Origin of the sequence: Roseomonas sp. HF4 (genome assembly GCF_005222755.1) — a bacterium.
In the GTDB taxonomy this organism is placed as follows: Bacteria; Pseudomonadota; Alphaproteobacteria; order Acetobacterales; family Acetobacteraceae; genus Neoroseomonas.
Map to the genome: position 1 here is coordinate 1 of NZ_STGD01000021.1, position 56518 is coordinate 56518.

Genomic DNA, 56518 nt, shown 5'->3' on the forward strand with positions numbered 1-56518 from the left:
TCTCCGCCGTCCCCTCCGGGTTCGTGAAGATCCGCCGGGTAGCGGACAGGCGCGCCTGCGCCAGATCCCAGGTCTCCCGATCGATGATGGCGAGGTGCGGCACGGCGGCCGTGATCCAGGCCTCCCGCGGGTTCGGCCGCGCGACCCGCTTGCCGGTGCTCGGATCCTTGATGAAGCGCTGCCGGTTCCACACCCGCTCGCCGACATAGAGCCGGCTCCGCAGCAGGCCGGTCTCGCGCCCGGCACCGCCGAGCAGCAGGGACGCGGTCCACTTGCCACCGCGCGGACCCGGCACGCTCTCGGCGTTCAGCACCTTGGAGATCGAGCGCGGCGACTGGCCCGCGGCATAGGCGGCGAAGATCCGGCGCACGATTGCCGCCTCCACGTCCGCGATCTCCATCTCGCCGGTGATCGGCGTGCCATCGGGGCGCAGCCCGCGGCGGATGCGGTAGCCGTAGCTGAGGCCGCCGCCGCTGCGGCCCGCGCGCACCCGCCCCTCCAGGCCGCGATGGGTCTTTTGCGCCAGGTCCTTGAGGAACAGGGCCGACATCGTGCCTTTGAGGCCGATATGAAGCTCGCTGATGTCACCCTCGGCGAGGGTCACGATCCGCACGTCGGCGAAGCTCATCTGCTTGAAGAGGCCGGCAACATGCTCCTGATCGCGGCTGAGGCGGTCGAGCGCCTCGGCGAGAATCACCTCGAAACGGCGGGCCCGCGCGTCCGCGATCATCTGCTGGAAGCGCGGGCGCGCGGCGCTCGCCCCGCTGATGGCGTAGTCGGCGTAGACCTCCACCACCGTCCACCCCTCGCGCTCAGCGCGCGCTCGGCAGACCCGCACCTGATCGTCGATCGACTGCTCCGACTGCGCGTCGCTGCTGTAGCGCGCGTAGATCGCGATTCGCGTCATCACGACCGCTCCGACTCCAGAGGGAGTTCAGCATACCTCCCCGTACCGCCTGCGCCTCGGCGATGCGCGAGGATCGTGCCCTGCACCCGCCGGAGCGCCCGACGCTGCCCGGCGGCGATGTAATAGCGCGCCGTGGTGGCGAAGCTGCGATGTCCCAGCAGGTCGGCGGCAATGCGCACGTGCTCGGGATTGTCCTCGGCCAGCGAGGTTGCCGCGCAGTCGCGGAACAGATGGCAGTTCACGTGATGGCCAAAGCGTTCGCGGGTGTGCTGCTCCACCAGCGAACGGGCGCCGCCGTAGGTCAGCGGTGCCCCCCAGCGCGACAGCCACAGGGCGTTGCCTGGCGGGTGAGGAAATGTGCTCGCCGGCCCGCGGCCATGTACCTCGGCGAGGCGCGGACGGTAGCGCGTCAGATACGCCTCGAGCGGCGGCACCAGCACGGTGGGGACGGACTGCACCAGCGGCGTGTGATTCTTGGTGATGGCGCCCGGCAGGGCGATCTCCCACCCCTCATCGGTCTGGCGGAGGGTCGTGCCGATCGCGAGCTCGACGATGTTCCGCCGGCGCAGCGGCCGCATCGCCAGCAGCGCGATCAGCAAGCCGCTCCGGAACTCAAGCGCCGGATGGGTCGGGCCGACACTGCCTGGCGGTGGCATGGAGCGGGCCTCAGCTTGGACCATCAGGTCGCAGCCCAGCCGCAGCAGGTCCTCCTGTGGCACGATCCGCGCCGCCTTGTTGCGGACCGGTTCGGCAAAGCGCTGCTCCCGCCGGTGCGCCTCTGACAGCCACTGCCAGTCACGTCCTGGCCAGACCGCCAGGACGAAGCCGAGAAGGTGGCCGAGAAGGCCAGCGACCGTATATGTGGCGCAGCGCTCGCGCAGGGTGCGCACATGCTCCCTGACCCGTTCGGGGGTCAGACGCTCCGCGGCAGCCTCCATGTCGAGGTCCACCCCGAAGCGCTGCAGGTGGCTGAGCCAGGCACCGTAGGCCCAGATCCGCGCCGTGTGCGTGGCCGGGCGCCACCCGGCCGCGCCGCCGCCCTCCTCGAAGGGATCGCCGCGCCGGCAGGCCACCGCATACGCCTCGCGGTCGGTCGTCGGCCAATCCGCCAGCGGTAGGGAGAGGCGCCCGGTCGTTTCCATCAGCGCCGCCCCTTGCGCCCCGCCTGCATGGCGGCGCGGCGGCGCAGCACCAGCTCGTCATGCTGGCGGATCGCCGCCTTGGTCTGGAAGCCGGAGTAATGCGCGCGGGTGGTATCCGCCCGCTTATGGCCGAGCGCCCGCGTGACCAGGGCGTCCGCGCCCGGGTTCTCGCTCAGCTCGAGATGCGCCAGCAGGTGCCGGAACAAGTGCGGGTGCCACGCCACGCCGGCGACGCCGGCCATGGCCTTGGTCACCTGATCGCGCAGCGCCGAGGTCGATTTGTGGGTGCCCGGCCGCGCCCCGGGGAAGAGCCACGGCGAGGCCGCATCGCCCAGCAGCGGGCGGTACACCTTGAGGTACTCGCGCAGCAGGCGCGCCGACACCGGGGGGAGGTCGGCCGTGAAGGTGGTGCGGTTCTTGACGCTCTCCCTCGGGATCAGGATGTCGATCCCGCCCCGCTCGCGCAGCACCAGCGTGCTGCCGATCTCGAGCTCCGCCACGTTGGCGATCCGCAGCCCGGTCATCAGGAACAACTCGATGGTGACCGCGGTCTGGAAGGTCTGCGCCAGGGTCACGGTCGGCGGGCCGGCGCGGCGCACCCGCCCGGCCAGGGTGTTGGGCAGCGCCAGGACCATGTCGAGGCGGCGCGGCTCGTTGATCTGCGCCAGCCGCGCCTCGTTGCGCGGCGCCAGCCCCTCATGGTCCGGGCGCAGGTTGCGCGCCAGCCGGCGGAGGACCTCGCAGTCCTGGTGCGGCATGGCGAGCCAGTGCCGGGCGATCATCAAGGCGACGCCGGCGATGCCGGCGATGTGCTGGGTGCGGCGCTCGCCCTGCCGGGCGTAGATGATCCGCAGGGCCGCGCGGGCGTTCTCGACCGTCACCGCGGCGGCGAGTGAGGTCATCGCGGCCGGATCCTGGCCGGCCGCCACCAGGGCGCCGAGATAGAGCGCCAGGTACTTGTGCCGGCTCCGGATGGAGGCCGGCCGCAGTGCGCGGAAGTCGCGATCGGCGAAGGGATCGCGCCCGAGCCGATCGAGCCAGCGCTCGATCTCCTCGAGCAGGGACGGCGGATAGGCGTCCCACGCCAGGCTGTGGCGGACCTTGCCGGTCGGCAGGGTCAGCGGGGCAGCCTCGCCCTCCTCGGAGCCGGTGAGGGCGCCGTTCCACACGTGGATGGTCTTGCGAAGGATCTTGGCCGGCTCGCTGGTCAGGCTGCGATGCACCAGATCCTCGCGGTACCGCTCGAGCACCGCGTCATCGACCGCCTCGGGCTCGATCCCCAGCTGGGTCGCCCAACGGCCGAAGCGTCCGAGCAGGAACAGCGCGTCGCGGTCCGGGCGGACGCGATCGAGGAGCGCCTGCCAGGCCGGGCTGGGCGCCAGGTCGAAGCGCTGCGGCAGGAAGCCCGGCGTCACCCGTGCGAGCGCCGCCGCCAACAAGGAGCGGACATTCGACCAGCTGCCGGCGGTCAGCCGCGCCATTGCCGGCGTGACGGGATCCAGCAGGGGGCGCAGCCGGACAGGGGCGGCGGGAATGGTCTCGAGCGGCCGCCGGAGCGCTCGGCCGACCGTGTTGATCGCCGAGGCCATCAGGGCCCGGCGCCGCTCGGGCAGCGCCTCATCCTGCAGCGCGACGGTCCGCAGGTCGGCAAGGGAGAAGTCGCTGGGCGGCGGCATGCTGAGCGTCCGCGGGTCGAGCATGTGGTTCATGACTGAACTCCTGTGGCCTATTGTTGTCGAATGTAGACATTTCTGAGTGCGGATACAAGGAAACTTTTTTGGTTACTCAGTATACGCACTCAGAAGGGCGGGGTGGCGGCGTGCCAATACTGAACAAATACGGACATGTATTACTGCTCCATGGAGGTCGCGACATAGGCCGCCAGCTCGACGTCCTGGATCCGCAGGCTCCGCCCGACGCGGTGCGCCCGCAGTTCCCCGCGGGCGATCAGGCGGCGGACCGTGCGGATGGAGACGCCCAGGTAGTCGGCGACGTCCGCGAGCGAGCGCAGGCGGCCACCCGGCGGCAGCGCGCGGCGGCCAAGCCCGAGGCTGCGCGCCAGCGCCGCGGTCGACATCGGGGGGGCGCCGGGCGTGCTGCGCTGCGCGTCCGGCTTGCCCAAGGCCGCGTCCTCGATCTCATCTCCCTGCATCACCCGGTGACGACCCGGCGCCCCACCGCGACCGGCTCCAACGACCTCCTTGCCCTGTCCGACAACGTCACCCGGTGACGCCGGGCGGTGTGCCACTCGGCGCATCACGACAGCTCCTGCCCAAACAGATCTGCCATCACGGGTGACGGCTCCTCGGCCGCCAATCGCTTGCGGCGCGGTGTGGCCGACTTGGGCTGTTCCTGGTGCAGGCGCTCCTCCAGGCAGTCGAGTGCGAGCGTGAGGAGCGCCTGGGTGTTGCGGCTGGTCTCGGCGCAGAGGCGGGCGATGCGCTCCTGGATCTGAGCGCGCACATCTATCGATCGCAGCTGATGCATGGCGCGGTATCGCGCCTGGCGCGCTGCGCCGCCGGTCGGGTGGCGGGGCGGCTGTTCGGCGGTGTTCTCCCCGCACGAGGTGTCGGGGTCGGCATTACTGAAGGTCATGGTAGGTCCTCGAGGCTGTTGGAGGTGGGGGGGGTCCGGCCGCGCCAACGCCTCCCGTGCCGCCTGCCGAGCCAAGGCACGGACCAGCCGCAGCAAAGCCACTTGGTCAGTCGGGCGCGTCAGGGTCTCCCGGCCGACCTCAGCGGTCGGACGGGCCTGCTGCGGCGCCGTTGTGGCGCCATGTCCGGAGGGGGAATCGGGCGCGGCCATGCGGCCACGCTGGCGTCACGACTCAGAGCCAGAGGGCTGGAGGCGTCACTTAGTCACGAAGATTCGCGGCCGGATCCTGCGGTTCAACGCGCCACCTAAGCCTCAGAACCTGCACAGCAATCACCGATCAGCGGCGCGGCGTGAGGTCATCAAACAGGTTTGGCTGGTCGGCCTGCGACTCGCCGCCGCGTCTGCCGCGCCCGCCCCGAACGCGCGAACTCCCTTTGGTGGCGAGGTCGGTCGATCCAGGCGGCCTCTCCCCTGGCGTCGCGCTCGAAGGGGGGCTCTTTTTGTGACTAAGTGACGATGCATCGGCAGGTTCGCTCTTGCCGCCGGGCCGCGCCGCGCGGCGGGATGACCCCCGGACCGACGCTCCCGCGCGCCGCCGCTCCTCGCGGTCCAGCTCCGCCATCAGGCTCTGCATGGCCCGGGCGACCAAGAGCTCTTTCTTGAGGCCTGTCCGTACCTGGAGCGCATTGATCGCCTCACGGGTGGCCTCGGACAGGAACACCGCGCTGAGCCCACGGGACCTGCGGTACTTCGCCTGGCGTTCGGAGGCAGTGGCGGCGGTGCGCTGTTTCATGCGCCAGGAATACTATGTCACTTAGTCACGGACAAGCGCCGGTGCAGCGGCTGTGACCGGCACCCGACACCGGAGACCACCACGATGACGAAGCTTTCCGACACCCAGCGCGTAATCCTGAGCGCCGCCGCGCAGCATGAGATGGGCCTGGCCCGCGCGCCGAAGACCCTGCCGGCCGCCGCCCGCAACGCGGTGTTCCGCAGCCTGATCAAGAACAACCTGCTCACCGAGATCAATGCCCCGCGGGCGCATGTCGGGCTCGGCTGGCGGCAGGATGAGGACGGCACCTGGATCGTCGCGCGCATCACTGCCGACGGGCTGCGCGCTATCGGCATCGACCCGAGCGAGGGCGACGCGGTGGCCGACACGGCGCCCACGGGCGCGGAGGAGGCGGCGCCGCTCGGTGAGGACGCCCCGCCGCCCGAAGCCGCGCAGGGCGCGCCCACGCCCGCCCCGCGCGCGAGCCTGCGCGGCGCCGCCGCGGCGGTGCTGGCCGCCTGGGAGGACGAGGCCAACCGCGAGACGGACATCATCGCCGCCCTGGATGCGCCGATGGAAGCCCTGCGCACCCTCCTCGCCAGCAAGGCGCCCCGCCACGCGCGGGAGCCCGGCGCGCGCCGCAAGCCACGGGAGGGCACGAAGCAGGAGCAGGTGCTCGCTCTGCTCCGCCGGGAGGAGGGGGCCACAATCGCGCAGATCTGCGAGGCGACGGGCTGGCAGCAGCACACGGTCCGCGGGTTCTTCGCAGGCCTGAAGAAGCGCCAGGGGGATCGAGGTGCGGGTGCTGGAGCGCATCCGTCAGGTCGGCCCCAATAAGGAAGGCGCACGCGGGAGCTTCACGATTTACAAGGTAGCGGGCTGACCCGCGCGCGATTGGATCAGGGCTCGCCGCTGAGGCGACGCGAGCCCTGATCGTGCGCGACCACGATTCCACCCTCCTCGTTCGCCCGCGCGCAGATCGGCGCGCCCTCCGGCTGACGCCAGCAATGGGGAGGGGGGCTCGAATCTCTGGCACTTTGGGGGAGCCATCCGCGGGAGGGAACACGCAGGGATTTTTCCCTCCCCAAAAAAGGACAGGGCAAAGGCTGCATCCACGGGGTCGTCGCTGCAGTCATCCGTGCCGGCACCTAGGGCGGTTGCTGGACGTCACCGGCAGCGCGCTGATGCGGGTCGCGACCAACCGCATGGCAGCCACGGCCCGAGACGCGTCCAGTTCGACCGGAAGCATATCGAGTGTGCGCTGCTGGAGCGGGTGCGCCAGGTGGGTTCGAACAAGGAAGGCGCGAAGGGGTACTACACCATCTACACGGTGGCGGCCTGACAGTCGCGAAACCCGCTCGCGGCTCGCTGCGCGACGGCAAAAGGTTCGAATCCCTCTCCGACACGGCCAAGGCCAGACGTGGTTTAGTGAGAATGCAGCGGGCGAAATGCGGCTCATTGCATCGCCCGCAGCCTGCACCCCGCTGGATGACATACTGCCCACCAGGGACCGCCGACGCTCAGACGGGATGCCATGCGCGAACCGCAGCGTCCCGGCTGCGCCGTCAGCCGATGCGCGCATGCCTCAGCCGGAGGGCATTGCCGACGACACTGACCGAGGACAGTGACATCGCCGCCGCCGCGATCACTGGCGACAGCAGGATCCCGAAGGATGGGTAGAGGAGCCCCGCTGCAATCGGCACGCCCGCGGCGTTGTAGGCGAAGGCGAAGAACAGGTTCTCCCGGATGTTGCGCATCACCGCGCGCGACAGTCGCCGCGCCCGCAGGATGCCGGTCAGGTCGCCGCCAAGCAGCGTCACCCCCGCGCTTTCCATCGCGACATCCGTGCCGGTGCCCATGGCGATGCCGACCTCCGCCGCGGCCAGGGCCGGTGCGTCGTTCACCCCGTCCCCCGCCATAGCGACGCGGCGGCCTTCCGCCTTCAGCCGTTCCACGATCCGCTGCTTGTCCTCCGGCAGCACCTCCGCCTCAACCTCGGTAATGTCGAGGCGCCGGGCGACGGCCTCGGCGGTGGTGCGATTGTCGCCGGTCAGCATGACGACCCGCACGCCTTCGGCCGCCAGGCCCGCAAGGGCCTCGGGCGTCGTCTCCTTCACCGGGTCGGCAACGGCGATGAGGCCGACGGCCTGACCCTCCTCCGCAACGTAGAAGACCGTCGCGCCTTCCCCACGCAGCCGCTCAGCCTCGGCCAACAGGGCAGCAGCGTCGATGCCGGCCTCGGCCATCAGCCGCGCATTCCCGACCGCGACGCGCTTGCCGTCCACCAAACCCGTCACGCCTCGACCGGTTGGGGCGTCGAAGTCCTGTACCTCGGGAAGGCGGAGGCCGCGCTCCTCGGCTGCCTTCACCACCGCCTCGGCGAGCGGGTGCTGGCTCGGCCTCTCGAGGCCCGCGGCGAGGCGCAGGAGATCCGCCTCCTCCATGCCCGCGACGGGCAGGATGGCGACGACCTCGGGCCGGCCGCGCGTCAGCGTGCCGGTCTTGTCCACGACCAGCGTGTCGATCCGCTCGAGCCGTTCGAGCGCCTCCGCATTCTTGATCAGCACGCCCGCCTGCGCGCCGCGCCCCACCCCGACCATGATGGACATCGGCGTGGCGAGGCCGAGCGCGCAGGGGCAGGCGATGATGAGCACCGTGACCGCCGCGACGATGGCGTAGGCCGCGCGCGGCTCAGGCCCCCAGGCGAGCCAGCCGAGCGCGGCGAGCACCGCGACCGCCACCACCGCCGGCACGAACCAGGCCGAGACCTCGTCGGCCAGGCGCTGGATCGGGGCTCTCGACCGCTGCGCCTGCGCGACCATCCGTACGATCTGCGCCAGCACCGTGTCCTGGCCGATGCGGTCGGCACGCATGACGAAGGCGCCCTGGCCATTCAGCGTGCCGCCGGTGACGCGCAGGCCGGGCGTCTTGGCTATCGGCACGGGTTCGCCGGTGACCATGCTCTCATCGACGTTGCTCGCGCCGTCCAGCACCTCGCCGTCGAGCGGCACCTTGTCGCCCGGCCGCACACGTAACCGGTCGCCAACCGCGATGGCGGCGAGCGGGACCTCCTCCTCGGACCCATCGTCGAGGATGCGGCGCGCCACAGGCGGCGCGAGGTCGAGCAGCGCGCGGATGGCGCCGCCCGTGCGTTCCCGCGCGCGCAGTTCCAGCACCTGCCCCAGCAGGACCAGAACGACGATCACCGCCGCCGCCTCGAAATAGACCGCCACAGACCCGTCGGCGCCGCGGAAGGCCTGTGGGAAGAGTTGCGGCAAGGCTGTCGCCACCACGCTGAACACCCAGGCGACGCCGGTACCGAGGGCGATCAGGGTGAACATGTTGAGGCTGCGGGTGACGAGGGATCGCCAGCCGCGCACAAAGAAGGGCCATCCCGCCCAGAGCACGACGGGCGTGGCGAGCAACAGCTGTAGCCAGTTCGACGTGCCCCGCTCCAGCAGGTGATCGAGGCCGAGCAGGTGCCCGCCCATCTCGAGCACGACCACCGGCACGGTCAGCGCGAGCCCGATCCAGAAGCGCCGCGTGAAGTCGCGCAGTTCGGGGCTCGGGGCATCGGCGTCGGTCGCCATCTCCGGCTCCAGCGCCATGCCGCAGATCGGGCAGTTTCCTGGCCCGACCTGGCGGATCTGCAGATGCATCGGGCAGGTGTAGACCGTGCCGGGTGCGACGGCCTCCGCACGTAGAGGCATCGCCGCGCCAAGCACGTACCGGTTCGGTTCGGCGACGAACTTCGCGCGGCATCCGGCCGAGCAGAAATGATAGGCGTGCCCTGCATGGTCCGCGTGGTGCGGCGTTTTGCGGGGGTCCACCTCCATGCCGCAGACCGGGTCCTTCACCTGCCCGGCCGGCTGCGATGCCGGAGGATGGTGATGATGGCCGTGGTGCGCGTCACCCTTCGCGGTGCTCATGCCTGCGCGCCCCTGTCCGCATGCACGGGATGGGCCGCCCCGGCCCCGACGCGGCGTTTACCTTCCATGCCGATGCCCTCCATTCGGGAGCAGGTGCATCAACAGGCACGTCGGATAAGTAGCATACGGGGCTCTTCCCCGCACATGCCCGTCGCGTGTCCGCATTACATGGACGAGGCCAGTCGGCGCTGCCCATGCTCCTCCTGCATGCTGCCGGTGCTCTCGTCTCAGGGCATGCCCATGCCCATGCGCATGCCGCGGACATGCTCGCCCATCAGTTCGTCGGCCGTGCGCTTCTGCCCGTCGTCCAGCGCCGCATAGAGCGGACCCAGCGCGGCCGAGACCGCGCGCATTGCCTCGAGCTGCGCGGAGAGGAGGGCGATGCGCCGTTCCGCGATCTGCGGCGCCGTGCTGGGCTGGTCGGCCACCTGCATGGCGGAGGCGACCGCCTCCCGCAATCGCGCGGCCTGCGCGCGCACGACATCGGCAAAGGCGTTCCATGGCTGCGCCTGCGCGTCCGTGAGGCGCAGTTCCGCCCGCACGAAGGCAAGCCGACCTTCGATGCGATGGAACTGCGCCATCGCACCGCGACCCATGCCGGCCATCCCGGGCATGCCACTGGCCATCGGGCCGGCCGGCCCGCCCATGCCGCCCTGCATCATCGGCATCATCTGGCCCATGCCGCCCTGCATCATCATTCCGCCGGGCCGTCCCATTCCCAGCATGGGCATGCTGGGCGCCGGCGCAAGCGGCACCGGCGCGACCGGCGCCGACTGCGCCGTCCGATCGCCCGCGGGGTGATGCGCCGCGTGGTCGCCGCTGGTCTGCGCCTGCCCCTGCGCGATCGCCGTTCCAGCAAGTGACAGCGCGAGGGCGAGGGCGCTGCCGCCGATCATCATCTGATGGGTCTTGCTCATCGTGTCCTCCTGCTTCCTGTATCTGCCGCGTCCCGGGCCATGACGGTCCGGGACGGCGCGTCATGACGCGTAGCGCAGCGTCGTCATCATGCCGGCGGCCATGTGGTAGAGCTGGTGGCAGTGCAGCGGCCATTCGCCGCGATTGTCGGCATCGAAGGCAATCGTGACCGAGCCATTCGCCGGCACCAGCACTGTGTCGCGTACGGCGCCGTTGAAACGTCGCCCATCGACGGCAACCACCTGGAAGTGATGGCCGTGCAGATGCATCGGGTGCGACATGGTCGTGCGGTTGACCATGGTTATCTCCACCCGCTCCCCGATGCGCAGTGAGGCAGCGGCGGTGGCATCGTTGCCCCAGTCCAGCGACCAAGCGTATCCCGCCGCCTCGACAAGGTTGAGCCCTAGCACGCGATCCGGGCGGCGTTCCTCGAGCGCCCGCACCGGCACGAGCCGGCGCTCGATTGCGAGGTCCAGCCCGGCCGCGGCGCGGCCTGCGCGGCCCGATACGCGCACGACGGCAGCGCCCGGCGTGGCGAGGATGATCCCGGTCCGCTCGGCCTTGCCTTCCGGCTGGAACAGGATCGGCCGGGCTCCGCCCTCGCGCGGCATGACGACGATCACATCGGCCCGCTGGCCTCCGGCGAGGCCGAGGTGCCGGACACGGACGGGCTGCACGGACTGGCTATCCACGGCGACCAGCTCCGCGCCGCCGATGCCTTCGAGGTCCACGACGAAGTTCGTCGCCGTGCCTGCCCCGATCAGGCGAAGCCGCACGCGCTGGCCCCGCTCCGCGCGCACGACCAGGGGATCGTCGAGCGTGCGGTCGTTCGCGAGATAAGCGTCGTAGGCGACGTCGCCATGCGCCGGCATGGCCATCGGGCGATGGCCGCCATGGCCTCCGTGCGCGCCGTGCTGCGCGTGCGGCCCCGCCCCCGCCCGCAGCCCCGCGAGCACCTCCTCCGGCGACCGGAAGGTGAAGTCGTGCAGCATGACCACGACGTCCTGCACATCCGCCAAGCGATCCGCCGGATCCTCAACGATGAGCGGCGCGGCCATGAGGAATTGCTCCTGCAGCCCGTGATGCGCGTGCATCCAGTGCGTGCCCGGCGTGCCCACGGGGAAGCGATAGTGGTGCGTCTCACCGGGCTTGAGCGGCGGCTGCGAGATGCCCGGCACGCCATCCTGGGCCACCGGCGGCAGGAGGCCGTGCCAGTGGATCAGCACCTCCTCCCGCGTCATATTCGCGAGGCGGACGTCGAAGTCGCCGCCGGCGGGCAGCCGGATCCCGTGCGTGCCATCGGCCTGGGTGAGGCCGAAGACGGTCGCGGCACGCCCGCGCACCTCGATGCCGCGGGTGGCGGCCGTCAGGGTGAGCGTCCCCGTGCCCGCCGCGCGGGCGGGGCGGAGGAACCCCTCCGGGGCTGCGGCGAGCAGGGTGCCGGCGGCAAGGAAGGCGCGTCTGGTCGATGTCATCTGGGGTTCTGCTTTCATCGCCGGGCCGGATGCCCAAACGTCCGTCTGTCTTGCTGTGGGAAAGGATGCCGCGTCCGCGTGCCGCAGAGGTCTCGCGCGCGTGACAAAGCATGTCGGGGGCAAGGGCCTCATCGGCGTAGCGCCGCCGTTCGCGCTGCGGCGGTTCCCTGCGCGACCTGGCTCGCAACGATGCTGGCGACGACCACCAGCATGCCGAGTGTCTGGATGGCCGTGAGTGATTGCCCGAGCAGCAGCCATCCCAGGATGACGGCCGTGACGGGGCTCAGCAGCGCCAGCGGCGCCGTCGCCGCCGGGCCGAGCCGCGCGATGCCGCGCAGCCAGGCGATGTAGGTGAGCGCCGCGCCGACCAGCCCCAGCCAGGCGAGGCCGGCTAGGCTGCCCGCGGTCAGTCCCGGCACCTCGGGCTGCAGGATCACGGCGATGGGCAGCAACAGCACCCCGCCGGCCGCGAGCTGCCACGCAGTGAAGGTCAAGGCGCCCACCGGCGGCTGCCAGCGCCGCGACAGCACCGTGCCGAAGGCCATGGACACCGCCCCCGCCAGACCCGCGGCGACGCCGATCGGATCAAGCGCCGCACCCGGCGCGAGCACTAGCATCCCTACGCCCGCCACGCCGCCCGTCGCCGCGAGCACGGCGAGCACGCGCAGCGGCGTGCCGAGGATCGCGCGCGACAGCAGCACTACGATCAGCGGCTGGATGGCACCCACGGTCGCCGCAACGCCGCCCGGCAGACGGTAGGCCGACACGAACAGCATCACCCAGAAGATCGAGAAATTCAGCGCACCGAGCACGGCGCTCCGCCCCCACCAGATGCCGTCCGGCAGGCGTCGGACGATCAGCAGCAGCAGCAGCCCCGCCGGCAGCGCCCGCAACAGGGAGACGAGCAGCGGATGCCAGCCGGGCAGCAGCTCGGTCGTGACGATGTAGGTGCTGCCCCAGACCGCCGGCGCGAGCGCCGTCAGCAGGATGTCCGCCACCCGCCCCTGCGGGACAGCCTGGGTCAAGATCGTCGTTCCTTGCATCGGCATGGCACCCTACTCCGCCGCCACGGCATGTGCCGGGACGGCCGCATCGTTCCGGCGAGCCGCCATGCGGCGCACCAACAGGTAGAAGACCGGCGTGAACACCAGCCCGAGCAGCGTCACGCCCGCCATGCCGGCGGCGACGGCGATGCCCATGGCTTGGCGCATCTCCGCCCCCGCGCCGGTCGCGATGGCGAGCGGCACTGCTCCTGCCACGAAGGCGATCGAGGTCATCAGGATCGGCCGCAGCCGCAGCCGCCCCGCCTCGATCACCGCGGCGAGCGGATCGAGCCCGGCCATCTCCCGCTCCCGCGCGAACTCGACCACCAGGATGGCGTTCTTCGCCGCAAGCCCGACCAGCACCAGCCAGGCGATCTGCGTGAAGACGTTGCTGTCCCCGCCCGTCGCCAGCACCCCGGCGAGCGCACTGACCACCGCGAGCGGCGCCACCGGCAGCACCGCGAGCGGCAGCGACCAGCTGCCGTATTGCGCCGCGAGCAGCAGGAAGGCGAGCAGCACCGCCACCGGGAAGACATAGACGGCGGCATTGCCGGCAAGCCTCTCCTGCAGCGCTAGCTCGGTCCATTCGATGGCGAGGCCTGGCGGCAGCACCTCCCGCGCCAACGCCTCCATCGCCGCCTGCGCCTGGCCGGAGCCGAAGCCCGGCGCGGGCGCGCCGCTTACCGCGGCCGAGGGATAGCCGTTGTGGCGCACCACCCGGTCCGGCCCGGTCGAGACTTGCAGCGTCACCAGCGAGGCGAGAGGCACCATGGCGCCTTGGGCACTGCGTACGCGCAGCCGCGCAAGGTCCTCCTCCCGCAGCCGGAAGGCCGCGTCCGCCTGGGCGATGACGCGGTAGGTCCGCCCGTCGCGCTGGAAGTCGTTCACGTAGAGCGAACCGAAGGCGAGCTGCAGCGCCTGCGCGACCTCGGCCGGCGAGACACCCATGGCCAGCGCGCGGTCGCGGTCGAGCTCCACCCGCAGCTGCGGCGCCGAGACATGGAAGCCCGACATCACGCCGGCGAGTTCCGGCCGGCGGGACGCGGCCTCGACCAGCCGGCCCGTCTCGCGCGCCAGCACCTCGAGCCCCAGCCCGGCGCGGTCCTGCACCTGCAGCTTGAAGCCGCCCACGGCGCCGATGCCGGGGACCGGCGGCGGTGGGAAGACCAGCGCCAAGCCTTCCTGGATGCCGAACAGCCGCCCCTGGAGCCGCTGCGCGATGGCATTGGCCGAGAGGTCGGGCGTGCGCCGCTGCTCGAACGGATCGAGCATGGTGAAGAGCACCGCGGCATTGGGAAGATTGACGAAGCCGTCGATCGACAGGCCGGGGAAGGCGACGACGCTCTCGACGCCGGGTTCCTCCAGCATGATGCGCGACATCTCGCGCGCCATGGCCTCGCTGCGCTCGATTGAGGTGCCGGCCGGCAGGATGGCGATGCCGACCAGGTAGTACTTGTCCTGCTGCGGCACGAAGCCAGTCGGCACCCGCTGCAGCCCGGCCCAGCCGAGACCGAGCAGCCCCGCATAGAACACGAGCGCCGCGCCCCCCGCCCGCGCCGCCCGCCGCACAAAGCCGCCATAGGCCGAGGCCGTCGCGTCGAAGCCCCGGTTGAACAGCCGGAAGAAGGCCCCGAGCGGCCCGCGCTGCGGCGCGCCGTGCGGACGCAGCATGACCCCGGCGAGCGCCGGGCTCAGCGTCAGCGAGTTGATCGCCGAGAGTACGGTCGAGACCGCGATGGTCACCGCGAACTGGCGGTAGAACTCGCCCTGCAGGCCGGAGAGGAAGGCCGCCGGCACGAAGACCGCGGCGAGCACCGAGGTGATGGCGACGATCGGGCCGGTCACCTCCTCCATCGCCTGCCGCGCCGCCGCCTTGGGCGCGAGGCCGGCTTCGATGTACCGCTCAACATTCTCGACCACCACGATGGCGTCGTCCACGACGATGCCGATGGCGAGCACCAGGCCGAACAGCGAGAGCGTGTTCAGCGTGTAGCCGAGCAGCAGCATCACCGCGAGGGTGCCGACCAGCGAGACCGGCACGGCGACCAGCGGGATCAGCGACGACCGCCAGTTCTGCAGGAACAGCACCACCACCAGCACGACCAGGCCCACGGCCTCAAGCAGCGTGACCAGCACGGCGGAGATCGAGGCGCGCACGAAGATCGTCGGGTCGTAGGCGATGCGGTGGGCGATGCCCTCCGGGAAGTCGGTGGCCATCGCCACCATCTCGGCGCGCACCGCGGCCGCGACGTCGAGCGCGTTCGCCCCCGGCGCCTGCACCACCTGCAGCGCGGCGGCGGGCTCGCCGTCGAGCAGTGCACGCAGCGCGTAGCCCTCCGCACCCAGTTCCACGCGCGCCACGTCACCAAGCCGGACGATGCGACCGTCCTCCCCGGTGCGGATCACGATGGCGGCGTATTCCTCGGGCTCGGCCAGCCGGCCGCGCAGGTCGATCGCGACCTGCGGCGCCATGGCCGCATCGGGCTGCCGGCCGACCGCACCTGCGGCCACCTGCAGGTTCTGCGACCGCACGGCATCCAGCACCTCGGTCGCCGTCAGGCCGCGCGCGGCCATCCGCTCCGGGTCGAGCCAGATGCGCATGGCGTAGTCGCCGGCACCCCAGACATTGACCTCGCCCACGCCGGGCAGGCGCTGGAGCCGGTTGCGCAGCTGCAGCGTCGCGAAATTCGCGAGGTGCAGCGCGTCGTAGCGCCCGTTCGGCGACACGAGGTGCACCACCATCAGCATGTCAGGGGAGACCTTGCTCGCCACGACGCCGAGGCGCTGTACCTCCTCGGGCAGCCGCGGCAGGGCCCGCTGCAGCCGGTTCTGCACGCGGATCTGGGCGAGATCGGGGTCGGTGCCCTGCGCGAAGGTGACGGCGAGCGCGACCTGCCCGTCCACCGACTGCGAGGTCATGTAGAGCATGCCCTCGACGCCGTTCACTTCCTGCTCGATGGGGGCCGCGACCGTCTCGGCAAGCTCGCGCGGCGAGGCGCCGGGGAACTGCGCGACGACCTGCACCGTCGGCGGCGTGACGGCCGGGTATTCCGACAGCGGCAGGCGCAGCAGCGCGAGGCCGCCGGCCACCAGCATCAGGACGGACAGGACGACGGCGAAGATCGGCCGGTCCACGAAGAAGCGCGGAATGGCATTCATGACCGGGGCTCCTGGGCGGCGGAGGCGATGGCGGGGACGGGCTGCGGGGCGATGCGCGTGCCGGGGCGGACCATGCCGCGCGCGACGACGTTCTCCCCGGCCTCGACGCCCTCGCGGATGACGCGCAGCCCGTCGCCGATGGCGGGACCGAGCCGCACCGGGCGATAGGCCGCGATGCCCTCGGGCGCCGCGACCAGCACGTAGCGGCCGCCCTGCGCGGCGCCCACGGCGATTTCGGGCACCAACACATTCGGCCGCGCCGGCGTCAGCGCGACGCGCACGCGGGCGAAGAGGCCGGGCGCCAGCCGCCCGTCGGCGTTCGGCAGCACCGCGCGCAGCCGCGCCGTGCCGGTTGCGCGGTCGGCCTGGTTGTCGAGGAAGTCGAGCCGCCCGCGGCGCGGGAAGCCGGCCTCGCCGGCGAGGCCGACCTCGACCTCGGGCGGCGCCTCGGCGGCGAGCAGCCGGAGATAGGCGGGCTCGTCCACGTCGAAGAGCACGTGGATCGGATCGACGGAGACGATAGTCGTGAGCAGCGCCTCGCCCGCGGCGACGAGGTTGCCTTCCGTGACCAGGGCGCGACCCGCGCGCCCGGCGATTGGGGCGACGACCTCGGTGAACTCGAGATCGAGCTGCGCGGCGGCGACTGCGGCTTCGGCCGCCTGCACCTGCGCAGCGAGTGCCTCGCGCTCGGCCGCCTGCTGGTCGAGCCGCTCGCGCGGCGCGTAGCCGCCGCCGGCGAGCGTCTGCGTGCGCGCATGCTGGCGCCCGGCCAGCGCGTGCCGCTCGCGCGCCTCCGCGAGCCCGGCCTCGGCGCGCGCCAGCGCGGTGCGATACGGCCGCTGGTCGAGGCGGAACAGCACCTCGCCGGGCTGCACGAGGCCGCCCTCGGGCAGGTCCACCGCCTCGATCATGCCGCTGACGCGCGGGCGCAGCTCGACGCTGCGCGCCGCGGCGAGGAAGCCGGTGAACTCCGCTGTCTCCGGCAGGTCGCGCAGGATCGCCTGCGCGACCGGCACGGGCATGGGCGGCGGGGCGGCCGCCGGGCCGTTCGCCTGGGCAGGCCGGCCGGCCTGCTGCCAGGCGAGACCGCCGCCGATGGCCAGGGTGGCGGCGAGGGCGAAGGGAAGGATGCGGGACATGGTCGTAGGGCCTCTGCGTCGTGCTGGCAGGACCGTGCCGGTCTCCCAGCTTGGGAGGGTCAAGCGGTTTCGGTGGCGCGCTTCGCGGCGAGCGTTCCGGCCATCAGCGCGGCGACGGCCTGCGCGCCGGGATCGGGCCGCGACGCGAGGCCGGCGATGGCGCCCTCGTGCTCGGTCATGCCCTTGTGCTGGATCAGCTTGCGCTGCGCGGCGATGCCGGCGGCTGGCACTAGCAGCTCGATGCCGACGATGGCGCGCATCATCGCGCTCAGTCGCTGCGGCTCGACCTTCTCCATCCGCCACGGCGCCTTCGGGGCGAGACGCCCCTCGAAGGCGTCCGACAGCCTTTCGAGATGCGCCGGCAATTCCTCCGCCGCGAAGGTGCGTGCCCGGCCCAACAGATGCACCGCCGTGTAGGTCCAGGTCGGCACCTGGTTCGGCACGCCGTACCAGTCGGGCGAGAGGTAGGCGTCCGGCCCCTGCACGGCGAGCAGCGCCGGGCGCGCGGCCTCCGCGATCAGCGTGTGGATGGGATTGCTGCGGGCGACGTGCAGTTCGATGCGCAGCCCGTCGCCGCTCCACGCCTCGGCAAGGAAGGGGATGTGGACCGCCTGTGGCAGCCCGTCTGCATCGGCGATGGCGAGCAAGCCGAAGCCGCGCGCGCCCAGCATGGCAAGCGCATCGGCGGTGTCGGTCCGGAAGGCGGGATGGACGTACATTGCGGCGTCTCCTGCGGGGATTGGCGTGCACTTTCGCTACGCCGCGCCGGTCCGATGCCCTATGACCGGTTCTGCGAAACCAATCGGTCCAGTTGGCCATGCCGAGACGACAGGCACCGCCGCTCTGGGGGGCCTTCGCGCCGGATCCCGCCGGTGCGCTGCCGCTGCAGGAGCAACTCGCCGGCCATTTCCGCGCCGCCGTCCTCGACGGGCGGCTGAAGCCGGGCGCGCGGCTGCCCTCGACGCGCGCCCTGGCGCTCGAGGCCGGCGTGTCCCGCCAGACCGTCGTGCTCGCCTATGAGCGCCTCGTCGCCGAAGGCTATGCCGAAGGCCGCGCGGGCGCCGGCGTCTTCGTCCCGGAGGTGCTGCCGGAGGCGCTGCTGCAGGTTGCGCAGCCCGCTGCGGGCCCGGCGCCCGATGCCCCTTCGGGCAGCCTGTCCGCCCGCGGTCGCGACCTGGCGGCGCTGCCGATCACGCCGGCTCGGCGCGGCCCCGGGCTGCTCTCGCCCGGCCTGCCCGCCTTCGACGCCTTTCCTGCCGATACCTGGGGCCGGATCGCCGCGCGCGTCTGGCGCGACCGGCCGACCGCCGATGTCCTCGGCTACATGGACCCTGCGGGCCACCTGCCGCTGCGCGAGGCGGTGGCCGCGCATCTCGGCGCCGCCCGCGGCATCGCCTGCACGGCGGAGGAGGTGATGATCGTCGCCGGCTCGCAGCAGGGCATCGCGCTCGCAGCGCGCCTCCTGCTCGACCCCGGCGACGCCGCCTGGGTGGAGGACCCGGCCTATGTCAGCGGTCGGAGCGCGCTCGCGGCGCACGGTGCGCGGCTCGTGCCCGTGCCTGTGGATGCCGAGGGCCTGGACGCCGCCGCGGGTGAGGCGCTGGCGCCGCAGGCGCGCGTCGCGCTGGTCACGCCGTCGCACCAGTATCCGCTCGGCGTCACGATGAGCCTGCGGCGCCGCCTCGCGCTGCTCGACTGGGCGGAACGCAGCGGCGCCTGGATCCTCGAGGACGACTACGACGGCGACTTCCGCTACGCCGGCCGCCCGCTGCAGCCGCTGCGCGCGCTGGCACGGCCCGGCGCGGCGCGCGTCATCTACATCGGCACCTTCGCGAAAATCCTCGCGCCGGGGCTGCGGCTTGGCTACCTCGTCGTGCCGCGCGCGCTCATGCCGGCCTTCACCACCGCGCGGGCGCTGACGGACCGGCAATCCGCCGGCCCCGAGCAGGCGATCCTCGCCGCCTTCATCGCGGACGGGCACCTCGCGCAGCACCTGCGGCGGATGCGCGTGCTCTACGCCGCGCGCCGCGCTGCGTTACTCGCGGCGTTGCAGGGGGGCGCTACGGACTTCGTGGCCTGGGACGCGGCGGGGCCGCAGGCGGGGCTGCACCTCGCCGCCCGCTTCCACGATCAGGGCATCGATGACGTCGCCGTCTACGACGCCGCACGGCGGATCGGGCTGCAGACGCCGCCGCTCTCGGGCTCCTTCCTGGGCAGGCCGCTGCGCGGTCTGGTTCTTGGCTTCGCCGGCACGGCGGAGGACCGCATGGCCGAAGGCGTCGCCCTGCTCCGTCGCGCCGTGGGGATGGCGCGACGGACGGGGTGAAGAAAGCCGCTTGACCCTCCCAACGTGGGAGCGACGACAAGGCTGTCTCCCGCAACGCTGCGACAGGAGACAGAGATGCAGCACTTCAATGTTCCGGACATGACCTGCGGCCACTGCGTGAAGACGATCACGCAGGCCGTGCAGGCGGTCGACCCGGCGGCGCAGGTCCGGGCGGACCTCGCCGCGCACAGCATCAGCGTGACCAGCAGCGCGAGCGTGGCGAGCCTCTCGGCCGCCATCGCCACCGCCGGCTACGCGAACACCGTCAAGGCCTGAGGCAGGAGCACGCGCGATGGCCCCCGACACCAACGTGAAGGAATGGATGCCCGCGCTCGCGGCCTCCGTCCCCGCTGCGCCGGACGCCACGCTCTCGGTCCCGATCGAGGGCATGACCTGCGCGTCCTGCGTGCGCCGCGTCGAGCGGGCCATCGCGGCCGTGCCCGGCGTGGCTGCTGCCGCCGTGAACCTTGCGACCGAACGGGCTGAGGTCCGCTTCGACGGCACGCCGGACCTGCCGGCGGTGCTTGGCGCCGTCAGCCAGGCCGGCTACGGCGTCGGCACCGAGGCGACCGACCTCGCCATCGAGGGCATGACCTGCGCCTCCTGTGTCGGCCGTGTCGAGCGCGCGCTGAAGGGCGTGCCGGGCGTGACGGAGGCCGCGGTGAACCTCGCGACCAACCGCGCGCGGGTGACACACCTCCCCTCGGTCGATACCGCACGGCTGATCGAGGCCGTGCAGGCCGCCGGCTACGGCGCCGAGCGCATTGGCGCGGAGGCCCCGGCTGACCGTGGCGACCGCGAACGCGCCGCCCGCGCCGCCGAGATCCGGGGCCTGGTGCGCAGCCTCGGCCTCGCTGCCGTACTGACGCTGCCGCTGATGGTGCTGGAGATGGGCGCGCACCTGTCCATGGCGCTGCACCACGCCATCCGCGACAGCATCGGCTTCGCGCTGAGCTGGAAGATCCAGTTCGTGCTGGCCGCGCTGGTGATGTTCCTCCCTGGCCTGCGCTTCCAGACCAAGGGCTGGCGGGCGCTGCTGCGCGGCGCCCCCGACATGAGCTCACTGGTCGCGATCGGCACGGGGGCGGCCTTCGCCTATTCGACCGTCGCGACCTTCACCCCCGGCCTGCTGCCGGATGGCGCGCGGCACGTCTTCTTCGAGGCGGCGGCGGTGATCGTCACCCTGATCCTGCTCGGCCGCTGGCTGGAGGCGCGGAGCAAGGGCCGCACCTCCGAGGCCATCCGGCGGCTGATGGGCCTTCAGCCGCCGACCGCGCGCGTGTTGCGCGACGGGGCGGAGCAGGAGATCCCGGCCGCGCAACTGGTCGCCGGCGACATCGTCCTGGTGCGGCCGGGCGAGCGCATCCCCGCCGATGGCGAGGTGACCGAGGGCGCCTCGTTCGTCGACGAGGCGATGATCACCGGCGAACCCGTGCCGGTGGAGAAGACCTCCGGCGCGCACGTGACCGGCGGTACGGTGAACGGCACCGGCGCCTTCCGCTTCCGCGCGACCGCCGTGGGCGGGGAGACGGTACTCTCGCAGATCGTGCGCATGGTCGAGCAGGCGCAGGGATCGAAGCTGCCGATCCAGGCGCTGGTGGACCAGGTGACCATGTGGTTCGTGCCGGCGGTACTCGCCATCGCGGCGTTGACCTTCGGCGTGTGGCTGGTGTTCGGCCCCGACCCCGCGCTCGCCTTCGCGCTGGTGAACGCGGTCGCGGTGCTGATCATCGCCTGCCCCTGCGCCATGGGCCTGGCGACGCCGACCTCGATCATGGTCGGCACCGGCCGGGCGGCGGAGCTCGGCGTGCTGTTCCGCAAGGGCGAGGCGCTGCAGGCGCTGCGGGACGTCGAGGTCGTCGCCCTCGACAAGACCGGCACGCTGACCGAGGGACGTCCGACGCTGACCGACCTCGCGGTGGTGCCGGGCGAGGATGAGGCCGCGATCCTGGCGCTGATCGCCGCGGTGGAGGCGCAGTCCGAGCACCCCGTCGCGCAGTCTGTCGTCGCGGCGGCGCGGACGCGCGGCCTGGTCCTGCCCGAGGCGACGGCCTTCGAGGCCGTGCCCGGCTACGGCGCCACGGCAGTGGTGGACGGGCGGCAGGTCACGGTCGGCGCCGACCGCTACATGGCGCGTCTCGGCCTCGACGTCGCGCCCTTCGCCGCCACGGCGGCCGCCCTCGCGGACCAGGGCCGCACGCCGCTCTACGCCGCGGTGGACGGGCGGCTGGTCGCGGCGCTGGCGGTGGCGGATCCGGTCAAGCCGGGCACGCCGGCGGCCCTCGCCGCCCTGCGGGCGCAGGGGCTGCGCATCGCCATGGTGACCGGCGACAACCGGCGCACCGCGGAGGCGATCGCCCGGGGCCTCGGCATCGAGGAGGTGGTCGCCGAGGTGCTGCCGGACGGCAAGGTTGCCGCCGTGCAGGGCCTGCGCGAGGGCGGGCGGAAGGTCGCCTTCGTCGGCGATGGCATCAACGACGCCCCGGCGCTCGCCGCCGCCGATGTCGGCCTCGCGGTCGGCACCGGCACGGACATCGCGATCGAGAGCGCCGACGTGGTGCTGATGTCGGGCGACCTCGGCGCGGTGGCGACGGCCTTCGGAATCAGCCGGGCCACCATGGCGAACATCCGGCAGAATCTCTTCTGGGCCTTCGCCTACAATGTTGCCCTGATCCCGGTCGCCGCGGGCATACTCTGGCCCTTCGGCGGCACGCTGCTCTCGCCCATGCTGGCGGCGGGAGCGATGGGGCTCAGCAGCGTCTTCGTGCTGGCGAATGCACTCCGGCTGCGGCGGTTCCAACCCGCCGCGGCCACTGCACGGGAGGGTGTGTGATGAACATCGGCGATGCGGCAAAGGCCTCGGGCGTCTCGGTGAAGATGATCCGCCACTATGAGGCGATCGGCCTGCTGCCCGCGGCGACGCGGACCGAGAGCGGCTACCGCGTCTACCGGGCGGAGGACGTGCATGCGCTGCGCTTCATCCGCAACGCGCGCGATCTCGGCTTCCCGCTGGCGGAGATTGAGGAGCTTCTGAACCTCTGGCGCGACCGGGCGCGCGCCAGCGCCGAGGTGAAGCGCCTCGCGCTGGCGCATGTCGCGGCGATCGACGAGAAGGTGAACGCGCTGCGGGCGATGGGCGACACCCTGCGGCACCTGGCCGCGGCCTGCCATGGCGACCACCGCCCGGACTGCCCGATCCTGGAGGGGATCTCGGAGCGGCCAGCGGCTCCCGCCGCGAAGCCTGCGCGGCGCGGCGGTAGCACGGAGGTGCTGCGCCACGCCGGCATCGCCTCCCGCGACGCCCGGCCCGAGCGCCTGGTCAGACCGGCTCTGCGCCGCGGAAGCGCATGAAGGTCTGATGCGCCCCTTCACCGAAGGCGATCACGTCGTAGGTGTCGGGCGCCTGGCCCGGCACCTCCATTCCAGGCGAGCCGATCGGCATGGCCGGCACGGCGAATGCCACGGATGCCGGCAGGGCGCGTGGCCAGCAGCCGGCGCACCGCCAGGGCCGGCACATGCCCCTCAAGCACGAAGCCCTCGACGCGCGCGGCATGGCAGGAGGGCAGGTCGGCCGGCGTGCCGAGCATGCGCCGGATCGGCGCAACTGAGGGCGGCCGACCCAGCGAGAAGGAGGTCGCCCCATCGCCGGTGACGACCTAAAGATGTGGCCGAGGCGATCGCATTTGTCCTTTCGCCGCGCACGGATTGAGTCATGGGTGCGATCTGGGATGTCGATGGCGATGTCATTGTCGGACGGAACAGATACCATTGAGACGAAAGCGCGCCGCGACGCTCGACCGGCACGCATTCATCGCATTCAGGTGCAGAGGCCATCGCATGAGCGCCGAGACGGCAGGGACGACTGAATTCCGCCCGCACAGCTCGCATTGGGGCGTCTTCACGGCGGCCATGCGCGATGGTGGGCTCCTGGTCCGCCCGCATCCGGGCGATCGGGACCCCAACGAGATCCTGCAGAACTTTCCCTCCGCGCTCCGGCACCCCGCGCGCATCGCACAGCCCATGGTGCGTCGCGGCTGGCTGGAACGTGGCCCGGGACCTGATCGTGGGCGTGGCCGGGACGAGTTCGTTCCGATGTCCTGGGACGCCGTGCTGGACCTGCTGGGCGGGGAGCTGCGCCGCATCAAGGACCAGCACGGGCCGGGCGCGGTCTTTGGCGGTTCCTACGGGTGGGCGAGCGCCGGTCGTTTCCACCATGCCCAGAGCCAGGTCCACCGCTTCCTGAACTGCGCCTTCGGCGGCTACGTCGCCTCGGTCAATTCCTACAGCTCCGGCGCCGCCTCGGTGATCGTCCCGCACATCCTCGGCAACTATGAGGACCTCACGAAGCACAACGTCACCTGGGAACAGGTGGCGCAGCACACCGACCTGGTGCTGGCCTTCGGCGGTATGGCGCTGAAGAACGCCATGGTCGCCGGCGGCGGCATCAGCGAACATGTCGAGCGCGGCGCCATGCAGGCCGCACGCGCGCGCGGCTGCGACTTCATCCTGATCGGCCCGCTGCGCAGCGACCTGCCCGAGGAAGCCGGCGCCGAGTGGATCGCCAACATCCCCGGCACCGACACCGCGCTGATGCTGGCGCTGGTGCACACGCTGGTCGTGGAAGGGCTGCACGACCGCGCCTTCCTCGACCGCTTTACGGTCGGCTGGCCCGTCTTCGAGCGCGACCTGCTCGGCGAGGCCGACGGTCAGGCGAAGGACGCCGATTGGGCGGCGCCGATCACCGGCATCGCGGCCGAGGATATCCGCGCCCTGGCCCGCCGACTGCACGGCCGCCGCGTGCTGGTGACAGTCGCGCACTCCCTGCAGCGGGCGGAACACGGCGAGCAGCCAGTGTGGATGGGCGCGGTGCTGGCCGCGGCGCTCGGCCAGATCGGCCTGCCCGGCGGTGGCTACGGCTATGCGCTCGGCGCCATCGGCTACTATGGGCGGCGCGCGAACGCCGTGCCCGGTCCGACCCTCTCCCAGGGCCGCAACAAGCACGGCAACTACATCCCGGTCGCGCGCATCGCCGACATGCTGCTGAACCCCGGCACGCAGTACCGCTACAACGGGCAGACCCGCACCTATCCCGACATCCGGCTGGTCTACTGGGCGGGCGGCAACCCGTTCCACCACCACCAGGACCTCAACCGACTGCGCGAAGCTTTCGCACGCGTCGACACTCTCATCGTGCACGAACTCGCCTGGACCGCCACGGCTCGGCACGCCGACATCGTCCTGCCCGCGACGATGACGCTCGAGCGCGAAGATATCGGCTACAGTTCACACGACCCGCTGATGGTGGCGATGCACCGCATCGTGCCGCCCTACGGGCAGGCGCGGGACGACTACGACATCTTCGCCGGCCTTAGCCGACACATGGGCGTGGAGGAGGCCTTCACCGAGGGCCGCACGACCCGAGAATGGCTGCGCCACCTATATGCGCGCACGCAGCACGCGCTGCGCGAACAGGACCTGCCGGCGCCCGACTTTGAGGAATTCTGGGCCGCCGGAACCTTGCGTCTGCCGCAGGCCCCGGATGATGGCGGTCCGTGGCGCGCATTCCGGGAGGACCCGGACGCCAATCCGCTGCCTACGCCGAGCGGGCGGATCGAGATCTTCTCCGAGACTATCGCCGGCTTCGGCGAGGCAAGCTGCCCCGGCCACCCGGCCTGGCTGCCGCCAGAGGAGGTTCCGGGGCCCAGCACGCCGCTCCACCTCGTCGCCAACCAGCCGGCGACGCGGCTGCACAGCCAACTGGATTTCGGCGCGCACAGCATCGCCTCGAAGCGGCGCGGGCGGGAGGTCGCTTGCATGCATCCAGCGGATGCGGCGGCGCGTGGCATCGCCGATGGCGACGTAATTCGTCTGTTCAACAAACGTGGCGCCTGTCTCGCGGCCGTGCGGCTGACCACGGAGATCCGCCAAGGCGTCGTACAACTTGCCACCGGCGCCTGGTACGACCCGGAGGACCCCCAGGATGACAAGCCGCTCTGCGTACACGGCAACCCGAATGTGCTGACGCGGGATGCAGGGACCTCGGCGCTCGCCCAGGGCTGCACCGGGCAACTCACGGTGACCGAGATGGAACGCTTCACCGGCAACCTGCCGCCGATCCGCGCCTTCGATCCGCCGCAGGGCGGCTGACGCCTGGCCGGCATCGCGGATGGACCGCGATGCCGGTGCCTTTCGCACCCAAGGCGTCGTAGTCAGCCCAGGCTGACTGCGGCGATCTCCATGCGCTTCTCCGCGTCCTTGTTTAGTGTGATGCCGAAGCCCGGCTCTGTCGGAATGGCGAAGCGTCCATTCACCGGCTGCAGATCCTCCTCGAACATGTCGCGTTGCAGGTCTTGGGCGCTATTCCCCGGCGAGGTCGCCTATGTCTGGCGTGACGCCCTGAGCGGCTGCGCCGCGGGGATTTCTGAGCGGCCGTGTCCGCGGGTGACGGAGTTCCCGGCCAAACTCTGGCAGCAGGCCGTCGCCGAACTCGCCACCGTGCCGGCGCTCGCACGCATGATGGACGCCATGGCAGCGGATCGGGTGTTCAATCGGGCAATCTGCCGATGACCATCATCGCGTCGACCGTGCCCGGCGCTTCAGGCGCGTGGCGTCGTGCGGCAGCAGGCACGGTCGGTCGCTGATGACGCGGCCTGCCTTATGTCGACCGGCTTGGTGGGTACCAGCGGGTTCGCCGCCATCCCTACCACCGCCATCGATCCGCCCCTCGTGCAGCGTCTCCGGCAGGCCCGACGTTTTCGGCTCCTGGTCCCCTAGTTCATCGCCCGCACGATAGCAGCATCACCAGTAGACGGCGCCGGCGGCCGCACTGCCGTTCGGATATCAGCCCCCGGGGCCGTCCCTCATGACATATCCCATTAGGTCGCCCACGTTGCGCTCCAAATCCCGGATGATATCTTTCACGACGTCTCCGATCGAGATCACGCCCACAACCCTGCCCGCGTCCAGCACTGGCAGATGGCGAAAGCCGCGCGTTGCCATCATTGTCATGCAGCTTTCCAGTCGGTCGTCCGGACTGACCGTCACGGGGTTGCGCGTCATCACCTGGCTCGCCGGCGTCTGCTTTGCATCAAGCCCGGGCAGAAGCACTTTGATGGCGCAGTCGCCCTGGGTCACGATACCGACCAGCACCTCGTCGTCGATGACCAGTACCGAACGGACGCGGTTGTCGCGCATTTGACGAAGGGCTTCGACGACCATGTCGTCGGAACGAACATGGATTAGGGCGCCACTCTTCTGGGCCAGAGCGTTCTTGACCGTATTCATCGATCCCCTCCCGAGGGCCCTGTCCCGGCCCGTCCTGCTCGTCGGCATCCGAGGTTAGTGCATCCACAACGTCGACGTCACGGTGCCCGGCGCGCGGCGGGGTGACTTCGCCGACGCCTCGCTCGACACCAGCAGCATCGCATTCGTGCTCAACTGCCATGTCCGGTTGAACAACAGCGTGCGCGTGATGGCGCGCAGCGTCAGCGCCTCGACGATGGACCTCGCTGCGGTGCCGCTTGCGGTGCAGGTGGTGACGCCACGCTTGGCTTGAGAAGGCGTCGAGGTGGCGCCGAGCGCTCGAATCTGGCCAACGAGCGGTTCGGCAGGATCGAGTTGGTGCTGGCGGCGATCGTGCTGCTGATGCTCGTGGGAGACGGCAGCGTCGTCACCGGGCTGCGCAGGATGCTCGGTGGGTGAATGGCTCTGGTGATTGATCTAGATCAGACCCCGCACGCGGAAGGGGTAACAGACTGTGAAAAGTCGAACGCGAGTGGGTGCATCGCCTTCCACTCCGGCGGCGAGAGCAGGTAGGGGAGGAATCGGATGTTGATGCGGACGGCCGTTGCTACGGCAGCCCTTCTGCTTTCTGTGACAGCCGCCTCGGCTCAGTCGGCTCCGCCCGGTCCGACGCTCAGTCAGGTGCGCGAGCGTGGCACGCTCGCCTGCGGCGTTCCGCCCGGCGTGCCCGGCTTTGGGGCGCAGGCGGCCGGCGGCGCTTGGCAGGGCCTTGAGATCGATATCTGCCGCGCCATCGCCGCCGCGGTGCTGGGCGACGCACAGCGCGCCACCTTCAGCCCCCTCAGCAGCCAGGCCCGCTTCCCCGCCCTCCAACAACGCCAAGTCGATGTGCTAACGCGCGCTGTGACCTGGACGCAGTCGCGGGACACGCAACTCGGCTTCAACTTCGGCCCCGTCACCTTTTACGATGGGCAGGGCTTCCTGACCCGCCGCGCAAACATCCGCCGCGCCCAGGACCTGCAGGGCAGTGCCATCTGCACCTTCGCGGGGTCAACAAGCGAAGCGAACCTCACCGACTGGGCCCGCGCGAACGGCCTGACCTATACCGTCGTCCTGGTGGACCAGCCGGATGCCATGCGCGCTGCGTACGAGGAAGGCCGCTGCGCAGCCATGTCCACCGACGCCTCGCAGCTGGTCGGCATCTTGACCACGCTGCGTAACCCGGCCGAGCATCAGGTCCTGCCCGATCGCATCAGCAAGGAGCCGCTTGCTCCCGTGGTGCGTCACGGCGACGAGCAGTGGACCGAGATCGTCCGCTGGACAGTCTTCGCCTTGATCGAGGCCGAGGAACTCGGCGTCACGTCGGCCAATGCGGAAGCCATGCTGACCAGCGACAACCCGGCTATCCGCCGTCTGCTTGGCGCCATTGGCGAGCATGGTCCGATGATGGGCCTTGACGCTCGCTGGGCCTTCAACGCCCTCCGCCAGGTCGGCAACTACGGTGAGATCTTTGAGCGGAACCTGGGCGCGGGATCACCTATCGGCTTGGCGCGCGGCGTCAACGACCTGTGGACACGCGCCGGTCTAATGTACGCGCCACCGATCCGCTGACGCAGACAAGGAACTGCCCGACGCTGCCGGCCGGGACGCGGACGCTGGCAGTGGAGACCAGCTGGGATTTGCCGAGCCTCGGGCCGGACGCGCGGCTGACGGATCCGACCATCCCGGCGTTGAAGACGAAGACGCAGTGTGGCGGCGCAAAAGCGCGACCAGCCACAGCACGCCTTGCGGCTTGCAGCTGCGGCGGAGAGGCTGAGCGACGCTGCCTGAGGCCACGCCCGTCCGGCGGGATCTTAGCCACTCGGTCATGAAGCGTGGCATCCTGCATGCCATGGCGATGACCAAGATGGCCGACGTAGGGCCCCCGACCGGCGTGCCCCCGGTCTTCGTTGCGCGCGGGTTGTGCAAGAGCTACGGCAGCGGCGACGCCACGGTGCATGCGCTGCGCGACCTCGACCTCGACATCCTGCCGGGCGAGTTCGTGGTGCTGCTCGGCCCTTCGGGCTCCGGTAAGTCCACGCTGCTCAACATCCTCGGCGGGCTGGATGCCCCGACCTCGGGCCGAGCGGTATGGCGCGACCACGAGCTGACCGGGGCGGATGAGGCGGCGCTGACCGCCTATCGCCGTGACCACGTCGGCTTCGTCTTCCAGTTCTACAACATGATCCCGAGCCTCACCGCACGCGAGAATGTCGAGCTCGTCGCCGAGATCGCGCGCGACCCGATGCGGCCCGAGGAGGCGCTCGCGCTCGTCGGCCTCTCGCATCGCCTCGACCACTTCCCTGGCCAGCTTTCCGGCGGTGAGCAGCAGCGCGTCGCTGTGGCGCGCGCCATCGTCAAGCGGCCCGACGCCCTGCTCTGCGACGAGCCCACCGGCGCGCTCGACGTCGAGACGGGCAAGATCGTGCTTTCGGCCATCGCGCGGGCGAACCGCGAGGTCGGCGCGACGACGGTGGTCATCACCCACAACGCGGCTATCGCCGGCATGGCCGACCGGGTGCTGCGCATGGGTGGTGGGCGCATTGTGTCGATCGAAGCAAATGCCAACCGTTGCGCGCCGGAGGAGCTCGTCTGGTGAGGGTGCTGGACCGCAAGGTGCTGCGCGATGTCCAGGCGCTGCGCGGCCAGGTCCTGACCATCGCGCTGCTGATCGGCGCCGGGGTCGCGGTGCTGGTGATGTCGGTCAGCAGCTTCCTCTCGCTCCGCGGGGCGCAGCAGTCCTTCTATGCGGAGAGCCGCTTCCCGGAAGTCTATGCCGAGGTGAAGCGGGCGCCCCGCACACTGCTGGCACGGATCGGGGAGATCCCGGGCGTGGCGCTCACAGAGGCGCGCGTCGGCGGCGAGGCCCGCGTTGACTGGCCCGGGGCGGAGGTGCCGGTCGCAGGGCGTGTGCTGTCGCTTCCGGCCAATGGGGAACAACCGGCGCTCAACCGGCTCTGGTTGCTCGCTGGCCGGCTGCCCGAGCCGACACGGCACGACGAGGCGGTGATCCATGCCGCCTTCGCCGAGGCCTGGCAGGTGCGTCCGGGCGACGAAGTCGCCGTCATACTGAATGGCCGGCGCGAGCGCTTCCGCATCAGCGGCATCGCCCATTCGCCGGAGTTCGTCTTCACGTCGCGGCCGGGCAATCCCCTGCCGGACGACCGCGGCTTCCTCGTGCTCTGGGTGAGCGAGGAGGGGGCGGCGCGCGCCTTCGACATGCAGGGCGCCTTTGGCGAGGCGGTTCTGACGCTGGCCCCCGGCGCCTCGGAGCCCGCGGTGATCGCGGAGCTGGACCGGCTGCTGCTGCCCTGGGGCGGGCGCGGCGCCTATGGTCGACGCGACCAGCCTTCGCACCGTTTCCTGGAGGACGAGCTGGCCGAGCAACGCACGCTGGCCGTCACCGTGCCGCTGGTCTTCTTCGGCATCGCCGCCTTCCTGCTGAACGTCGTGCTGGGCCGGATGGTGGAGGCGCAGCGCGAGCAGGTCGCGGCGCTCAAGGCACTCGGCCACCCATCCTTTCCGATCGCCGCGCACTACGCGAAGTTCGTCGCCGCGGTCTGTGCGCTGGGCTCGATGTTCGGCATCGCGGCCGGCGCCTGGATGGGCGCGGGCATGCTCGGCAACTACCGGCCCTTCTTCCGCTTCCCGGAGATGCCCTACCTGCTGCCGGCCTGGCTGCCCCTGCTCGCGGCCGCGGCCAGCTTCGCGGTGGCGCTGCTCGGCGTGCTGGCCGCGCTGCGGCGGATCCTTCGCCTGCCCGCCGCCGAGGGATTGCGCCCGCCGCGCCCGGGCGCCTTCGGCGGGAGCACGCTCGGCCGCTGGGGCCGCCAGGTCGGGGCCAGGGCGAAGATCCCGCTGCGCGGTCTGCTCGGTCGCCCGCTGCGCACCCTCCTCACTGTCTTCGGCATCGCGCTGGCGGTGCCGATGGTAGTGCTGGGTCTGTTCTGGTGGGACGCGATGGACAGCATGGTCGAGCTTCAGTTCGACCGCATCGAGCGCGGTGATGCCTTCGTGGCGCTCACGGACCCGCGCCCCTCCCGCGCAGTGCGCGAGATTGCGCGCCTTCCCGGCGTGCTCGCCGCGGAGGGCCACCGCATCGTGCCGGTGCGGCTTCGGGCTGCGCAGCGCAGCCGCCTTCTCGCCCTGACCGGTCTGCCGGCGGGCGCGACGAACGACGGAGTGCCCGGCGCTCCAGGTGCGTCGCGCCGAACGGCAGCAGGCACGGCCGAACGCTGATGATGCGGCCGGCCCTATGACTGACCGGCCTGGTGGGCACCAGCGGGTGCGCCGCCATCCCCACCACCGCCCTCGATCCGCCGCGCCGTGCAGCGTCTCCGGCGGTCCCCGCGCTTGATGGGTCCGGGTCCCCATGTGCGCATCAGAATAGCAGCATTACCTGGCGGCAGCGTCGACGAAAAAGGGCAACTTGTTGCCCCCGCCGGGACGACGCGACCATCCGGCACAGGTAGTCGGCCTGCTGCGCCAATGCTTCGGCAAGCGGCAGATCGTCGCCGCTGCCACGGCACACCAGGCGACCCCCGAGCGCCGGCAGTTCCTCGGCGCGCATCGCCGCCGATGCGCCGCGCTGGCGGGAGATGGTGGAGGTCAGCGGGGCGCGGCTCGAATAGGCCGCGCGGCGCCGCGCGCCGGCGGCTACTCCGCGAGGAATTCCGCGATGGCGCGGCTGCCGCGGATCACGCCCTCGCCGGCGGTGACCAGCGCGTCGATATCCTCGCGCGGCAGCGTCAGGCCGGTGGGCACGCGGCGCAGGCGGTCGCGCAGCGAGGGGTCCCGCACATCGGCCAGCGAGACATGCACCAGCTGGCCCGCGACATCGTCGCAGCGGCGGCCGTCGATCATGGTCGCATGGGCGCAGCGATTGGCGCGCTGGCGCTCGACCATGCGCTCGACCTCGACCGCGGTGACCGCCAACGTCTCGAGGTTGTAGTTGTCGATCTGCCCGCCCGAGACGGCGTCGAGGATCTGGACCACCCCGTTCACCATGCGCTGCCGGGACAGCGCGGGGTCGGTCGCGGATTGCCCGTCCACGCTGATCATAAGCATGCGCCGCACCGGCAGCATGGCGGCAGCGAAGCGAGGTTCGTCCACGCCGCCCAACAGCGCGAAGTTCACCGTCACGCGCAGCGCCAAGTTGTCCGAGATGCCGCCATCGAGCAGGTGCAGCCAGGGCGTGCGCTCGCGGTCGGCCATGCGGGCGACCACTTCGATCACGCGGCGGCGGTTGTATTCGGCCAGCATCGGCATGGTCGCGAGGTTGGTCGGCAGCGGCGCCGCGCAATCCGGCCCGCGGTGGTTGGCCAGGGTGATCGGCGTGAACAGCAGCGGGAAGCCGTTCGATGCCGCCACCGCCCGCGCCAGCGGGAAGCGCGCCAGGTCCGAGCAGATCACGTCGAAGGTATGCGGCAGGAAGGGGAAGGGCGATCCGGTGGCGAGGTCGGTGGCGTTGATCGACAGCCGGGGGCGGCTGCGCGCCTGCAGGTCGCGGAAGGTGGCGCCGCGGAACATCAGGGCGTCGTAGACCCCCGCCATGCGGTCATTGGTGCCGACGGCCGGGTCGATCAGCCAGCCCCATTGCCAGGGCAGCAGGTAGGTTCCCCACACATAGGCGGCGATGTCGCGATAGAGGAATTCGGCCGGGAAGGTCTCGAAGGATCGGACGCCGTACAAGGCGTAGTGCGTCGCGGTGAAGCTGCCGCCGGAGACGCCGGCAACCTGATCGACCTCCTCCAGTAGGGTCGAAGATTCGCCGCCGCGCCGGACCGGGACGTCCCGCATGCCGCGCAGCGCGCCGTGGCCGAAGGCGGCCGAGCGCTTCCCGCCGCCCGAGAAGGCCACGAAGATCAGCAGGTCGGCCCGCCCGCCGGCGGCGTTAACATCCTCCAGCCCATAGCCGGCGTTGCGGGCGCCGGGCGCCAGCGCGGGATTGATGCCGCGGTCCATGTCCCCGCAGGCCAGCAGCGCCAGGAGCAGGGCCAGGGCGCCAAGATGCTTTGACATGCGCCTCGTCTGCCCTAGGTCCCTCCGCAGACTGCGGGTCATGCCCCTGCAATCGTCCCGTCTACGGATTCCCATGACCGACACCCCGCTCGAACTCATCCGTAAATTCTCGATCATTGCCCATATAGACCATGGGAAATCGACGCTCGCCGACCGCCTGATCCAGCAGACCGGCGCGCCGACCGCGCGCGAGATGAAGGAACAGGTGCTCGACAACATGGATATCTAGCGCGAGCGCGGCATCAAGGCTCAGACGGTGCGCCTCTACGTCAAGCAGCGGCAGAATGGCAGGTTGGCCACCGTACCGGGACTGCTGAACCGACGCGCGGCCGAGGCCGGGCTCTGGGGGCGCGGGGAAGTCGTCGCCAGCCTGCATGTCGCGCCCGCCGCGCCGCCGACGGAAGGCGCCGAGGCGGCGAAGCTGAACGGCTATGCCGCGGCGGCGGCCACTGCGGCGCCCACGCTGCAGGCGCTGGCCGGTGTGCCTGTCTGGCTCGGCGTGGCGCTGGTAGTCGCCTTGGTAGCGGTGGCCGTAGGGTTCCTGCTGCGGCGGGACCGTGCGGCGTGATCGCCGCGGTCTTGGCGCGCGTGCAGGGCTGGCTTGCGTTTGCGGGGGCAGCACTGGCGGCCCTCGGCGCCGCCTGCGTGAACCGCGGGATCAGGTTTCGGAATATGTATGATGATGAGGGAAATCCCTGCAGCAGGAATGCAACGGGCGCGTGAGCAAGACTCGCTTCGCGGCAAAGTACCTTGACGCTTCCCAACGTGACGCGACGCCGGAACACCGGCGGCGGAAGGCGCGGCCTGTTCAGGACCCGGAGCGATGCGGCGTCGTCCCCGTTCTTCCCCGCCGCTTTGCGTTTGTCCATGTCGATCTCCTCGGCAAAGGCCACGCTTCACGCGGCCGGCTGCTCCTGCGGGCGCGAATTATCCCTCAAGCTGCGGTGCTACACTGCTGCGCATGAAAGCCATGTAGGCTTCCTCAGAAGTCTCCCGCCGGGCCGTGACGAGCGGCGCGATGTCTTCGGTCGCGACATAGCGTAGCCGGTCGGTCTCGTCCGTCGCAGCAGCATAGATGACCTCGGCGACCTGCTCGCTGGTAGCGCCGCTGCGGGCGACGCGCAGGCCGCTAAAGAAGCGTTCGGCGACTGCGACGAAGCCTGCGTAATCGACCGGCGACGCATGTCCCCCAGCCTCGAGCTCGCTGCGCTTGCCGAAACCTGTTTCAATCACTCCACCCGGTTCGACGACCCTGACCCGTATGCCGAGGGGCGCGAGTTCATACGACAGCGCCTCGCTGAATCCCTCGAGGGCGAACTTGGATGCGCAGTAGAGGGATATCATCGGCAGGGCGAAGACGCCGGCGCCCGAGCTGATGTTGACCAGCACGCCGGCCCGGTTGGCGCGGAAATGCGGCAAGATCGCCCGCGTGACCTCCATGAGCCCGAAGACGTTCACGTCAAACTGCTCGCGGATCTTGTCTGCAGGCGTCGCTTCGAAGATGCCGAACAAGCCGAAGCCTGCATTGTTCACGAGCACGTCGATCCGTCCAAATCGTGCGAGACCGGTTTCGATTGCCGACCCGATACTCGCCTGATCCTGTACGTCGAGCCGCTCCACCAGAACGTTCGTGAGGGCGCCAAGACCCAGATCGGCTTGCGGTTGGCGCATGGTGGCGATCACGTTCCATCCCTTCGAAGCGAACAGCCGCGCAGTCGCCGCGCCGAAGCCACTCGAACAACCGGTGATCAACACGGTCCTGGGCATGAGACCCTACTCCTTCGGTGCTTTTGGGCGTTTCGTCACACTTGGACCTCGCCACCATCGACGAACAGCTCGGTGCCTGTGATGAAGCTCGCCTCATCCGAAGCGAGGAACACAGCGGCGCTAGCTACCTCGTCGGGATCACCGACGCGGCCGAGTGGTACCTTGGCGGCGAGATGCCTCAGCAGGCTCTATGCTTCACCTGCTCGTACAGGCGATCGAGATCAGCAGATCTGGTCGGGTCCGCCTGGATCCCCATCGCGTTCGGCCTGATCGCAGTGACAGCGCCGGCGAATTCTGCCTCGCGCCAACCAGTAACGAAGACACGGGCGCCTTCGGCGGCGAAGCGCCTGACCGTCGCGAGGCCGATGCCGCTGTTGCCGCCCGTCACGTCGGCAATCTTGCCTTCAAGTCTCCGAGTCATATCCGTGCATCCTGCGTTGATGATTGCTCGGCACCGCACTGCATCCCAATCGTCTTTACGCGCTCTCCCGACAGCTGCATCGCCGTCGCCGCCGCCTGACTGTTCCGACATCGCATCACGGCCGCGTGGCTTGGGCGGCGGAGCTGGACGGCTGCTGTCTCGCAGCTTCCTGAGCCCTCCTGTAGCTCTCCACGACCGCCGCGTAATTCGGCGATACGTGCGCGTAGAGCGCGCCGATCGCGCCAGCCTCGGGCCGGTTCCATGTTCGATGCACCTCGGAGAGGACCGCGTTCGTCGTTGTCGGAATCACGCCGCCCTGGACGAAGCGGGCGAGAGAGGTGCGGTTGGCCATCTCGCTCACGTCGCCGGAGGCGTCCATGACCGCATAGACCCGGTATCCCGCCAGTCTCGCATCGAGCGCCGGGAACATCACGCAAACGCTGGTCCACACGCCGGCGATGATCAGGGTTCTCTTCCCGGTAGCGCGGACCGTGCGGACGAAGTCCTCGTTGTCCCAGGCATTCACCTCACCTCTGCGCGCCACATACACGGCGTGCGGCGCATGTTCATGGATCTCGGGCATCAGCGGCCCGTTCGTGCCGTTCGGTTCCGACGCGGAGGTGATCACCGGGACGTTCATCAAGGTGGCGAGTCTCGCCAGCATCACGACGTTCGATCGAAGATCCGCAACCGGTATGTCCCTCACCGTCTGGAACAGACCCGACTGGTGATCCAGCAGCAGGATGGCGATGTCGGACGCGTCGAGCAGGGCGGCGCCTCCACCGGTCGGCAGGGTGCTGGCAGAGCCGACGCTCGGTGGCAGCGTCGCCTGAGCGTGCACAGGGGACGCCGGTGACAACAGGCCGTAGGCCAGGACGCCGGCAAACAGGTGCAGAACTCGCTTGGTGGTACGCGGCATGACGGGTTCCTCCTTCAAGGGTGTGCGGCTTCGGACATGCCCTGTGACGCGGGGCCGCGTTACTCATCGGATCGCAGCCGCAACAGGCCGTCAGGGCTGCTGGCTGCGTTGGCAGATGGAGGTGGCGTTGGATGACTCCGGAGAACGGCGCCGACCGCGGCGCTCGCGATGGTGCGACGACGACGTTCGCTGCAACGAAGCGACGATGAGGCTCTGCCGGGCGAGATCCGGGATCATGATGAACTCACCAAAGGTGGTTTGGCGGGCACGCGATCATCAGGTCAGACCTGGGCCTCGCCACCGTCGACGAAGAGCTCCGCACCCGTGACGAAGCTCGCGTCGTTCGAGGCCAGAAACAGCGCAGCACTGGCGACTTCGTCGGGATCGCCGACGCGGCCGAGTGGCACCTCTGCAGCCAGCTGCCTGAGCAGGCTCTGCTGGTCGGCGGCATCAGGACCGGCTAGTCCCACCAGGCCGGGAGTCTCAGTGGGACCGGGGCTGAGCACGTTCACCCGGATGCGGCGCTCCTTCAGATCCAATATCCAGTTGCGCGCGAAGGAGCGCACTGCCGCCTTGGACGCAGCGTAGACGCTGAAAGCCGGCGTCCCGCGTGTTGCTGCCGTTGAGCCGGTCAGGATGACCGATGCGCCATCGGCGAGAAGCGGCAGCGCTTTCTGCACCGTGAACAGCACGCCCTTCACGTTGCGGCCGAAGGTGTCTTCGTACTGCGCTTCGGTGATCGAACCGAGCGGCAGCATCGAGCCGCCGCCGGCGTTGACGAAGAGCACGTCAATACGCCCTGCCGCATGCTTCACATGCTCATACAGGCGATCAAGATCGGTGGATCTGGTTGAGTCCGCGTGGATTCCGGTCGCGCTCGGCCCGATCACGGCGACGGCGGCAGCCAGTTCCGCCTCACGGCGACCGGTAACGAAGACGCGGGCGCCTTCGGCGGCGAAGCGCTTGGCCGTCGCGAGGCCGATGCCGCTGTTGCCGCCCGTGACGACGGCAATCTTGCCTTCAAGTCTTCCAGTCATGTCTGTGCATCCTGCGTTGTTGATTGGGAGGCGTTCGCGGTTTGCGCGGCGTCGGGCGCGGTCACTGCGGCGCCGCCGGCGCACGAAACGTGCTAAGCGGCCTGGCGTGAGGTCCCTGGATGTCACACCCCCATGAAGACTAGGCGGGCGAAGAGGGAGGGTGGGATGATGAAGCCGCCCCATCGCGCGTCATGTGCCGCCGTCGGCCGTGCGGCGATGACTTCCTCAAGGCTGCGGCCCTGCCGCTTGAGCGTCGCGATCTTGCCACGGATGTCGACGAGGACGTCGCGGTAGTCGCGCAGGTCGCGTCGTGTGCCGACGGGCCCATGACCCGGGATCACCACCGTGTCATCCGCGCTGCCGTCCAGGTTCTCCTCGGTCGCCCGGATGGTGCCGTCGATGCTCCCGCCGGTGGAGTAGTCGATGAACGGATAGGCGTTGTTCCAGAAGGTGTCGCCCGTATGGAGGATATTGGCCTCGGCGAAAGTGACGGAAATGTCGCCGTCGGTGTGTGCGGGGCGGTGCGCGCGCAGCATCACGGTGGCACCGTTCAGCCGCAACACGTCATCGCCCCGGACGACGCGGCTGGGCAGCGCGAGCCGCGGCGCGGGCGGAAAGTCGAAGTCCCAATCCTCGACCCGCTGCGTCATCGACAGGTATTTGCCGGTGTTCTCGTGCGCGATGATGGTGGCGCCGGCTTCGCCGATCCATTGATTGCCGTCGGCATGGTCGAAGTGCCAATGCGTGTTGATCAGGTGCCGGATCGGCTCGCGGCCGAACGCGCCGAGCGCCTCCTCGATCTTCATGCGCGAGCCGGTCAGACCGGCATCCACCAACAGCTTGCCGTCCGACCCGCCAAGAACGGCAATGTTGCCGCCCGCGCCTTCCAGCATGCCAACCCCGCCGCGCAGGCGGCGGATGGCGATCGGTGCCGAGACCGCCGCCCCGCGCATTCCGTCAACGACGTTCTGCGCCTGTGCGAAGGCCTCGCGCGGCGTCAGCCATTCGCCGGATGCGGTGACGCCCGCGGTCATCAGGCAACACAGACAGAAGCCGCGACGGGTCGGTGCGGAGGCGCGTTCGCCGAAGAAGATGCCCATGACGCCTTATGCCTTTCCTGCGTGGCGCGCCCGCGGATCGCGCGACGCGAATCCTCGACTTATCCCTGATGCGCCCAATCCGCCGCGAGCCAGCGCAGCCGCCCGCCGTCGGACACGATGCGTCCGAGACCGGGAAAGGGCATGTGGGTGGCGGCGATCAGCCCACCCTCCTCGGCGGCGCGCGGGAAGAAGCGGGCCCGCATCTGGTGCGCCGCGGCGGGATCCTGCTCGAACAGGAAGCCGATGCCACTGTCCGCAGGGTGAACCGACGGGAAGAGCATGTCGGACACCATGAGAAGGCTACGCCCACCATCCTCGACCCGCACGCCGATGTGGCCGGGGGTATGACCGGTCAGGTCGACAACCGATACGCCGCGCGTGATCTGCCGCTCGCCATCGATGGCCTGCAGATCGGGATACAGGCGGACCATCTCGGCGCAGGCATCGAAGCTGCTCTTCAGGAAATCGGGCGCGGCCGCCCGCTTGGCGGGATCGGTCCAGTAGGCGATGTCGCGGCGGTCCACATGCAGTGACGCCTTCGGGAAGTTACGCCGGCCGCCGGCCACGAGTCCGCCCATGTGGTCGACGTGCGCATGCGTGACGATGACCGCGTCGATCTGGTCCGCGCGGACGCCCACAGCCTCTAGCGCCCCGGGGAGACGTCCCGTCTCGCCCAGCGAGCCCGCAGGTCCGGTGTCGATCAGGATCAGGCGCTCGCCGTCGTCGATAAGATATTGATTGAAGGCGAAGCGGATGCCATTCGGCCTGGCCCCGAACTGAGCCCGCGCGCCTGCTTCCACCGCCTGCGCCGGCCGGCCGGTGAAGTAGGTGAACGGCATGTCCGCGTAGCCGTCGATGAGCGCCGTCACAGTGAATCGTCCCACCGTGATTTGTGCCAGTGGGACCACCTCCTTCGTGGCGACGGCTCGTGCCTGCGCGAATGCAGTGCGACCGGGGCCAACAGCGCTCGCCGCGACAAAGGCTGCTGGCAAGCCGAGCGAAAACGCTCGACGGGATAAGTTCGTCATGGACTGCTCCTTTCGTTCGATGCTAGCGCGCGGCTGAACGGCTACGACTCAGCCCCGGAGGAAGCCGAGCAGCTCCGCGTTGAGCTGATCCTTGTGGGTGTCGGCCAGACCGTGCGGGGCGCCCGGATACACCTTGAGCACCGCGTGCGGGACCAGCCGCTGCGCGGCCCTCGCGGCGGCGTTGATCGGCACGATCTGGTCGTCGCTGCCGTGGACCAGCAGCGTCGGCTTGTCGAACCGGCGCAGGTCCTGCGTGAAGTCGGTCTCGGAGAACGCCTTGATGCAGTCGTAGGTGTTCTTGTGACCCGCCATCATGCCCTGCAGCCAGAAGGAATCGATCATCCCCTGGGACGGCTGGGCCCCAGGACGGTTGAAGCCGAAGAACGGGCCGCTCGCGATGTCGAGGTAGAGCTTCGAGCGGTCGGCCAGGCTGCCGGCGCGCAGGCCGTCGAACGCTTCGATCGGCGTGCCGTCGGGATTGGCTTCGGTCTTCAGCATCAGCGGTGGCACAGCCGAGATCAGGGCGAGCCTGGCGACGCGCCCGGTGCCGTGCCGCCCGATATAGCGCGCGACCTCGCCGCCGCCGGTCGAGAAGCCGAACATCGAGATATTGCGAAGATCGAGCGCTTCGATGAGTTGCGCGAGATCGTCCGCGTAGTGGTCCATATCATTGCCGTCCCACGGTTGGCTGGAACGGCCATGGCCGCGCCTGTCGTGAGCAATGACGCGGTAGCCGTTCGCCGCGAGATGGAAGGCCTGCGCCTCCCAGCTATCGGCGTTCAGCGGCCAGCCATGGCTCAGCACCACGGGTTGGCCGGCGTGCGGGCCCCAATCCTTGAAGTATATCTGGACGCCGTCGCGAAGAGTGATCGTGTTCATGGGGTTTCTCCTTGGATTGTCTCGTCGTGTGCCCGGACGCGGCTGTTGCGCGACAGCCGGCTGGTGGGTGCCCAATGCGCCCGCGGCGGTGGCGGACAGCGCGCCGGCCAGCAGCAAGGAGCGACGCGAGTTGGTCGTGTTGCTGGGGGGGAGTTCGGTTGCCATCGTCATGCACCTCCGGTTCGGCGAGGGAAGCGAGGCCCAAAGGCACCGCAATCCGACACGGCGAGAATGCGGACGTGGCACGAGCGACGCGAGTAAAGCGGTGCAAACCGGCGCAGAGACACGCATAGAGGCGCACCGCGCGGGCACGCGATGCCCAAGTCGGCCGGAGCGGGACGAACGCTAGTTGTCTGTTGCGCCGTCGAGCTTCTTGAGGAGCGCGCCCGCATCCATCAGATCAGGCGTCCCGAAGCCTTCGACGAAACGAGCGTAGACCTCCGCGAGCTGATCGCGGGCTTCGTGGAACCGCTGCTGCCCGCGCTGCAATCGCGCCAAGCTGGTGGCGGTCCGCAACTCCCACGACAGTGCGCCCTGCGAGCGTGCCACGCGCAAGGACTCCCGGAAGGCCTGCTCCGCCAACGCGGCGTCCGGCACTCGCTGCGCCATGAGAGTTTCGCCCCGGATACGGAGGAGCTCCGCGACGGACCAGCGCTCGCCAGCGCGCTCGCAGCGCTCGAGCGCCTCGTCCACCACGGCGCGTGCCACGTCGGCCTGCCGCCCCTCGATCAAGCTACGGGCCAGTGTGGCGAGGAACGCCGTCAGGTGCTGAACGAAACCGACGCGCCGAAGCTCATCGACGGCGGGCCGGAAAAGCTGCAGCCCGGCTTGGAGATCGCCGCGGCGGACAAGAAGCTCGCCGTCGAAGCACTCTCCATAAGCCCGCCAGACGTCGAGCGCCTGCTCCGCCGTATGGCGGCGCAGCATCGCGGAAAACCGTTCCGCTGCCGCAAGGTCGCCGGCAAGGAGGGCGACCGGGCACGCAGCCTGCGCGAGCGCGTTGCAAAGCGAGAGGGTGTGGTTGAGCTCAAGGGCGTCTGCAATTGTAGTCTCGACCTCACGTAGCGCCTGGTCCGCAAAGCCCTGCAGCCAAAGTACGCGCGCGAGCGTGATGCGAGCCGTCACGCGCTGGTCGAACTGGAATCGGACGAGGTGCGATCGGTGCGCAGGGGCGACGTAGCGTCGTAGCATGTGCTCGATGCGCTCACGGGCGCCGGCCTGGTCGCCCAGAAAGTGGAGCGTTGCGCCCGTCATTCGCTCGGCCACGAGCTTGTCGGCCGGATCGGCGGTGTTCGTCGCCATCGCAAGCTTCTGGAAGCGACCCGCGATGGACAGTGCCTCGCGGAACTCGCCGTCATTGGTACGGTCTGCCCAGAGCGCCCACAGAGCGCGCAGCTGGTAGTCGGCGTCACCAAGTTCCTCGGCCAGACGAAGCACGGTCCTCCACGACGCCGCGCCGCGGTCGACCCGCGCCGTCGCATACATCTGCGGCCAGCCGAACGCGGCGTAGAGCTTCAGCCTGCGGCTGCGGCGATCCTCCTGGCTTGGCGCCGCATCAATGGCGACGAGCGAGCGCTCCACCCATCTGAGGCAATCGTCAACCAACGAGAGCTGATGCCACAATGGCACCGCTGCGATCGTCAGCGCGACGCCGAGCTCTACGTCGCCATCGGACGAGAAGGCCCAGTTCAGGGCAGCACGGAGATCGTCGAGGCCGCGGGCATAGACCGCGAGCCACTCGGCGGTTGGGCTCTTCTCCCATTCGGCCTCGGCTCGCTCGAACAGCCGCCGGAAATGTTCGGCGTGGCGCCGCGCGAACTCTCCAAGCTCGTTACTTGCGGCGAGCTTCTCACGCGCATAGGCGCGCGTCGTATCGAGCAGTCGGTACCGCACCTCGGTGTCGCCGACCTCGACTGCGAGGAGCGACTTCGCGACGAGGGCGGCCAGATGATCCTCAATGAGCGAGGCTTCGACCACGCCGCTCAGGGCCACCTCGCGTGCGGCCGATAGGGTGAAGCCTGCGTTGAAGATTGACAGGCGGCGCAGAACAACCTGTTCCGCTTCCGGCAGCACGCCGTGGCTCCAATCGAGCGTTGCCCGAAGCGTCTGGTGGCGCGGCAGCGCAGTGCGCCGGCCGCGCGTGAGAACGCGGAACCGGTCATCGAGCAGTGTGGCCAGCTCGCGCGGCCCGAACGTGTCCATTCGGCCAGACGCCAATTCGATCGCGAGCGCAATTCCGTCGAGCCTGCGGCAGATCTCCACCACCGTGGGCACATCCGCATCCCTGAGTTCGAAGCCGCCCATGCTTGCTGAAGCTCGTTCAACGAAGAGCTGCACCGCCGGGTAACGCATGGCCTCCGCCGCGCTGAGCTCGGCTTCGGCTGGAGGCAAGGCGAGGGGCGACAGCCGGAGCACCCATTCGCCCTCGGCGCGAAGCCTCTCGCGGCTGGTGACAAGCAATCCCACACCAGGCCCGCACTTCAACAGCGCCTCCGCCAGGGTGGCTGCGCCCTGGATCACGTGCTCGCAGCCGTCGAGTACGATGAGCAGTTGTCGGCTTCGGGCGTAGGCGGCGAGCGCCGCGGTTGTCTCGTCGGCGCGGCCCGCAAGTCCCAGCACGGCGGCTAGGGCGCCTGGCACCTGTGCGGGATTAGCCAAGGGGGCGAGATCGACGAAGACGGCGCCGTCCGCATAGGAAGCGGCAAGGGCCTCGGCAGCCGCCAGGGCGACTGTTGTTTTGCCGATACCGCCGGGTCCGACGACGGTGACGAACCGCCGTCGCTCCAATTGTGCCTTGACGGTCTGAACATCTTCGTTCCGACCGACAACCCAGGTCAGCGGAGAGGGGAGATTGTGATGGCGTCCCGGCGCGGCGTCGGGAAGCGGGGCGGCGGCAGACGCCTGACGCCGCGTGACCTCGGCGACGAAGGCGTAGCCACGACCAGGCACGTTCGTGACAAGCTTGAGGCCGCCCTGGCCATTGCCCAATACCTTGCGCAGCGCCGCGACGTGGACCCTGAGATTGGCTTCCTCAACGGAGATCCCCGGCCAAACCCGGGCTATCAATTCGTCCTTCCCGACGACTTCACCTGCGCGCTCGAGCAATGCAACCAGAATATCAAACGCGCGGCTGCCAAGGCGTAGTGGGCGGTCGCCCTCAAGCAGGAGGCGCCGAACCGGATGCAACTCAAATCGCCCGAAGGCGAACACCAGCTCCGACACTGTAACCGCCCCCCGGCACCTTGCTTACGCTGCTTTACGACAATTTACGCGGAGCGTGTTACCGCTCGTCGATGACGGCCGGCGGTCACGGAAATGAGAGTCCGGTTGGGAACGGAGAGGGATGAGCTGAGCTGACGGGGTGAGCGGCAGATTGCCTGAGGCGTTCGGTGGGTGCCTGACGCCTGCCGAGGTGCGCCCTGCGGACTCCTGCCGCCCGCGCGCAGCACCCGCGCCCGGCTGAAGCCTGCGCAGCCTGCCTGACGGACCGCGCGTGGCACCTCGCGGAAGCGCTCCCTGCCGTCACGCGCGCCGTGCGGCCGACGGCGCTGCTGGGCGATGCGCGATTTGGAGTTGACCCGGTTTCGTGGACACCCCGAGGCTTGAGACGGAGGTGTTCGAGATACCGAGATTCAGGGTGCCCTACCCGCCGGAGTTCCGGCGGCAGATGGTTGAGCTGGTCCGATCAGGGCGAACCCCGCAGGACCTTGCGCGCGAGTTCAAGCCGAACGCGCAGTCGATCGCGCACTGGGTCCGCCAGGCGGAGCGCGATGCCGGCCAGCGCCGCGACGGCGGCACGACCAGCGCCGAGCGAGAGGAGCTGAGCAAGCTCCGTCGTGAGAACCATCGCCTGCGCCAGGAGCGCGACATCTTGGCAAAGGCGGCGGCCTGGTTCGCGCGGGACAAGACTCCGTCCGGGCCTTCGAATTCATGAGGGCGCACCAAGCCGAATTCCCCATGCGCGTCCGTCATGTGGCCACCACGTCTTCAATGCGGATCGGAAGGTCGCGCACACGCTTGCCTGTCGCGTGGAACACCGCATTTGCGATTGCAGGCGCCATGCCGACGAGCGCGATCTCGCCGAGACCCTTCACGCCAAGCGGATTGACATGCGGGTCGTGCTCCTCGACGAACAACGCCTCGAGCACGCCAATGTCGAGGTTCACCGGCACGAGATACTCGGCCATGTGCGCGTTGACCGAGCGGCCGTCGCGCCTGTCGAGCATGGTGCGCTCCATGAGCGCCATGCCGATGCCACCCACCATGCCGCCGGTGCATTGGCTGGCAGCGAGGCGGGGGTTGATGATGCGGCCGGCGCCGTAAGCCCCGACTGCACGCCTGACGCTGATGGTGCCAACATCGGGATCGACTGCGACTTCGGCGAAGACAGCGCCGAACGCGTGCATCGAGTACCGGCCGGCGACTTCGGCATCCCGCTGCGCCGAGCCCTTTGCCTCGATCGCCTCGCCCGCACGGGCCACGATGTCCCGGTAGCTCTCGCCTTGCGATGAGCCACCTTCGCGCAGCAGGCGTCCCTCAAGCCACCGCAGGGTGCTGGGCATGGCGTCGAAGAAGGCGGAGCGTTGGTCCGCGATGGCGCGCAGCATGACCTCCTGCTGCACAGCGATGCAGGCCGCACGGACCGCCGAGCCAACGGACGCCATGGTCCAGGAGCCACCATGCGACGGCGTCGGTGGGTAGTCCGACCGTCCCAGGCGGAACCGGACCCGGCCTGGCGGCAGGCCCAGCGTCTCGGCAGCAACCTGCGTCATCGAGGTGTAGGTGCCAGGTCCCATGTCGCTGGCCGCAGCCTCGACCTCGGCGCCGCCGTCAGCCAGCAAACGCACTCGCGCGCTGGCCGGCGCATGATAGGCGGGATAGCTCGCGGACGCCGCGCCCATTCCAATCAGTAGCCGGCCATCGCGCATGGAGCGAGGCGCCGGGTTTCGCCGGGACCAGCCAAAGCGGTCAGCCGCCAAGGCGTAGCACTCCAGCAGCGAGCGACTGGAGAAGGGCTTGTTGCTGCTCTCGTCGATCGTGGGTTCGTTCAGGCGACGGAGTTCGACCGGGTCGATGCCGAGTTCGTAGGAAAGCTCATCCATCGCGCATTCGAGTGCGAAGATTCCGCTCGCCTCGCCCGGCCCACGCATGTGGTTCGGTGTGCCGGTGTCGAGCGGCACCAGGCGATAGCGCGTGCGCAGGTTGGGGCAGGCATACATGAGGCCCGAGGCTGCGGTCAGCGCCTCCATGAATTCCTCGTGCCGGCTCGTCTCGCCCATGCCCTCATGCACGAGGCCGGTCAGTTTGCCATCCGTGGTCGAACCAAGGACGATGCGCTGGTGGGTGCGCGGGCGATGGCCCGTCAGCGAGAACATCTGCTTGCGGGTGAGAACGAGCTTGACGGGCCGCGCAACCTTGCGTGACGCCATTGCTGCCAGCGTCACATGCGGCCAGGTCCTGAGCGACGTCCCGAATGCGCCGCCGATGAAGGGGCAGATCACCTGCACGTCGTCGGCGGGAATGCCGAAGACGGCGGCCATCTCGGCCCGCTCGTTCACGACGTACTGGCTCTTGCTCCACAGCGTCAGCCGGTCGCCATCCCACGCAGCGACGGTCGCGTGAGGCTCCATCGGGTTGTGGTTCTCGCGAGCGATGCCGTAGGCCGCATCGATCCGCACGGGCGCGCGCGCAACCGCGACGTCGGCATCGCCACGCGAGGTGTCCGCGCGAATCCAGGCATCCGGCTGAATGCCCGCTGCTGGGATGACGGTTGTCGCGCCTGGGCCGACCGGTTCGACAGTGGGCTCCTTGGCGATGTAGCGGACATTGAGGCGGGCAGCGCCATGGTCCGCATGGTCGAGCGTATCGGCGATGACCACCGCGACCGGCTGGCCGTGGAAGTGCACGAGATCGTCCTGGAGCGCGTGCAGGCGTTCGCCGACCGCCGGGTCGATCACCGCCTTGTGGGGCAGGTAGGCGAGCCGGGGAGCATTGAGATGCGTCAGCACTGCGATGACACCCGGCATGCCGAGCACGTCCTCGGCGTCGATGCCTGAGACGCGGCCCAGGCCGATCGTCGCACCGACGACGACCGCATAGGCCTGGTCCGGCTGGTTGAAGTCGGCCGCATACTGGGCGCTTCCGGTCACTTTCGCGCGCCCGTCCACGCGGGTGAGTGGCTTGCCGATGCTGTTCGTGGTCATGTCATCTCTCCGGCCATTTCGAGGGCGCGGACGATGGTCCGCCGCAGCAGGTCGACCTTGTAGTGATTGCCGGACAGCGGCCGCGCTCCCCTCACGGCCAGTTCCGCGGCGGCCGAGAATGCTTCCCGAACCGGCGCCTTGCCGATGAGTGCGGCTTCGGAAGCGCGCATGCGCCAGGGCCGTGTGCCGACGCCACCGGCGGCGATGCGCGCGCCCAGGATCCGGCCATCCTGGATGTCGAGTGCCACTGCCGTGGAGACGAGTGCGAACTCGTACGAGGCCCGGTCGCGCACCTTGAGGTAGCGGGCTTTCCGGGCCGGTGGACCGCCCGGCACCCATACCTCGACGATCAGTTCGCCGGGCATCAGCGTGTGCTCGAGGTGTGGCGTCTCTCCCGGCAGACGAAAGAGATCCTCAACCGGGAAGCCGCGTTCGCCTTCCGGCCCGCGCACCCGCAGCGTCGCGTCGAGGGCGACAAGTGCCACGGCCAGGTCCGAGGGATGCGTTGCGACGCAGTGCTCGCTCGTGCCCATGATCGCATGGCCGGCATTGAGCCCACCGATGGCCGAGCAGCCGGACCCCGGCATGCGCTTGTTGCAGGCTGCATCGCGCATGCGGAAGTAGGGGCAGCGCACGCGCTGCAGCAGGTTGCCGCCAATCGAGGCGGCATTGCGCAACTGGGGCGATGCGCCCTCGAGCAGGCTCTCAGCGATGAGTGGATGCAGCCGCAGCGTCTCCGGATGGCCCGCGACGTCGGCCATGCGGGCAAGCGCACCGATCAGCAGGTCGCTGCCTTCCGCGCGGATTTCCGCCAGCGGCAGCGCATTGATGTCGACCAGGTGCCGAGGCTGCTCGATCTCTTCGCGCATGAGGTCGATGAGGGTCGTTCCGCCGGCGAGGAAGCGCCCACCCGCCGCCGCGGCCCGGAGCGCCTCGTCCTCGGTGCTGACCTTATCGAAGCTGAAAGGGAACATCTTCAGCTCCTCCCGGCCGCTTGTGAGATGGCCGCGATGATCCCCAGGTAGGCACCGCAGCGGCATATGTTGCCGCTCATCCATGCCTGAATCTCCGCGGCGGAACTCGCGTGTCCCTCGTTGATGCAAGCGACGCCCGACACGATCTGGCCTGGCGTGCAGAAGCCACATTGCAGTCCGTCGCAATCGATGAAGGCGGCCTGCAGCGGATGCAGGGCGTCGCCCGTCGCGAGGCCCTCGATCGTCGTTACCTCCGCGCCGTGATGCATGACCGCGAGCGTGAGGCAGGCATTGATGCGCCGGCCATCGACGAGCACGGTGCAGGCGCCGCATGCGCCCTGGTTGCAGCCCTTCTTCGTGCCCGTCAGATGCAGGTGCTCCCTCAGCGCGTCGAGCAAGGAGGTCCGCGGATCGCACGCGATGGATCGCGCCTCACCGTTGACCGTGATGGTCACTCCGCGTGCTGACATGGCGCTACTCCTCCAATGGGCGATCGGGTTGCGGGTGATGGCGGCGGCGCTGCAGGCATCGTGCTCGAGACGAGGTGCGGCCTGGCCGCCGCAGGCGAATGACCTGGCGGCGGCAAGAATTCTTCGGCGGCTTCGCCACCAGGTACGGGCTTCGGCAAGAGATTGGATGGCTCGCTCACGCGTGGTCGCTCGATCTCGTTGGTTCGCGGCCTGAAGATCATCGGGAGCGCTAGGAATCCCTAGCCATTCTTCCTGCGGTCGTGTTTAGTTTTCCTGATGCCAAACAGAGCGCGTCTGCCCCTTGGCGCGTTACGCGCCTTCGAATCCGTCGCTCGTCTTGGCGGCGTCCGTCGCGCCGCTCTGGAACTGTGCGTGACGGAAGGGGCAGTCAGTCAGCAGCTCCGCACGCTCGAGATGGTGCTGGGCGTGCCGCTCGTCTCACGCGGCCCTGATCGACGCCTCACGCTCACGGAGGAGGGCACTGCGATGCTACGCAGGCTCACTCCAGCCTTCGATCTGATGGAATCCGCAACACGCGACGCGATGACTGCAAGTGGGCCACAGCGTCTGCGGGTCCGCATGCTGCCGACGCTTGCGATCAGGTGGCTTGTTCCTCGCCTGGGGCAGTTCTTCGAGCGCCATGGCGACATCAATATCGAGGTGTCCACTGCTGCCGAGCGGGCGGCGGCCCTGCGTCCCGATGACGATTTCGTCGCATGGCAGGGAGATGGCTCATGGCGTGGCGTACACGCCGAGTTGCTCTTTCACGACGCCCTCGTCCCCGTCTGTTCGAGCCACCTTGCGCGCACGGCGCATGAGCCAGCAGCGCTCAGATCGGCCACGCTCCTGCATTCGATGTTGCGCCCGGAGGCATGGCGAATTTGGCTCGATGGAGCGGGTGTCGAGGGTGTTGATGCAACGGCGGGACGGCAGTTTGCCAACGCCTCGCTTGCCTACCAGGCAGCGATGAACGGGCTTGGCGTGGCCATTGCGCAGCGTGTCTACGTTGAGGCGGACCTGAAAAGCGGGCGACTGTTCGCGCCTTTCGAGAGGACGGTCGTCAGCGGCGAAGGCTACTACCTCATCTGCGAGTCAGAGCGGGCAAGCCTTCCTCGTCACCAGGCTTTCCTATCCTGGATCCGAGACTGCGTCAGGAAGGACATGCAGAAGGATGACCGTGAGGTGGTTTCGCGCCTCATCGGCGCGGAGCCCTCGGCCAAGCCCGCCACGCGGACCCGTCGTCGTTCCTCATGATCGTGGCTCACCCAGGGCGCCGCCGCCCAAAGACGGATGTTGAGATTTGGTAGGTACTTGGCGGTAGCCGCACCTTTAATTGCTCTCCAAGGCTCCAGCCTGGAGACCGCCTGTGCCGAGTCGCACCTCCTCCGCCACGTGTTCCCGCCCAGAGAATTTCGTTCCCCGGTTTCCACCGCTGCAGCGGTGGGGATTAGAACTCTCGGCCCCAAGCCAACTTCGCGTCGGCCACGATGGGTGCCGGTCAGATCGAGATCGTCACGTATTGGGATCGTCGGTTGCGTGTCCCCGATTTGAACCTGTGATCTGGCCGGTGGGTGTTACGAATGCGGGATGGACGTTCGGGATAAGTGGATCCATGCCCGCACCCCCTCCCTTCTTTGGCCCTTGGCGCCCGAGCCGGTATCCGCTTCCCAATTCCCAAAGAAGGTTGAGGGGGGTACGGGGGGGGAAGTTCCCTTCTCCCCCCGGGTCCCACGCATGAAGCGCCTCGCCACCACCGACCCCGCCTTCGAAGCCGCCTTCGCCACCTTGCTCGATGAGGCGCGCGAGACCACCGCCCGCGTCGATGCCGCGGTGTCCGGGATCATCGCCGACGTCCGCGCGCGCGGCGATGCCGCGCTGCTCGACCTCACCGCCCGCTTCGACCGTTGGGCGCCGGCCGATGCCGCGGCGCTGCGCGTCACGCCCGCCGAGATCGAGGCTGCCGACGCCGCGATCCGACCCGAGCTCCGCGCCGCGCTGAACCTGGCCGCCGACCGGATCGAGGCGTTCCACGTCGCGCAGCTGCCGCGCGACCTCGAGATGACGGACAGCGCCGGCCTCACCCTCGGCATGCGCTGGGGCGCGATCGACGCGGTCGGCATCTACGTGCCCGGCGGCAAGGCGGCCTATCCGTCCTCGGTGCTGATGAACGCGATCCCGGCGCGCGCCGCCGGCGTCGGGCGCATCGCGATGTGCGTGCCGACACCCGATGGCGTGCTGAACCCGCTGGTGCTGGCGGCGGCCAAGCGCGCCGGCGTGACCGAGGTGTTCCGCATCGGCGGCGCGCAGGCCGTGGCGGCGATGGCCTGGGGCACGGCCTCGGTCGCGCCGGTCGATCGCATCGTCGGCCCCGGCAACGCCTATGTGGCCGAGGCCAAGCGCCAGGTCTTCGGCCGGGTCGGCATCGATTCCATCGCCGGCCCGTCCGAGGTCGTGGTCATCGCCGACGCCGCAAACGACCCGCGCCACGTGGCGGTCGACCTGCTGGCCCAGGCCGAGCACGACGAGAGCGCGCAATCGATCCTGATCACGCCCGACGCCGCGCTGGCCGGGGCCGTCGCCCGCGCGGTGGAGGAGGAACTCCGCCACCTGCCGCGCGCCGCCATCGCCGGCGAGAGCTGGCGCCGCCACGGCGCGATCATCCTGGTGCGGGACCTGGCGGAAGCGGCGGACCTCACGAACCGCCTGGCGCCGGAACACCTGCAACTCATGGTGGACGAGCCGCGCGCCCTGCTGGCGGGCATCCGCCATGCCGGCGCCGCCTTCCTCGGCCGCTTCTGCCCGGAGGCCGTGGGCGACTATGTCGCGGGACCGAACCACGTGCTGCCCACCGGCCGCACCGCGCGCTTCGCCTCGGGCCTCTCGGTCTTCGACTTCATCAAGCGCACGACCTGGGTCGAGGCCGACGAGACGGCGCTCGCAGCGGTGGGGCCGGCGGCCGTCGCGCTCGGGGAAGCGGAGGGCCTGACCGCCCATGCACGCAGCGTGGCGCTCCGCCTCGGGGGCTGAATCCCAACCGCGGCTTGACCCGGCCGGGCGCGGGGATCATGTTCCGGGCGTTTTCGGGCGGCGCGGCAACGCGTCGCCGTGTCGCCTGCGCGCCCGTCGCGCCCCCATTCAACCAGCGCGCGCCGCGCGCCACCCATGAGGCCCGATGTCGAAGGAAGACATGATCGAGTTCAGCGGCCAGGTCGTTGAACTCCTCCCCAACGCCATGTTCCGCGTGAAGCTGGACAACGACCACATCGTTCTGGCCCATACCAGCGGCAAGATGCGCAAGAACCGCATCCGCGTGCTCGCCGGCGACCGCGTGAATGTCGAGATGACGCCCTACGACCTGACCAAGGGCCGCATCACGTTCCGCTTCAAGTGAGCGGCATGCGCCCCGGCCGCCGCAAGTAGAGCCCCGGTGCCCGACCCGCGCCCGCCGCTGGTGCTGGCGAGCGCCAGCCCGCGGCGCCTCGACCTCCTGGCCCGCCTCGGCATCGCGCCCGACCGGGTCATCGCCACCGACATCGACGAGACGCCCTTCAGGGGCGAAGTCCCGCGCCCGCATGCCGCGCGCCTTGCGCTGGCCAAGGCCGAGGCCGCGGCCGCCGAGGCACCCGCCGCGATCGTTCTGGCCGCCGACACGGTGGTGGGCGTCGGCCGCCGCATCCTGCCCAAGGCCACGACGGCGGACGAGGCGCGCGCCTGCCTCGACCTGCTTTCCGGCCGCCGCCATCGCGTGACGACCGCCGTGATCCTGGCCCTTCCGGACGGACGGCGGCTCCGGCGCGTGGTGGAAAGCGCGGTGACCTTCCAGCGCCTGACCGGGCAGCAGGTCGCGGACTACCTCGCGGGCGGGGAATGGCAGGGCAAGGCCGGCGGCTACGCCATCCAGGGCCGCGCCGAGGCCTTCATCCGTTTCCTCTCGGGCAGCCATTCCAACGTGGTCGGCCTGCCGCTGTTCGAGACGGCGCAATTGCTGCGCGGCATCGGATGGCTCACGCCCTGATCCTCGTCAGCGTCTCGCCGGGCGAGGTGCGCACGGCCCTTCTGCAGCGCGGCACCCTGCGCGAGGCGTGGGTCGAGCGGCCGGCCCGGCCGGATGGGGTCGGCGACCTGCAGCGCGGCCGCGTCGCCGCGGTCGCATCCGCCATGGCCGGTGCCTTCGTGACGCTCGCCGGCGGCGAGACAGGCTTCCTGCCCGAGCGCGAGGCCGGCGACGCGCGACGCCCGATCGGCGCCGCGGTACAGGAAGGAATGGCGCTGCCGCTCCGCATCCTGCGCGCGGCGCAGGGCGGCAAGGGGCCGCGCGCGACGGCCCGGCTTGTGCCCGCCGAGGCCGCCCGCATCGCGGCCGCGCCGCCCGGCGCCCCGCTCCTGGTCGCGCGCGGACCCATGGCCGCCGAGCGCCTGGCGCTGAACCACCCCGAGGCGGAGGTCCAGGTCGACAGCGCCGCGCACGCCGCGCGGCTGCGCGCGACACTCGGCGGGCGCGTCCGGGTCGTGCCCGCGCCGGCCTTCGACGATGCCCTGGAAGGGGAATTCGACCTGCTGGCCGGGCCGGAGGTGCCGCTACCCGGCGGCGGCCGCCTGCTGGTCCATCCGACCCCCGCGCTCACGGCCATCGACATGGATGCGGGCAGCGTGGCCGGGGCGCGCGGCGCCCAGGCCGTCGTGGCGTTGAACCGGGATGCGCTACCGGTGCTCGCCCGGCAGATCCGCCTGCGCAACCTGGGCGGCATCATCCTGGTGGATTTCGCGGGGTTGTCGCCGCGCCGGCGCGAAGCACTGGCCGAACCGCTGCGCGCGGCGCTGGCCGCCGACCCCGCGGCCCGGCTGGTGGGCTTCACCGGCCTCGGCCTGGCCGAGATCGTGCGCGACCGGGTCCACCCGCCGCTGCATGAGGTGCTGGGCTGGCCGCCATCCCCGCTCACGCGCGGGCTGGCGGCGCTGCGCCGCGCGATGCGGGAGGCCGCCGCGCGGCCGGGGCGGCGCCTCGTGCTGCGCGCGCCGCCTGGCGTCATCGCCGCGATCGAGGCCCTGCCCGGTGCGCTCGATGAGTTCGCCGCCGGTGCGGGCACGCCGCTCCGCCTGCATCCCGACCCGCTCGCCAGCGAAGCCGAGGTGGAGGAAGCCGCCCATGACCGCTGACGCCAAGCCGCCCGCCCTGCCGCGCTGCCCGATCTGCCGCCGCCGCGCGAGCGCCGAGGCTCGGCCCTTCTGCTCGGCGCGCTGCGCGCAGGTGGATCTCGGCCGCTGGTTGACCGGCGGTTACGCGATCCCGGGCGAGGCCGATGAGCCCGGACGGCCGGAGGATGAGGACGGCCCCTGACCCCGCTGGACAGGCGGCGCGGCCTCGGCTATCTCCCGCCCCTCTCCAGGTTCCCGCGGGAACCGCTTGGGCCCAGGTAGCTCAGTTGGTAGAGCATGCGACTGAAAATCGCAGTGTCGGTGGTTCGATTCCGCCCCTGGGCACCATTTTATTTCAAGGCGGTAGAGGCTATTCGGACCCCTTCACGCGGAACCGAAACCAGTCAGTCCCTGGATGGCGGATCTTCAGCGGGCTCATTTTCCGCTGACCCACGCCTGCGCACCCCTCCAGATGCCGTCAGGCACGGCGGGATCGGATAGGGTGTGTCGAGATCGTCCGAGGAAGTCGGACACCCCTCCAAACGCGCGCGATCGGCCTGGCTTGAATGCGGCATCCGGCGCGTCCGTCGCCCCATCCAGTGCTCAGGGAGCAACCTCCGCCTGAACCTGCATTGACCGCTGGCAACACCGGCAACACTGGCAACACGCGCAGATTTCTGCCGGGCACAGCCGTTGCCAGACCTGTTGCGAGTGGCGCCCGGTGGTAACACGGAGGCGAAGGCGGCCGACGCTGGTCTTGCAGCCGCGCCGCATGCGGGATGGCCGCGGTGGAGGCGTTGATGCTGCAGTAGTGCCCTCGCTGGTTCGAGGGAATGCGACACAGCCGGCCTACATCCTCCTGCTGGGCACACGAGGCGATGACGCAGGCACCGATGCCCGCGCTGCCGATCGAGCGCGGCAGGCCGAGCCCCGAGGCTTGCTGTGTCGCGCAAGTTGGATGTGTGCCTCCCTGCTCAAGGTCCTTCGCCAACCCGGCAACCGTCTGTTGCAGCCAATCCGTCGATGCCGCGCATCATCCTTGCGTCGAAACGGCAGTCGAGCGAGTGAAGCAAGCGATGCGTTTTTCGCTGCCCGGCCCTATCCCTATCCGCGCGGCTCTCCTCGATGATGGCGGATCGCTGGTGCCGCGCAGGACGGAGCGGCATAGGGCGACCGAGGATCACATCCTCGGCCTGTCCTTAGAAGCCGACGCCGCGCCACTGTTGCCTCTTCTTGGGGAGGGAAAGCGGCTCCAGCGAACGCTTGTCCGTCTGCAACCTTATGTGGTCATCCGCGCCGACGGCGCGGTCGTCCCGAATAGCTCTGTGGTGTTCGACATCCATGTGGCGGCACCGGGGAAGCGCTGGTTGCTCGTGCCGGAGCGACGTTCATGTTGCCGGCACGGCCGGCGGGCCTTCCCGGGCTGGTCGTCGATCAAGTCGAGGCTTGGTTGGCATCCGATGCGGCCCTGCCGGTGCTGCTGGAGGTGACGCGGCAAGTACGTGCTCGGTTCGAGTACGAGGCGGCCAGCGATCCCGCGACCCGGAGCACTGCCCGACTGGCCCATGCGCTGACCATCGCGAAGCGGGCGGCGGCCGTGCAGACGGCGCTCGAGGCCCGGATCCGGAAGCTCGCCGCTCACTGACTGGGGCTTCGTGCGGACTTTGCAATCGGGGGAACGCCCCGGCGCTTATCCGCCCTGCCAGGAATGCAGGAACGAGATCCGCGCTCGGGCGGTGGCAGCGCCCCCGCCCGCGTCGCTTCCCGTGCATCGCGACGGAGGATTGCAATCTGGCCCAAAGCCGCACAACGCCTGCGTTTCGTGGCGATGTGCTGCATCCATGCGGAGTCTAAAAGGGGAAGGGTGAGCGCGCAGACATGCCGTGGCCTCGCGCAGCCAAGCCTTGAGGTCCGCAGGGATCAGGCGGGGTTGGCCTCCCACTGACGGATCTTCTTCTCGTCTGGGCCTATGGCGGACGCGAGAGGGGGGCCACCATGTTAACCCGCTGGGACGCCTTTAGCCGCGTCCTCACCGACGGCCGGATCTGCCGGACGAACACGGCGGCGGAACGCGAGTTGCGCGGCGTGGCGCTCAGCCGAAAGGCATGGATGTTCGCCGGTAGCGACAGTGACGGCGAGCGCGCCGCGGCAATGTATTCCCTGACGGTGACAAGGGCTTCCTCGGCGGCGCCGGCGCGCTGCGGCGGCAGCTGCGCGAGATGCGGCCGCTCGACCTCGACGAGGCGGCGGCGGGCGGCGTTGGTGCGGCCGACGACGGCATCGACGAAGGCGCGCCAGAGGCGGCGAGGTCGGCGAAGTCGCGGTGGCCGCGCAGCAGCGACGCTTGGCCGAGCGCGTCCTTGAGGTGGCGGTGCGGCACCTCGATCGAGCCGTTCTCGTGGGCGATGCCCCCGCTGTTGCGGGTCGGGCGCATGTCGTAGTGGGCACAGAGCGCCTCATAGCGGCGGGTCTGGTCCAGGGCGGCGTCGGGGTTGAGATCGCGGAAGGCCGCGGAGAGGCTGTCGGATCGGTGCTACTGGGGCGCGCCACCGAGCGTCCATAGGCATCCTGCAGCCGCGTGATGCTTCAGGTCGCTAGACCGGACGCCCTGCCGCCGATCGCGACAGCGGGGACGCTCGACGATGCCAACTGATGACGCCTCTCGGGGCGACGAAGATCCCGAGACACCGGGCTTGGACTCAACAGTGGTGAGCGATTCCACCGTTGTGCACGTGATCACCAAGGGCGGATGCTCGCGATCTTGGCGTTGGATCGTCCACGATATCCAAAGGGCGCCGCGCGGCGCCTTCTGCCAGGCCTTGCTCCAGCGCGCTCATGGAGTCCGCCAGGCGGGCGACGTCCCAGCGGAGCGCGGTGAGGTCCGCCGCGGCATCCTCGGCGGAGACTTCGGACCTCTTGATCGGAGCAATCTCCGATCATCAGGGGGTCTCGCGGCGATTGCGCCATGCCGCCGGCGGGAATGGCTCGAACCGTTACTCCGGCTGGATGCGCGTGATCTTCGACCCGTTGATCGAGAGCGAAGCCATCAATCCCTGCTGGCTGAAGCTGATCGCGTAGACCGGCTCGCTCAACGTCGTCGAGGTGATGTTGGCCTGCATGCCCTGGTCAAGGGCGACGACGGTGGGGCCGGTGCCGATCTCCCAGCCGCTCGCGGCATCAAGAGCCGCACGCGCCGCATCCGTCATGAAGAACATGGCCAGGCCGGCAACCTGCGCGCCGATCGTGAAGCCGAAGGATGCCCCGGCGATATTATAGTATCCGAGCGTCCGTTCGCCGGCGATCAGCGCGCCCTCGCCGTATTGGCCGCCGACGATGAAGCCGCCGCTGAGGATACGCGGGAAGATCAGAATCGATTTTGCCCCGGCAAAGAGCGGGCGAGTGTTGGCCTGCGCGCGCAGGGTGCGCAGGGCATTCGCGACCTCGCCGTCGATCTCGGCGCGCGACGCGGCCTGGGCCGGGCGCGACGCGGATGCCAGGATGGTGGGGGCGATAGCGATTGCCGCACCCAAGGGAAGCAGCTGGCGTCGGGTAGTTTCGGTCATGTGGTCCTCCTCGCATGTGGCAAAGCGCGCCACTCCAGGGGCGGGGCCGACCCCCGCCAATCCCCCCGGATAACGTCCAGGGCAGGGACGAGTTTCGCACGCATGCGATGCCCGACGTCGAAGGCAGGAGGCGCTTGCTGCTTCGACCGTCATGCGGCAGGCGATCGATCGTGACCGCGTATGATCGCCGCGGCCCTGGCCCGGGCAGCGCCGCTGCCCGTTCGCTCGGAGACAGCAACAGACCCTCAATGGCCGACGCTATCACGACGAGAATTGCCGTCGTCGACGCGGAGCATCATGATCGACCAACCCCACGC

The 56518-nt window shown here is 70.0% G+C and carries 52 protein-coding genes, 1 tRNA gene and 2 pseudogenes; 24 read left to right on the forward strand and 31 right to left on the reverse strand.

Annotated elements, in window-relative coordinates:
• From E8M80_RS23060 to E8M80_RS23085, 6 genes are all read right to left on the reverse strand, one after another.
• The coding region (locus tag E8M80_RS23060; RefSeq protein ID WP_240790184.1) for a recombinase family protein at positions 1-907 on the reverse strand (907 nt) is incomplete at its 3' end.
• A complete protein-coding gene (locus tag E8M80_RS23065; RefSeq protein ID WP_137128093.1) occupies positions 907-2049 on the reverse strand; it encodes a site-specific integrase in 1143 nt (380 codons plus the stop codon). The genes E8M80_RS23060 and E8M80_RS23065, both read right to left, overlap by 1 nt.
• The gene (locus E8M80_RS23070) at positions 2049-3758 is read right to left on the reverse strand and encodes a tyrosine-type recombinase/integrase (RefSeq protein WP_137128094.1); all 1710 of its coding nucleotides are present in this window, start codon (positions 3756-3758) and stop codon (positions 2049-2051) included. Before E8M80_RS23070 ends, E8M80_RS23065 begins: the two co-directional genes overlap by 1 nt.
• Positions 3759-3898: 140 nt before the next feature.
• Entirely contained in the window at positions 3899-4171 is a 273-nt protein-coding gene (locus E8M80_RS23075) for a helix-turn-helix domain-containing protein (protein ID WP_206035726.1), read from the reverse strand.
• Positions 4172-4305: 134 nt separating this feature from the next.
• The gene (locus tag E8M80_RS23080; protein WP_137128095.1) at positions 4306-4644 is read right to left on the reverse strand and encodes a hypothetical protein; all 339 of its coding nucleotides are present in this window, start codon (positions 4642-4644) and stop codon (positions 4306-4308) included.
• A 337-nt stretch (positions 4645-4981) separates the two neighbouring features.
• Entirely contained in the window at positions 4982-5437 is a 456-nt protein-coding gene (locus tag E8M80_RS23085) for a hypothetical protein (RefSeq protein WP_137128096.1), read from the reverse strand.
• 84 nt (positions 5438-5521) lie between these two features.
• Between E8M80_RS23085 and E8M80_RS26770 the strand changes: the two genes are divergently transcribed.
• On the forward strand, positions 5522-6253 hold the full coding sequence (locus E8M80_RS26770) for a DUF3489 domain-containing protein (protein ID WP_240790185.1): 732 nt from the start codon (positions 5522-5524) through the stop codon (positions 6251-6253).
• 728 nt (positions 6254-6981) lie between these two features.
• Here the strand turns inward: E8M80_RS26770 and E8M80_RS23095 are convergent.
• From E8M80_RS23095 to E8M80_RS23125, 7 genes are all read right to left on the reverse strand, one after another.
• Positions 6982-9345 carry a heavy metal translocating P-type ATPase gene (locus E8M80_RS23095; protein ID WP_137128097.1) on the reverse strand — a complete coding sequence of 788 codons (2364 nt, stop codon included), beginning with the start codon at positions 9343-9345 and terminating at the stop codon, positions 6982-6984.
• Between the two features lie 227 nt (positions 9346-9572).
• A complete protein-coding gene (locus E8M80_RS23100) occupies positions 9573-10262 on the reverse strand; it encodes a Spy/CpxP family protein refolding chaperone (protein ID WP_137128098.1) in 690 nt (229 codons plus the stop codon).
• 60 nt (positions 10263-10322) lie between these two features.
• Positions 10323-11735: a multicopper oxidase family protein gene (locus E8M80_RS23105; protein ID WP_137128099.1), complete on the reverse strand. Its 1413-nt coding sequence runs from the start codon at positions 11733-11735 to the stop codon at positions 10323-10325.
• Between the two features lie 128 nt (positions 11736-11863).
• A complete protein-coding gene (locus E8M80_RS23110) occupies positions 11864-12760 on the reverse strand; it encodes an EamA family transporter (protein ID WP_240790186.1) in 897 nt (298 codons plus the stop codon).
• Between the two features lie 30 nt (positions 12761-12790).
• Complete coding sequence (locus E8M80_RS23115; protein ID WP_137128100.1) at positions 12791-15937, reverse strand: efflux RND transporter permease subunit; 3147 nt, start codon at positions 15935-15937, stop codon at positions 12791-12793.
• Positions 15934-17076, reverse strand: coding sequence for an efflux RND transporter periplasmic adaptor subunit (locus tag E8M80_RS23120; protein ID WP_137128101.1), 1143 nt, complete (start codon positions 17074-17076; stop codon positions 15934-15936). The genes E8M80_RS23115 and E8M80_RS23120 overlap by 4 nt, the downstream gene beginning before the upstream one ends.
• Before the next feature lie 59 nt (positions 17077-17135).
• The gene (locus E8M80_RS23125) at positions 17136-17795 is read right to left on the reverse strand and encodes an FMN-binding negative transcriptional regulator (protein ID WP_137128102.1); all 660 of its coding nucleotides are present in this window, start codon (positions 17793-17795) and stop codon (positions 17136-17138) included.
• Positions 17796-17893: 98 nt separating this feature from the next.
• Between E8M80_RS23125 and E8M80_RS23130 the strand changes: the two genes are divergently transcribed.
• The 4 genes from E8M80_RS23130 (at position 17894) to cueR (ending at position 22753) form a co-directional block, all read left to right on the forward strand.
• Entirely contained in the window at positions 17894-19402 is a 1509-nt protein-coding gene (locus E8M80_RS23130; RefSeq protein ID WP_137128103.1) for a PLP-dependent aminotransferase family protein, read from the forward strand.
• Positions 19403-19477: 75 nt separating this feature from the next.
• Positions 19478-19678 (forward strand): heavy-metal-associated domain-containing protein, encoded by a 201-nt coding sequence (locus E8M80_RS23135; RefSeq protein WP_137128104.1) that lies wholly within the window; start codon positions 19478-19480, stop codon positions 19676-19678.
• Between the two features lie 46 nt (positions 19679-19724).
• Positions 19725-22235 carry a heavy metal translocating P-type ATPase gene (locus E8M80_RS23140; protein WP_137128135.1) on the forward strand — a complete coding sequence of 837 codons (2511 nt, stop codon included), beginning with the start codon at positions 19725-19727 and terminating at the stop codon, positions 22233-22235.
• Positions 22235-22753 (forward strand): Cu(I)-responsive transcriptional regulator, encoded by a 519-nt coding sequence (gene cueR, locus E8M80_RS23145; RefSeq protein ID WP_137128105.1) that lies wholly within the window; start codon positions 22235-22237, stop codon positions 22751-22753. The genes E8M80_RS23140 and cueR overlap by 1 nt, the downstream gene beginning before the upstream one ends.
• Positions 22754-22770: 17 nt before the next feature.
• Here the strand turns inward: cueR and E8M80_RS23150 are convergent, their stop codons facing one another.
• Entirely contained in the window at positions 22771-22989 is a 219-nt protein-coding gene (locus E8M80_RS23150; RefSeq protein WP_240790187.1) for a DUF411 domain-containing protein, read from the reverse strand.
• A 250-nt stretch (positions 22990-23239) separates the two neighbouring features.
• On the opposite strand from E8M80_RS23150, the gene E8M80_RS23155 reads away from it, so the two are divergent.
• Positions 23240-25549, forward strand: a complete 2310-nt coding sequence (locus E8M80_RS23155) for a molybdopterin guanine dinucleotide-containing S/N-oxide reductase (protein WP_170979593.1) — start codon at positions 23240-23242, stop codon at positions 25547-25549.
• Positions 25550-25611: 62 nt separating this feature from the next.
• Here E8M80_RS23155 and E8M80_RS26875 read toward each other — a convergent pair whose 3' ends face one another.
• Both E8M80_RS26875 and E8M80_RS23165 read right to left on the reverse strand, forming a co-directional pair.
• Positions 25612-25737 carry a hypothetical protein gene (locus E8M80_RS26875; RefSeq protein WP_255467550.1) on the reverse strand — a complete coding sequence of 42 codons (126 nt, stop codon included), beginning with the start codon at positions 25735-25737 and terminating at the stop codon, positions 25612-25614.
• Positions 25738-26242: 505 nt separating this feature from the next.
• Positions 26243-26686, reverse strand: a complete 444-nt coding sequence (locus E8M80_RS23165; RefSeq protein ID WP_137128106.1) for a CBS domain-containing protein — start codon at positions 26684-26686, stop codon at positions 26243-26245.
• Positions 26687-26768: 82 nt separating this feature from the next.
• On the opposite strand from E8M80_RS23165, the gene E8M80_RS23170 reads away from it, so the two are divergent.
• The 5 genes from E8M80_RS23170 (at position 26769) to E8M80_RS23190 (ending at position 30922) form a co-directional block, all read left to right on the forward strand.
• Positions 26769-26957: a hypothetical protein gene (locus E8M80_RS23170; protein WP_240790188.1), complete on the forward strand. Its 189-nt coding sequence runs from the start codon at positions 26769-26771 to the stop codon at positions 26955-26957.
• Entirely contained in the window at positions 26954-27103 is a 150-nt protein-coding gene (locus E8M80_RS26145; protein WP_170979594.1) for a hypothetical protein, read from the forward strand. The genes E8M80_RS23170 and E8M80_RS26145 overlap by 4 nt, the downstream gene beginning before the upstream one ends.
• 222 nt (positions 27104-27325) lie before the next feature.
• The gene (locus E8M80_RS23175) at positions 27326-28255 is read left to right on the forward strand and encodes an amino acid ABC transporter substrate-binding protein (RefSeq protein WP_240790189.1); all 930 of its coding nucleotides are present in this window, start codon (positions 27326-27328) and stop codon (positions 28253-28255) included.
• A 280-nt stretch (positions 28256-28535) separates the two neighbouring features.
• The gene (locus E8M80_RS23185; protein WP_240790190.1) at positions 28536-29282 is read left to right on the forward strand and encodes an ABC transporter ATP-binding protein; all 747 of its coding nucleotides are present in this window, start codon (positions 28536-28538) and stop codon (positions 29280-29282) included.
• A complete protein-coding gene (locus E8M80_RS23190) occupies positions 29279-30922 on the forward strand; it encodes an FtsX-like permease family protein (protein WP_137128109.1) in 1644 nt (547 codons plus the stop codon). The genes E8M80_RS23185 and E8M80_RS23190 overlap by 4 nt, the downstream gene beginning before the upstream one ends.
• 142 nt (positions 30923-31064) lie before the next feature.
• Here E8M80_RS23190 and E8M80_RS23195 read toward each other — a convergent pair whose 3' ends face one another.
• On the reverse strand, positions 31065-31253 hold the full coding sequence (locus tag E8M80_RS23195) for a hypothetical protein (protein WP_137128110.1): 189 nt from the start codon (positions 31251-31253) through the stop codon (positions 31065-31067).
• An 86-nt stretch (positions 31254-31339) separates the two neighbouring features.
• Positions 31340-32704 carry a patatin-like phospholipase family protein gene (locus tag E8M80_RS23200; RefSeq protein ID WP_170979595.1) on the reverse strand — a complete coding sequence of 455 codons (1365 nt, stop codon included), beginning with the start codon at positions 32702-32704 and terminating at the stop codon, positions 31340-31342.
• 73 nt (positions 32705-32777) lie between these two features.
• On the opposite strand from E8M80_RS23200, the pseudogene E8M80_RS23205 reads away from it, so the two are divergent.
• A pseudogene (locus E8M80_RS23205) lies at positions 32778-32930 on the forward strand (GTP-binding protein); the annotation flags it as partial.
• A gap of 30 nt (positions 32931-32960) precedes the next feature.
• Positions 32961-33272: a hypothetical protein gene (locus E8M80_RS27070; RefSeq protein ID WP_170979596.1), complete on the forward strand. Its 312-nt coding sequence runs from the start codon at positions 32961-32963 to the stop codon at positions 33270-33272.
• 359 nt (positions 33273-33631) lie between these two features.
• Here the strand turns inward: E8M80_RS27070 and E8M80_RS23215 are convergent, their stop codons facing one another.
• From E8M80_RS23215 to E8M80_RS23250, 9 genes are all read right to left on the reverse strand, one after another.
• Entirely contained in the window at positions 33632-34471 is an 840-nt protein-coding gene (locus tag E8M80_RS23215; protein WP_137128113.1) for an SDR family oxidoreductase, read from the reverse strand.
• A gap of 35 nt (positions 34472-34506) precedes the next feature.
• Entirely contained in the window at positions 34507-34656 is a 150-nt protein-coding gene (locus E8M80_RS26375) for an SDR family oxidoreductase (protein ID WP_206035729.1), read from the reverse strand.
• A complete protein-coding gene (locus E8M80_RS26380) occupies positions 34650-34859 on the reverse strand; it encodes an SDR family NAD(P)-dependent oxidoreductase (protein WP_206035727.1) in 210 nt (69 codons plus the stop codon). Before E8M80_RS26380 ends, E8M80_RS26375 begins: the two co-directional genes overlap by 7 nt.
• A gap of 148 nt (positions 34860-35007) precedes the next feature.
• On the reverse strand, positions 35008-35811 hold the full coding sequence (locus E8M80_RS23225) for an isochorismatase family protein (protein ID WP_137128114.1): 804 nt from the start codon (positions 35809-35811) through the stop codon (positions 35008-35010).
• A gap of 281 nt (positions 35812-36092) precedes the next feature.
• Positions 36093-36848, reverse strand: coding sequence for an SDR family oxidoreductase (locus tag E8M80_RS23230; RefSeq protein WP_137128115.1), 756 nt, complete (start codon positions 36846-36848; stop codon positions 36093-36095).
• Positions 36849-36970: 122 nt separating this feature from the next.
• Complete coding sequence (locus E8M80_RS23235) at positions 36971-37948, reverse strand: MBL fold metallo-hydrolase (RefSeq protein ID WP_137128116.1); 978 nt, start codon at positions 37946-37948, stop codon at positions 36971-36973.
• Between the two features lie 59 nt (positions 37949-38007).
• Positions 38008-38976 (reverse strand): MBL fold metallo-hydrolase, encoded by a 969-nt coding sequence (locus E8M80_RS23240; protein WP_137128117.1) that lies wholly within the window; start codon positions 38974-38976, stop codon positions 38008-38010.
• 48 nt (positions 38977-39024) lie between these two features.
• The gene (locus E8M80_RS23245; RefSeq protein WP_206035728.1) at positions 39025-39855 is read right to left on the reverse strand and encodes an alpha/beta fold hydrolase; all 831 of its coding nucleotides are present in this window, start codon (positions 39853-39855) and stop codon (positions 39025-39027) included.
• A 345-nt stretch (positions 39856-40200) separates the two neighbouring features.
• Entirely contained in the window at positions 40201-43077 is a 2877-nt protein-coding gene (locus tag E8M80_RS23250; RefSeq protein ID WP_137128119.1) for a winged helix-turn-helix domain-containing protein, read from the reverse strand.
• 415 nt (positions 43078-43492) lie between these two features.
• Here E8M80_RS23250 and E8M80_RS23255 point away from each other — a divergent pair, with 415 nt between their 5' ends.
• Entirely contained in the window at positions 43493-43789 is a 297-nt protein-coding gene (locus E8M80_RS23255; RefSeq protein ID WP_255467551.1) for a transposase, read from the forward strand.
• A gap of 34 nt (positions 43790-43823) precedes the next feature.
• Here the strand turns inward: E8M80_RS23255 and E8M80_RS23260 are convergent, their stop codons facing one another.
• The 3 genes from E8M80_RS23260 to E8M80_RS23270 are packed head-to-tail and all read right to left on the reverse strand — an operon-like array spanning position 43824 to position 47502.
• Complete coding sequence (locus E8M80_RS23260) at positions 43824-46058, reverse strand: xanthine dehydrogenase family protein molybdopterin-binding subunit (protein ID WP_137128121.1); 2235 nt, start codon at positions 46056-46058, stop codon at positions 43824-43826.
• Positions 46055-47032 (reverse strand): xanthine dehydrogenase family protein subunit M, encoded by a 978-nt coding sequence (locus E8M80_RS23265; protein WP_137128122.1) that lies wholly within the window; start codon positions 47030-47032, stop codon positions 46055-46057. The genes E8M80_RS23260 and E8M80_RS23265 overlap by 4 nt, the downstream gene beginning before the upstream one ends.
• A gap of 2 nt (positions 47033-47034) precedes the next feature.
• Complete coding sequence (locus tag E8M80_RS23270) at positions 47035-47502, reverse strand: (2Fe-2S)-binding protein (protein ID WP_137128123.1); 468 nt, start codon at positions 47500-47502, stop codon at positions 47035-47037.
• A 276-nt stretch (positions 47503-47778) separates the two neighbouring features.
• Between E8M80_RS23270 and E8M80_RS23275 the strand changes: the two genes are divergently transcribed.
• From E8M80_RS23275 to E8M80_RS27075, 10 genes and pseudogenes are all read left to right on the forward strand, one after another.
• Complete coding sequence (locus E8M80_RS23275) at positions 47779-48756, forward strand: LysR substrate-binding domain-containing protein (protein WP_137128124.1); 978 nt, start codon at positions 47779-47781, stop codon at positions 48754-48756.
• A gap of 480 nt (positions 48757-49236) precedes the next feature.
• On the forward strand, positions 49237-50529 hold the full coding sequence (hisD, locus tag E8M80_RS23280; protein ID WP_137128125.1) for a histidinol dehydrogenase: 1293 nt from the start codon (positions 49237-49239) through the stop codon (positions 50527-50529).
• Positions 50530-50674: 145 nt separating this feature from the next.
• A complete protein-coding gene (gene infA, locus E8M80_RS23285; protein ID WP_137128126.1) occupies positions 50675-50893 on the forward strand; it encodes a translation initiation factor IF-1 in 219 nt (72 codons plus the stop codon).
• 36 nt (positions 50894-50929) lie between these two features.
• Complete coding sequence (locus tag E8M80_RS23290) at positions 50930-51517, forward strand: nucleoside triphosphate pyrophosphatase (RefSeq protein ID WP_137128127.1); 588 nt, start codon at positions 50930-50932, stop codon at positions 51515-51517.
• Complete coding sequence (locus E8M80_RS23295) at positions 51502-52659, forward strand: ribonuclease E/G (protein WP_137128128.1); 1158 nt, start codon at positions 51502-51504, stop codon at positions 52657-52659. The genes E8M80_RS23290 and E8M80_RS23295 overlap by 16 nt, the downstream gene beginning before the upstream one ends.
• A complete protein-coding gene (locus tag E8M80_RS23300) occupies positions 52649-52840 on the forward strand; it encodes a DNA gyrase inhibitor YacG (RefSeq protein WP_137128129.1) in 192 nt (63 codons plus the stop codon). Before E8M80_RS23295 ends, E8M80_RS23300 begins: the two co-directional genes overlap by 11 nt.
• A 70-nt stretch (positions 52841-52910) precedes the next feature.
• Positions 52911-52986, forward strand: a tRNA-Phe gene (locus tag E8M80_RS23305).
• Between the two features lie 1042 nt (positions 52987-54028).
• Positions 54029-54283, forward strand: coding sequence for a hypothetical protein (locus tag E8M80_RS23310; protein ID WP_137128130.1), 255 nt, complete (start codon positions 54029-54031; stop codon positions 54281-54283).
• A 350-nt stretch (positions 54284-54633) separates the two neighbouring features.
• Positions 54634-54810: pseudogene (locus tag E8M80_RS23315) on the forward strand (transposase); the annotation flags it as partial.
• Positions 54811-54857: 47 nt separating this feature from the next.
• On the forward strand, positions 54858-55079 hold the full coding sequence (locus E8M80_RS27075) for a hypothetical protein (RefSeq protein WP_170979591.1): 222 nt from the start codon (positions 54858-54860) through the stop codon (positions 55077-55079).
• A 552-nt stretch (positions 55080-55631) separates the two neighbouring features.
• Here E8M80_RS27075 and E8M80_RS23320 read toward each other — a convergent pair.
• On the reverse strand, positions 55632-56201 hold the full coding sequence (locus E8M80_RS23320; protein ID WP_137128131.1) for a YSC84-related protein: 570 nt from the start codon (positions 56199-56201) through the stop codon (positions 55632-55634).
• Positions 56202-56518: the final 317 nt, after the last annotated feature.

Excerpts from the sequence above, each read along its gene's own strand:
- E8M80_RS23065 (WP_137128093.1), bottom strand. The coding sequence starts at position 2,049 with ATGGAAACGACCGGGCGCCTCTCCCTACCGCTGGCGGATTGGCCGACG.
- E8M80_RS23070 (WP_137128094.1), bottom strand. The coding sequence starts at position 3,758 with ATGAACCACATGCTCGACCCGCGGACGCTCAGCATGCCGCCGCCCAGC.
- E8M80_RS23080 (WP_137128095.1), bottom strand. The coding sequence starts at position 4,644 with ATGACCTTCAGTAATGCCGACCCCGACACCTCGTGCGGGGAGAACACC.
- E8M80_RS23085 (WP_137128096.1), bottom strand. The coding sequence starts at position 5,437 with ATGAAACAGCGCACCGCCGCCACTGCCTCCGAACGCCAGGCGAAGTAC.
- E8M80_RS26770 (WP_240790185.1), top strand. The coding sequence starts at position 5,522 with ATGACGAAGCTTTCCGACACCCAGCGCGTAATCCTGAGCGCCGCCGCG.
- E8M80_RS23095 (WP_137128097.1), bottom strand. The coding sequence starts at position 9,345 with ATGAGCACCGCGAAGGGTGACGCGCACCACGGCCATCATCACCATCCT.
- E8M80_RS23100 (WP_137128098.1), bottom strand. The coding sequence starts at position 10,262 with ATGAGCAAGACCCATCAGATGATGATCGGCGGCAGCGCCCTCGCCCTC.
- E8M80_RS23105 (WP_137128099.1), bottom strand. The coding sequence starts at position 11,735 with ATGACATCGACCAGACGCGCCTTCCTTGCCGCCGGCACCCTGCTCGCC.
- E8M80_RS23115 (WP_137128100.1), bottom strand. The coding sequence starts at position 15,937 with ATGAATGCCATTCCGCGCTTCTTCGTGGACCGGCCGATCTTCGCCGTC.
- E8M80_RS23120 (WP_137128101.1), bottom strand. The coding sequence starts at position 17,076 with ATGTCCCGCATCCTTCCCTTCGCCCTCGCCGCCACCCTGGCCATCGGC.
- E8M80_RS23125 (WP_137128102.1), bottom strand. The coding sequence starts at position 17,795 with ATGTACGTCCATCCCGCCTTCCGGACCGACACCGCCGATGCGCTTGCC.
- E8M80_RS23130 (WP_137128103.1), top strand. The coding sequence starts at position 17,894 with ATGCCGAGACGACAGGCACCGCCGCTCTGGGGGGCCTTCGCGCCGGAT.
- E8M80_RS23135 (WP_137128104.1), top strand. The coding sequence starts at position 19,478 with ATGCAGCACTTCAATGTTCCGGACATGACCTGCGGCCACTGCGTGAAG.
- E8M80_RS23140 (WP_137128135.1), top strand. The coding sequence starts at position 19,725 with ATGCCCGCGCTCGCGGCCTCCGTCCCCGCTGCGCCGGACGCCACGCTC.
- cueR (WP_137128105.1), top strand. The coding sequence starts at position 22,235 with ATGAACATCGGCGATGCGGCAAAGGCCTCGGGCGTCTCGGTGAAGATG.
- E8M80_RS23150 (WP_240790187.1), bottom strand. The coding sequence starts at position 22,989 with ATGCTCGGCACGCCGGCCGACCTGCCCTCCTGCCATGCCGCGCGCGTC.
- E8M80_RS23155 (WP_170979593.1), top strand. The coding sequence starts at position 23,240 with ATGAGCGCCGAGACGGCAGGGACGACTGAATTCCGCCCGCACAGCTCG.
- E8M80_RS26875 (WP_255467550.1), bottom strand. The coding sequence starts at position 25,737 with ATGTTCGAGGAGGATCTGCAGCCGGTGAATGGACGCTTCGCCATTCCG.
- E8M80_RS23165 (WP_137128106.1), bottom strand. The coding sequence starts at position 26,686 with ATGAATACGGTCAAGAACGCTCTGGCCCAGAAGAGTGGCGCCCTAATC.
- E8M80_RS23185 (WP_240790190.1), top strand. The coding sequence starts at position 28,536 with ATGGCGATGACCAAGATGGCCGACGTAGGGCCCCCGACCGGCGTGCCC.
- E8M80_RS23195 (WP_137128110.1), bottom strand. The coding sequence starts at position 31,253 with ATGCGCGCCGAGGAACTGCCGGCGCTCGGGGGTCGCCTGGTGTGCCGT.
- E8M80_RS23200 (WP_170979595.1), bottom strand. The coding sequence starts at position 32,704 with ATGTCAAAGCATCTTGGCGCCCTGGCCCTGCTCCTGGCGCTGCTGGCC.
- E8M80_RS23215 (WP_137128113.1), bottom strand. The coding sequence starts at position 34,471 with ATGCCCAGGACCGTGTTGATCACCGGTTGTTCGAGTGGCTTCGGCGCG.
- E8M80_RS23225 (WP_137128114.1), bottom strand. The coding sequence starts at position 35,811 with ATGCCGCGTACCACCAAGCGAGTTCTGCACCTGTTTGCCGGCGTCCTG.
- E8M80_RS23230 (WP_137128115.1), bottom strand. The coding sequence starts at position 36,848 with ATGACTGGAAGACTTGAAGGCAAGATTGCCGTCGTCACGGGCGGCAAC.
- E8M80_RS23235 (WP_137128116.1), bottom strand. The coding sequence starts at position 37,948 with ATGGGCATCTTCTTCGGCGAACGCGCCTCCGCACCGACCCGTCGCGGC.
- E8M80_RS23240 (WP_137128117.1), bottom strand. The coding sequence starts at position 38,976 with ATGACGAACTTATCCCGTCGAGCGTTTTCGCTCGGCTTGCCAGCAGCC.
- E8M80_RS23245 (WP_206035728.1), bottom strand. The coding sequence starts at position 39,855 with ATGAACACGATCACTCTTCGCGACGGCGTCCAGATATACTTCAAGGAT.
- E8M80_RS23260 (WP_137128121.1), bottom strand. The coding sequence starts at position 46,058 with ATGACCACGAACAGCATCGGCAAGCCACTCACCCGCGTGGACGGGCGC.
- E8M80_RS23265 (WP_137128122.1), bottom strand. The coding sequence starts at position 47,032 with ATGTTCCCTTTCAGCTTCGATAAGGTCAGCACCGAGGACGAGGCGCTC.
- E8M80_RS23270 (WP_137128123.1), bottom strand. The coding sequence starts at position 47,502 with ATGTCAGCACGCGGAGTGACCATCACGGTCAACGGTGAGGCGCGATCC.
- E8M80_RS23275 (WP_137128124.1), top strand. The coding sequence starts at position 47,779 with ATGCCAAACAGAGCGCGTCTGCCCCTTGGCGCGTTACGCGCCTTCGAA.
- hisD (WP_137128125.1), top strand. The coding sequence starts at position 49,237 with ATGAAGCGCCTCGCCACCACCGACCCCGCCTTCGAAGCCGCCTTCGCC.
- infA (WP_137128126.1), top strand. The coding sequence starts at position 50,675 with ATGTCGAAGGAAGACATGATCGAGTTCAGCGGCCAGGTCGTTGAACTC.
- E8M80_RS23295 (WP_137128128.1), top strand. The coding sequence starts at position 51,502 with ATGGCTCACGCCCTGATCCTCGTCAGCGTCTCGCCGGGCGAGGTGCGC.
- E8M80_RS23300 (WP_137128129.1), top strand. The coding sequence starts at position 52,649 with ATGACCGCTGACGCCAAGCCGCCCGCCCTGCCGCGCTGCCCGATCTGC.
- E8M80_RS23310 (WP_137128130.1), top strand. The coding sequence starts at position 54,029 with ATGTTGCCGGCACGGCCGGCGGGCCTTCCCGGGCTGGTCGTCGATCAA.
- E8M80_RS27075 (WP_170979591.1), top strand. The coding sequence starts at position 54,858 with ATGCGGCCGCTCGACCTCGACGAGGCGGCGGCGGGCGGCGTTGGTGCG.
- E8M80_RS23320 (WP_137128131.1), bottom strand. The coding sequence starts at position 56,201 with ATGACCGAAACTACCCGACGCCAGCTGCTTCCCTTGGGTGCGGCAATC.